Origin of the sequence: Paenibacillus sp. FSL R7-0198 (assembly GCF_038000415.1) — a bacterium.
Classification (GTDB): Bacteria; Bacillota; Bacilli; order Paenibacillales; family Paenibacillaceae; genus Paenibacillus.
Genome location: NZ_JBBOCB010000001.1, coordinates 1 through 57,671, shown reverse-complemented (window position 1 = coordinate 57,671; position 57,671 = coordinate 1). Strand labels below are relative to the sequence as shown.

Sequence of the window (57,671 nt, the reverse complement as noted above, 5' to 3'; positions counted from 1 at the left end):
TTTCATCGTGGAGTAGACTTTTTTGAGAAACTGAAAGTCCTTATTGTATTCGTAGTGGTCCCACAGATGTAATGAAAGCCATGCTGCTCCCATTGTCCAAAACGTCGATGTCATGCATACATCCTGCGGAGCAGCGTCTGCCCAGATATCCGAGTTGTGATGAGCAACGAACCCATTGCATCCGTACATGGTTCTAGCGGTTTCCTTTCCCCGGACTTGCAGTCGATCTATAAAATCAAACAATGGAACGTGACATTCAGACAGATTGCAGCTTTCTGCAGGCCAGTAGTTCATCTGTGTATTAATATTAATCGTATATTTGCTATCCCATACAGGAAGCATGTCTTTATTCCAAATCCCTTGAAGGTTTGCCGGTAAAGAACCTGGACGGCTGCTTGAGATAAGCAGATAACGACCAAATTGAAAGTATAGACTCATCAGTTCCGGATCATGCTTACCAGCTCTAAGCCGTTCAAGGCGCTGATCGATTGGAAGTTCGGAACATATCACATCTTTATTTTCATCTTCGAGATGTAAATCCATCTTTTCGAATAAGGATTGATAGTCCGAGACATGATTGGCGAGCAGTTCGCTATATGGTTTTGTTGAAGCGGCCTCAATTCTGCGGAGGCACTCCACTTCGAGTTGTTCCTTGGGTACTCGGAAATCCGTGCAAGCCGTGATTAGAATAGTCGCTGAATTACCATCCTTCAGAGAAAGCTGACCGCTTGAATAATGAACCTGCCCTCCTTCAGATATTAGGCGAATCGCACAACAAAATCGGATTCCTTCTTCTCCCCCACTTCTTCCCCGGATGATCAAGTTATTCGTTCCACGCCTCTCAATCCGGTCCAGATAGGATTGGAAACCAACAGGATGCTTAAGAATATCTGAATAGGATGTTGATTTCAGAACGGTTCCCCTGCCAAAAACAGTGGAGAAAGATAACTTTCCAGGCACGCTAGATTTGAGATGAACAACGAGCACTTGATCCGGGTAGCTAGCAAAATAATCACGGCTGTAAATGGATTGATCTGCGGTATAATTCACGTTTACCTTGCCATGTTCCAGATCGAGATGTCTTTGATATTCATTTGGTTCATGTTCACTGTGATCCATAGCGATATAGAAGTCCCCTAATGGCTCATAATGTCTTTGCCCATCAGGAACACCCACCAGAGTATCTGCTGCGAGTTCTTCTGCTTCCCTAATCTTACCGTCAAAAATCAGGCTTCTGATCTGAGATAAAGATTCAAGTGCTTGAGGATTATTCCGCTGCATCGGACCTCCATACCACAGACTATCTTCATTAAGCTGGATTCTCTCGATCTGTGTTTTCCCAAAAATCATGCCTCCAAGAGCTCCATTTCCGATAGGCAATGCCTCTTCCCATGTTCCAGCAGGTTGATTAAACCAGATATTTTTGGTCTTCACGTTAAAACCTCCAACGAATTATAATTCCTCACATTTTTCATGTCTAGTGTGTTCCGTTTGTATGTTATTTCAGTGTACTGTAATCTCTTAAGCATCTAAATGAACAAAATTAACTTGAATTATCACAATCTTATCCCAGCATTAGAGGTGTAATCGTAAATTCCGAAACTGACAGAACAAATTCTTGTTCTGGGTAAGCAAGCATATCTATTGGCAATAAAAAAAGCCGCTATAATAGCGGCTCTGCTTCGTTCATTTCATTTAGCTTACGTGAAGCTTGGCATAAGTTATAAAATATTTCGCTCCATTTGTTGCATGAATTGTCTCAATATCAGCCGATCTTCCGAAGAAATGGATTGAAGTAGTTTCTCTTGCTGCTCTCTCCATTTATACTCAACCGGTTTTTCTAATTCTTTGCCCTTATCGGTTAGAAAGATACGCATGATCCTTGCATCCTGTACATCACGTTTGCGATATATAAATCCGTTCTGTTCCAGTGATTTTACCATGTTTGTAACCGTTGGTGGTTCGCATTTCATATGTTCACTTAGTTGCATCTGTGTTACCCCATCACCCAACCACAGCCGATACAACAAATTATCTTGTCCTACATAGAGATTAAGTTCCCGAAGAGATTCACTATAATTTCGTCGCATTTGGGAGGAAATTCGGTCTAAAGACTGTCGAATATCACAATCTACTGTATCTGTCATGAACGATCCCTCCCTAACATCCGAATTATATTTAGCAGACTAAATGTATCATGTGGTTATATAGGTGTCAATTCGCCTTAGTATCGTTATAAGGGCCTTTCCTAACCAAGTTCCACAACAAAGATTGGATTTATTGTAAAGCTTATTTTTTGGCAAAACCTTGCTTGTTCAAGTAGGCCATCATTTGCGGCTGAATACTTCTCTCAAGGTGATCCTGGATATGGTCACTCCATCCTTTTACTTTTTTTACGGTGAAAGGAGCTCTCGTCGGACGATTTTCATAATACTTCAGCATGGTCTCATCATAGATTGCTAATTTCTCTTGATCCATTGGTTGGTATTGATTATCAAGCAATACCATGGATTGAGGGAGCCGAGGTTTCAATTCCGGCTTATCTCCAGCTGGATTCCCGATACATAATCCCACCAGAGGGATAACATATTTAGGTAAATTCAATACGTCGGATAGTTCGCTAATATTGGCTCTGACCCCACCAATGAACACTCCGCCAAGTCCCATCGATTCAGCCGCGGTTAACGCATTTTGTGCCATCAGGCCCGCATCGAATGAACCAATCAACAGAAATTCAATATATTCAATATCCACATCCGGAGCGATTTCATGATTTCGGTTGAAATCTGCACAGAAGACCCAGAATTCTGCCGCTTCTTCAATATAGGGTTGATCGACACAGAGATGTCTGACTTTTTTTCGAAGAACTGGATCTGTGATGCGAATAATGGATACCGCCTGCAGAAGACTGAACGATGAAGTTTGATTTGCTGCCTGAAATATTGCATTTATTTGTTCATCAGTTAAAGGTTGAGATGTGTAAGAACGAAACGATGTATGGTTATGAAGCAATTCGAGTGTGTTATTCATTAAAAAGCTCTCCTTTATTCGTTGATTCCATGTTCCTGCAATCCGTATTCGTAAGGAACGCCCATATTCTCGCGTAGTGTTTTTCCTTCATATTCCTTATGGAACAAATCGCGTTCCTGCAACCATCTGTAGTGCTAGTTGCATTTCACTTCTTTTTTTCATAACGATTTTCTCCTTCGTTCTGGCCAGGCACAGATATGTGTGCCCTTTCAATAGTGCGAATATACTTAGCATGCTAAGTATATGAATGGATCGGATTTTGTTCCGTTAAGTGAGGGTTATAGATATTGACGTTCACCGGTCTGGGCTGATTTCTCGACGGCATCCAGTAACTGATGAAGTTTCACCGCATCCGCGAAAGTAGGTGCTAAGGTAGTACCTTCTTGAATATCTTTGGCAAACTTACGATACGCCTGAGCCATGTTCAGAACAATTCCGGAGTCGTTATATAGAGAATGTGGAGCCGAGTAATAGGCATCGGGAATGGTTAGTTCACGAAGCTCATTGTCCGTAGATCCTGCACCGCGTAATTGATGTGATCCGAATTGAATGGATGCAGGGGCGCTCAGCACAATCGTGCCGTTGTCTCCGAAAATTTCAAGTGTGAGTCCTGTCTGATGTTTAACTCCACCTTGAATATGAACGCTGGCTGCTGCCCCATTGGTCAATTTTCCTGTAATCATGATCTGATCATCCGTTGTTTTCTTGATGATTTTCTGAATATCAACCAATTCAACTTCTGGAAACTGTTGAGCTGTGGTGGCAGACAATTCTGTAAAGTCCCCAAGCATATAGGTATATGCATCCAGATTATGGCCACCTACAATGGTCAGCAAGTTCCCTCCAACTTTCCGGTCATACAAGTACGCACTCGACTTGTCACCAACGCCACCCATGCCATCAATGGAGATCTTCAGGTTGGCAGATAACACTTTACCCACATAACCTTCTGCCAATAGATCTTTTACATATTGAACGGCCGGGGCTTGTCTAGCCTGTAATCCAATCGCATTTGGCAGTTGTGCGGATGCTATCCATTCCTGCATTTCAAGCGCTTCCTCTGTATTAGACCCCAGTGGCCATTCACAATAGATTGGTTTGCCAGCAGGCACGACGGCTTTAACGGCGTTATAATGTGCCTTGACATTAATACTGACAACGACCATATCCACATCAGGATGCTGAGCCAACTCCTCCATATTATCAAAGCCGTGATCTGCATAGAAAGCTTCTGCGCTCTTCTTTGCACTTGGCATATTACTTGTTCCCACTGCGGTAAGCTCGAACTCATCCAGGTGCTCAATAGCTGGAATATGTGTGCCACTCGCCCATCCGTTATTAATTGAAGCTCCTATGATACCTGTACGAATTTTTTTATTCATTGTTAAACATCTCCCTTGTTAAAATTTACAGTATGATCGAATATCGGTTTGTCTCCAGCCCTTATCAGTCACTCATTTCTATGATATATTTATTTAGCTTGCTAACTATTCAATCGAGATAACATTAATTATTCTTTCACACTTTAGGTAAACTAAAATTGTTTTGGTGTTGACACCATCATAGATGTATTTGTTTTGTTAGCAAAGAGGGCAATTTAAATGAACATAGTACATCTTTTTGTACCTTTGGATCAGGAGTGATATGAATGAGAGTTTGCAATGAAGGATTTGAACAAGAGTTTATAGATGGAAAAAGTGACATGTACGCCATAGCTTTTACTCAGAATGTCCTTTCTGGGCGTTGGAAATATTTTATCTTATGGTACCTAAAAGATGAAACACGTCGATATACGGATATCAAAAAATTCCTTGGAGATCTGTCTCAAGGCTCCCTTACAAAGCAGCTTAAAGAGTTAGAGAATGATGGTGTTATTCAACGCGATGTATATCCGGAAGTTCCTCCGCGAGTTGAGTATTCGTTAACAGACAAGGGAATGAAGTTACTACCGATCCTTGAAAAGATGGAGGACTTTGGCAAAGAATACGGCTAAGCAACTTAAACTAGGCTTCCATATTACTTATCTTTGTTAAAGGGGGGATGATATGTTTTTCTTCTTTTTCTTTCTGTTGCTTGGAATGATTGGTTTATTCTTTGGCGTTAGAGCACTGAGACGACCTAACTCGTGGCCTTTTAATCGTACGAAGGATGAACTTCATGAATACGATATGATGGGTATCAAGTTTAGAGGCGTTTTTCTCCTTGCTTTTGGTATTGTTCTGACTATCGCCTCTTTCAGACTTCTACTTATTTAATAAAAACCAAAAAAGCCGCTAATAAAGCGGCTCTCAATCGGATATGAAATTCCCCACTATGATTAAGATAATCGACATCCCGTACAGTAATAGAGGAAAAAACGTATTTTTTCTTATGTTAATCGTATAGACAAATAAAGTTGCTATTGTAGCAACTTTATTAAAAGGCATTTTTAGATTTCTTAAACATTTTCAGGTTCATAAATTCCGTAACCATTCTTGCCATTCTTTTTAATCTTGTACATGGCTCCATCCGCATGTCTCAGAAGTTCGGAAGGCTCCTGTCCATGCTTGGGAAATAGGCTGATACCAATACTCATCGAAAGGTTGATATAGTTTCCGGCAATTTTGAAATGGGTACTGAATGCAGCTTCCAATCTTTTAGCGATAATTTCAGCATCGTGATCATCTTTCAGGTGGCTTAAAATGATGAATTCGTCCCCGCCAAGCCGTGCTACTGTGTCCGTACTTGGAATCGTTTCGCTTAATCGCTTTGCCATCTCCAGCAACACTTGATCACCAACATGGTGTCCATATGTATCATTCACTTGTTTAAACCCATCAGCATCCACAAACATAATGGCAAGTTTATTATGGTTTCTTTGAGCATGACTGATAGCCCAGGCAAGACGGTCATTATAAGCAAGACGATTAGGCAGACCTGTAAGTGGATCATGCAAAGACAAATGTTTGCTGATTTTCTCGGAGATTTTGATTTTGGCGTACTCCGTCTCCAGTTCTTTAATCAGATTTTTAAGTTTATATACCCGGGTGTTTGTGTTTGTCATGTCTGTAATCTGAATAAGGGCATAACTGCGATCTTCATGATAGAGTGGTTCAACATGCATATTTTGTCTGTATAGTTGCCCATCCTCTCCGTCATTAGGAAGAATGAATGCCTTATGTAAAGCGCTTGAGCAAAATCTGCTCTGTCCATGATACAGCGCATTTTGCAAAATATTTAGATACATGTTCGACTTAAACCGCGGGCAGACCTCAAGCAGATTCAAGCCTATTACCTCTTCTGCATTTTTGCCAGTAAAACGTTCCAACCAGGCATTCCACACAACAATTTTCAAATGTCTGTCCACGATCATTATTCCCATATGGGCTTTGTTCAAAGCTTGCGAAATGAGATTATCCATTGTCCGCCTCCAACAAAGCGTCCATTTTGGCCAGCAGACTCGATATGGAGTTCATACTTAATGCTATGACAATGATACCTGTCACATCCGTATCGGCAAGTAAAAATGAGGTATGTAAAACCAGGACATAAACTTCATTCTGAAGCAATATTTGTTGATCGGAATTGGTGACATAGATCAGTTCAATATCAGGCAGGACGTATTCCAGTTTCATCTCCAGGAAATTACCGAATTCTCCAATAATGGCGTTAAGCAGGACATTACTAACTTCCTTCAAAACGTCCAAATCCGTGTCCATCAGGTTCGGATCGTTTGGTATAACGCTCTCACCCAGTTCTCCAAGACATATATTTGCCAATACTTTAGCCTGCTCAACAGGAAACATCAGAAATGCTTTTCCCTGAAATTCGTATCCAAACTGTAAGGATGATCTAAACAGGTGACCTTCACTGAAGAAAATGTTGTATCTTCGATCTCCAGGATCAACATCGGATATGGAGATTAGTTCCACTTCCGGAATATTCAAAACGATACGCTTGTCTACAATCTCTGACAACATGTTAGCCGCTTGTCCCACGTAAACGTTCACAAGTTCAGTCAGCAAATCCTTCTGTAAATCATTCAGCATGATAGGCCACCTGAATCAGTTGAATCATGGTAGTTGCCTTCTCTGCGGTTAACGGTTTGTTCAGGAAGCCAGAAATGCCCAGCATTTCAACTTCGTCCCTAGTTGTCTTCTGAATATCTGCAGATAAGATAATAATTTTGACTTTGCTATCCGTTTCTCGAATCATTCGAAGCATTTCTTGTCCGTTCAAACCAGGCATCAGCAGGTCGGTGGTTATAAAATCAGGTTGAAATTCCTTGAATAGGTTGTATCCTTGCTCTCCATTGTTAGCAATCTGAATCTCGCATTCTGGAATATGATCAACAATCAGCTTTGTAAGTAATTTCTGTACGAAAATGGAGTCTTCCACAATTAATACTTTCATTTTCTCTTCAGTCTCCTTGATAAAATGGTAAGAGCTCGGGATGGTCAGGCGCTGTGGACAGTTCTTGATATAGGGCTTTCGCGCGCAGTGGCACCCTGAAAAAAGACTGACTGGTGAATCAAGTAAATATAAATTATAGTAACTTTAATTTAATTGTCAACAACATTATTGAATAAGTTAGATTCGTGTGCAATTGACATACTACGGTCCGCCGTTTAAAAAAACATAAAAAAACGGTCACCTAGTGACCGTTTTTGATCGGTTATCTGGAACTGCATTAAGTTTACTCTTTTACCCCTCCAAGCTGCAAGCCATGAACGAAATACTTCTGCAAAAATGGATATACGACTAAGATGGGTAATGCCGCAACAATCGTAATCGCTGCCCGAATAGATACAGGTGTGACCATGTTACGCGCAGCACCAAGATCTGCACCATTGGCAACGGCTGCACTGCTGTTGGAATTCATAGAAGATGATAATAGTTTCATCAACTCATATTGCAGCGTGCTTAGGTTTTGTTTGGAAGATGCATACAGAAACGTATCAAACCAAGAATTCCATTGACCGACTGCAATGAACAGTGCAACAGTAGCAAGAACCGGTTGGCACAGCGGTAGAATAATGGAAATGAATGTTCTGAAATCTCCAGCACCATCGATTTTGGCGGATTCGATCAATCCCTCGGGTAGTGTCTGGATATAAGTTCTAATAACAATCATATTAAAGGCACTGATCAGCCCAGGAATAATGTACACCAGGAAGTTGTTTAACAAATGCAAATCTTTCATTAGGAAGTAAGTTGGAATAAGACCTGCACTAAAATACATCGTAAGAACAACTGTAATGGTAATGGGCTTTCGTAATATATAATCTTTTCGGCTTAGTGTGTAAGCCAGCATGGAGGTTAAGAATAGACTTAAAACTGTCCCCAAAACCGTTCTCGCCACAGATATACCAAAGGCGCTGAAGATGGTCCCTCCTGCAAATACTGCTCTGTAGTTTTGATCTGTCCATACCCGAGGCCACAGATAAATCCCACCCCGGATGGTGTCATTACCGGCATTGAATGATACGGCGAGTGTATTCACAAACGGATACAGGGTAACAATCGCGATTGCGATCATCAGTATACCATTTAACGTATGGAAGACAATCGGTTCAAGCCGAGATTTATTGATTCCCATCTCTAGTCCCCCTTATATTAATCGGTCTTCCCCGAGCCGTTTGGAAATTGAATTCGCCGCAAAGATCAGCGTGATACTAACTACTGTTTTGAAGATACCTGCCGCAGTAGCCAAAGAATAATTCCCGATCTGTAGTCCGTACTTCAGGACAAATATATCTATCGTCTGTGACCAGTCGACAACCACACCATTACCTAACAGATACTGAACCTCGAATCCAGCTTCCAAAATCCAGCCCATATTCATGATCAGCAAAATGATAACAATGGATTTGATTCCGGGTAAGGTCACATACAGCATTTTCTTATATCGGTTCGCACCATCAATCTCTGCCGCTTCATAGAGGGAAGGATCGATAGACGTGATGGCCGCCAAATAAATAATGGCATTCCAGCCAACTTCTTTCCATACATGGGATGCGCCTACAATGCCCCAGAAGTATTCCGGAACGCTAAGCCACATGATAGGTTCTTGAATGATATGCAGCTTCATGAGTACCACATTCACAATCCCACCATCTACAGATAGTGAACTTGCTACGATACCTGTCACAATAATCCATGAGAGAAAGTGAGGTAAATACGATATTGTTTGAATGGTTCGTTTATATAACTTATGTTTGATCTCATTAAGTAAAATGGCAAATATAATGGCTGTCGCAAATCCGAGCACCATATTGATGACGCTCATCGCAATGGTATTACGAAGCACGTTAAGAAATGCATCGTCTGTTAGCAAAAACTTAAAGTGTTTGAGCCCGACCCATTCCTGCTGCGTGAAACTTTTCGCAGGACTGTAATTCTGAAAGGCCATAACCCAGCCCCAAATGGGATAATACGAGAATACGAGAATGTACGCAACGATGGGCAATGACATGAACATGAGTTGTCTTTGTCCGCGCAATCGTTTTAACAGTGGTGCTTTGGTAACGACTGTACGGGTAGTTTGCTCTGGTATGGCTCCAGGCGTGTTCGCCATCTTTCACTCCTCCTATTGGCTTGCAGCGACTTTAAGCATGATGTCCTCGGAAGGCACTCGCCTGAGTAATCCTTTGGTTGGTACCTTCCGAGAGAATCATTGCCGCATTTTTTATTTAACAGACCAGTTCTCGATTCTCCATTTCAGTTGTTCATTAATCCGATCTTCATACGATTTGACATCGATCTTCTTGTAAGCGTCTACATATTCAGTCCAAATGTTATCGAACTCATTCGGTTTTGACATGATTGCTTTAGGCAAGAATTTCAATGAAGTGTCTGTCATTTGTTTGTTCGCTACCGCAGCATCAGAGCCTTCTTTCAGATCGACCTGCCATGCTGGATAGTACACTGGATTTTCTGGTGCAGGAGAGAAGAAGTCACTCCACGTTTTGAAGCCGTATGCATCCAGAAGTTCTTTATCTTCCGGTTTGAGGTTGTCATAGAATTCCTCAGGTTGGTTGATCGCTCCAATTGCATTGCCATCTTCAAATGTTCCTTCGAGCTTCGGTGCAGCAGCGTAGAAACCTTCAGCTTTGTTAACCAATCTCCATGCCGGGTCATCCTGCTCTGTCCGTTGCTCTGGTGTACGATAGAATCTTCCCTCTTCATTCACTTGATAGTCTACACCCTCTTCACCCCATGACAAGAGCTTCTGGTACTTCTCGTCCATAAGCTTATCGAGGAATTTGATGAGTGCGACAGGGTCTTCGGCATCTTTACTGATACCAAAACCATTGTTCAAGTTAATGACCGGACGATCCAGATAATGATCTGTGATACTTGTATCATAGACAAGCGGGAAGCCTACGTATGTCTGGCCAATTTTCCCCTGTGCTACGAGTGGGTCTTCGCCGGCTTGGAAATTCCAGTGCTGGTCGAACATACTAAGCACACGTCCCGAAGAAATTTTGGCCAAATATTGATCATAGTTCTGAACAAAGGCTTCTTTATCCAGCAATCCCTCATTATACAGATTGTTTAATTCTTTATAATACCGTTTGGAGATATCTTTGTCGGCAAAAACGGTTGCGACTCCACTATCATCTACGACTACGCCCCCGTCATTGGGGTGACCCGTAAGATGTTCAGGTGGGTTAAGCAAAGGGAACGTCCGCCAGTCTGAAGCCAATGTAGTGAAACCAATCGTCGGTTGACCATCAATCGTTGGATTCTTGGCTGCATAATCACGGATCAACTTTGTGAAATCATCCAACGTTTTAGGAGTCGGGTACCCGGCATCCTTCAGTATGGACTTTTGAATCCAGAATGCAGGACCAGAATAATAGTTACTAATGAACTCCCCTGTATACACACCATAGTTAGGCAACCAGTAAATATGTCCATCACTGGAGTCTTTCATCCGGTTCCAGTCTTTACCGAAATGTTTCTTTAGATTAGGTGCATGCTCTTCAATGAGATCTTCGAGCGGAATAACCGCACCGGCTGATACCAATTTGGTATCTGCTGTGATCAAGTCAGGGAAATCGCCACCGGCAATCATAACGCCGAGCTTCTGTTGAAGATCACCCACAAGAAACTCCATCTCAAGATTGACGCCGAGTTCATCCTGGATCTTCTTGTAGATTCGGTTATCTTTAGCTGGTGCCTGATTTGGCGTTCCGATAAAGGCCGTGATGTTCAGTACCTCTTTCCCATCCTTTGTAGTCGTTTTCTCATTGTCACCGCTGCATCCTGCAAGTGCCAAACTCAAAGCCAGAACGAGTGATACGGAACCCCAAAGCTTCTTTTTCTTAAGTCCCCCCATGTACTTGCCCTCCTTGGAAGTGGTATGTCTTACTGTTTTTAGTATGAAGAAATGTATGCGGTTACAAAATATATACATTTAAGGTCTACCCCCCTGTAATTGTAGGTCTTATTCAGGAGGGGTTCTTCTTTTTCATGGATCAATTCGCATACTTTTGCCTGTATTCTAAAGGTTTCATGGCTGTTCGTTTTTCGAAGTGTCTGAGAAAATGCTGGTAACTGCGGTACCCTACCTGCTCTGCAATCGCACTTGATGTTTGATTCGTCTGCTGGAGGAGACGCTTCGCTTCTTCCATTCTTAGATCATGTACTACCTCGATGACACCCTTGCCATACTTTCGCAAAAAGGATTGCCCTAAATGGACAGGGTTCACGTAGAATCGTTCTGCAAGCTCCTGAATCGTAAATGTCTCTCTGTAATGCATCTGCACATATTCAGCAACCGTCGCCTGGATGCCACCAAGTTGCCTCTCCCGGAAAATAGCCAGTTCTGCCTTGCATTGCAAACAGAAATGTTCCAGATTGTTAGCAACCTCTTCTATGTTTCGATGGCCCTTCTCCAGAATTCCGCTTGCCAATTCATTCATTAGAGCATTAGGTTCTCCTCCTAGTTCTCTACACAGGGACAGTCCGCGGAATATAATGTGAGTAGAGAAAATATGTACAATCTCTGGGGCAGCCTTCATCTGTATAAACAGTTCAAAGGCACCACGAATGGAACTCGAGAGTTCCTCTACAGAACCGTTTTCAAGCAATTCGCTAATATGGTCCACCTCTGACAGTGTTTCCGGATCAAACTGCCAATTCTCCAGCTGAATTTCTTCGGCAATCAAAAGACGCTCTTGATTAAAAAACAAATAACGCCCAACTTCCTGAGCGGAGCGGAAGGATTCAGATAAATGCTCCAGTTTGTTGACCGTTAAACCAACCGCGATATGAATATCTTCGCAGCCGTTATTTTGCATGTTGCTCATCAAACGTTGGGCAAAGGCTTTAATTACTTCAGTCTTCTCATTTCTATCATTCAATTGTTCCCCCCATATAAGCCCCAATGAGTCTCTTGTTTTGTCTATCACATAACAACAAGTTTTTACATCAGCCGTTTGCTCGGCTACTGAACAGGCTTCCTGAATATCTCCCTGAAAAGCTATCCGCAGGTATGCCCAATGGGACTTGTTTAAATGAGGAAGGATTTCTGACATCTCCTGCTCCGATATATTCTGCTTATCCTTAATCAGTACGGACAAAAATGCTTTGATCCTTTGCTCGTTTGCATGTTCCCGAATGCGCTCCTGGTTCTCACGCTCCTGCAATTGCACACGGAGACGGACCAACATATCCTCTGCTTCTGTACTGTCAACGGGTTTGGTTAGATAGTTGGAGACACCTAATCGAATAGCTTGTCTGGCATAATTAAAGTCACTGTATCCACTCGTGATGACAAACAGCACAGATTCATGCTCCAATCGTCGTGCTTCTTCTACGAGTTCCAGCCCATTCATGACAGGCATACGAATGTCTGTCACCACGAGATCAGGTCGATCTTGTTCCATCATCCGAATGGCTTCCTCACCGTTGGCGCACACGCCTCTGATTTCGAAACCATACTTTTCCCAATTGATCAGAAGCTGTAACCCTTCAATGGCATACGGTTCATCATCGACTAACAGTACTTTATACATGAGAGTTTACCTCCTATTTCCTCTGTTCCAGCTTGGAGATCGGTATACGGTACCCTGCAATGGTTTCCTTTCCGGGTACACTGCTTAGATCAAATATCGCATTTCCCTCATAAAAGAGTTCCAACCTGCGGTAGACATTACGGAGTCCTACGTGCTCGCCGTTCCTGGGTCTTTCAGAACGAATATCTCGCAGGAGTTCGGTTAGTCTCCCTGCATCCATACCGATTCCATTATCGATCACCTGAATAACCAGTTCAGAAGCATTTCGTCTCGCAGTTATCTTGATCTCTCTTCCATTTTTTCGCGCCTGCAAGCCGTGTTTGCATGCATTTTCGACGAGCGGTTGAATACTCATACGGGGAATAAGCAACGAAGCTGCATCAGGATCAACCTCAAAGGTGTAATCAAACAGCTCTCCAAAGCGAAACTTCTCAATCTGGAGATAAAGATTCGTAAATTCCAGCTCTTCTTGCAAAGGAATCAGATTGTCAGAATGACTGAGCAACTGTCGCATCAGTTTGGACAGACTTTTAATAATCTCAATGACTTCCGTATATCCATTCTTCGTACTAACGACCAGCAAAGCATTCAATGTGTTAAATAAAAAATGGGGATTCATCTGACTCTGGAGCATCGACAATTCAGTCCTCACTTGATCCAGCTCCAGATCTTTTTGACGGATTTCCAGTTTATATACATCATTAATCAGCGTATGAATTTTACCAATCATGATGTTAAATGTACGAATAAGCCCGCCAATTTCGTCGCGGCCTTCGTGAATTTCAATGAGATCGAATCGTTCGTTACGAACCTTCTCCATATGCCTGGATAACTTGCGAATCCGATAGTGGTAGGAACGCAAAATAATGTAGATCAATACAGAGGGGACCACGATACTTAATGCAAGCAACCCCAGAATTGATTTAAAGGCTTCTTGCAAAAGATGGTCAAGGTGACGCGTATCGGCAACTCCAATCAATTTCCAACCCTTTAGGTAGGCTAGATTCCCCAACGATTTTTCGAGCGTGTAAGCAGAATCTCCAGATTCCTTGAGCATTGATTCATTATCAAGGGGGGATAAGTCGGTTTCGCTGAACTCCCCACTTGAAACGACAGTTCGATTGTTGCTGTCCACCAGACGCAGCTGAAGACTGTCTGATTCACGATTTAAAATGCTGTACACCCGGCTAAGTTCCAGATCAATCTTGGAATACTTGTTGTAATTGGCATAGGAAGTATAGGTATCCATTTTGCCAATCACACTGATCCGTCTTCCCGCGTTAAATCCGGAAGGCTCAATATAATCAACGACAAGAATGCCTCCACTGGTGGATTTCAGCTGTTTCAATCCAGGGAGTACATTCTTGTCTTTCATCACGATATAATGACTGCCCGTCTGAATGGTATCGTTATCCGTATAGATACGCACCTCCAGAATATTCGCTGACATATACCGTGTTAATTTATCTCGCAGGAATGCATGGTAGACGTTGTAATAATCCACGGGGGAGTGATAGGTCCGATCCAGTGCCTCATAGAGCGAATCATCTGCTGCAATAATTCGGCTCAGGGCAACGCTCTCATCAATCATGCCTAGCAGTTCCCCCGCAGCCCTGTCGATGGATTTACGCAGATTTTCCTGTTCTCTAATCTTGATATCCGCAGAGGTTCGTTCATAAAAGAAGATATTAATCGTTATTACAGGAAGGAGAATACTAAGTACATAAATAAGCAGAAATTTGGATCGGAGAGGAATATCATTAACCTTACTGAACATCCAGAATTTATGACGCATATAATCACCCTTGGTTTTTGTTTTTATAGACTGACGGAAGCTCCCCTGTATGCGCTCTGAACTTTTGGGTGAAATATTCAGCATCATGATATCCTAGCCTGAATGCAATGTCAGTGATCTTCATATTGGTACGTCGCAGGAGTTTACGTGCCTCCTCAACACGAAGCTGGTGCACATAGTCGCTGAAACTGACCCCCATCTCCCGCTTGAACTGTTGACCCAGGTAGGCAGAATTAACGTGAATACGATTAGCCACATCTTGTAATTTAATTTTACTTCGATAGTGTTGCTTCAATTCATTCACTGCTTCTGCAACAAGCCCTCCTGTACCCGTCTTTTGCTTCAATTCAGACTGGGAAAGTTGCTCGGACAGTCGAACACACAGATCTTGCAATGTGCCGGAAGACCAACTCACAGCCTCATGCCATTCTTTTGCACATAGTATTTCTCTGCAATCCTCTCTTTTTCCATATTTTCGTAGCAACTCCCCATGGATATATCGAATGACATGATGTATCCATTCCAACGAAACCTCTGCTTTTTCACTTTTCTCTAGCAGTGCACTCACTGCAATATCGATAGAATACGTATTTTCTGCCTCAATAAACGCCAAGATCTCTTTGGAGATGTTCATCATTTGCTCTAAATCATATTCTTCGCTTATTCGATATTCATGAAGATGATTTTCATAGGCTTCATCTGTAACCATGACTCCATTTTGCTGTTTTTGCTCATTTCTGCGTTTGTCCAGAGGTTCGATCATTTCCATAAGGATTTGATGAATCTCCTCGGGAACAAGAGGTTTAAGCACATACTGATCGACCTGATACCGTATGGCTTGCTTCGCGTAATTAAAATCCGAGTATCCTGTAACGATAACAATTTTAGAGGTGTAGGCGAGATCTTCTCGCAAGGTGTGAATCAAACCAAGACCATCCATAACAGGCATTTGAATATCCGTGACGACAAGATCCGGTTCAACCGAGTTAAATAAAGCAAGTGCTTCCTCCCCATCCGTTGCCGTTCCACAGAGTTCATATCCACAAGCTCGCCAGTCAATCATCGTTCTCCATCCTTCTAGCATAAATGGCTCATCATCCGCGACAATGACCTTGTACATTAGCTCACCTCTCTTTTATCCTTGATCAGCTGCATGTATTTTATCTATATCTATGGGTAGATTCCAGTTGCTGTGAAAACGCTAAACAGCAGAACAACAGCAGGATTGTTGTCTGCTCGCACAACTTGGAGAACAAATTTTCCACCAGTCTCATCGTCAATAATCAAGAACATAGGAAATGGTTTCATCAGACCGTACGATTAGAACGCTCCGATTGTAGCGAAGCGCCGGATAACAATTCAAGTGTAACGCTTACATTTTGGTACAACAACCTGATAAACTATAGGTTTTCACCCGACAAAGTATAGGTTTAGCTCAGAAGTAATCTACTGTCAGGAAAAAGATTTTTCATTCTCCACGTACAATACGGAATCCTTGATCGGGACCAAAACCATTTGCATCAAATTTGCCTCGAAATGATATTTCATTGTTATTAACACCGCCGATCCAGCCTCCGCCTTTCACAACTCGCCAAGTTTGATTTGGACTCTCCGAATCACTGTACCAGTCCCAGCACCATTCTCTCACATTCCCAGACATATCATAGATTCCTAACTCATTCGCCTTCTGAGTTCCGACTTTTTTGGTTTGATTACGGTTGCTCTCAATAGCGGGCCAGCTCCAGTCACCCGTCAGAATGTTGTCGCCGGCATTTATCCAGTACCAAGCAACTTCATCAGGATTATTACTTCCACTGTATGTGTAATTTAAGCTCTTTTGCCCTCCGCTTGCAGCGTATTCCCATTCTGCCTCTGTGGGTAAACGGTAACCGTTGGCATCCTCGTTGATCGTTACATTCCATTTTATATTGTCGTTTTCATTCTGATTATTCGTGTCCTGGTTGTCCTTGTCTATATTGTAATAAGGTTTCAGGTTTTCTTTTATACTTTTTTGATTACAGTATTCCACTGCGTCATACCAGCTGACCATTTCAACAGGCAGGTCATCTCCCTTGAAGCCAGAAGGGTTTTCCCCCATAACCTCCATCCATTCTTTTTGAGTTACTTCGTATTTGCCAATATAGAAGGAATCCAGCGTTTCATTCCTATCAATCTGACTCGGCTTACTGCTCTTGAAGGCTCCCCCTTCGACAAATACCAGGTCATCGTTTAATTTGGTATTACTTGCTGAACAAGCACTTAGACTAACAACTATAGCGATTAAAGTTAACCATACCAGCTTCCTCATTCAATTATTCTCCTTTGCTAAGCTTAAATCCGGCAACGTCGAGGTCCGTTAGATCTGGTGAATAACGTTCCTCAACGCGTCCGGAAAATTGAATTCAAATGCAGGTGCAGACGTTGAACGGCATTACATCATTTTTACCAAACCGTCACATTTGCGTTACCGCTGCTTTGATAACCCTCTGTTGCCATCACCTGATAGGACCAACTATTTCCAAGGTACATCCCTTTGCTCGCCCATGCATTCACATGATTGCTGAACGTAATGGTAGAATTGACACCAGTCGGTCTCTTGGACTGTCTAACACTCCAATACTGAGGGAAAGTCTGCGTACCATCAATGGAAGGTGCATTGTATCTCATCGTTGTATAGATATCATATGTGCCACCATCACTAGTCATCGTGCCCTTATACGTTCCGGTCGGACGATACGTTCCCCAGCTATCCACCACGTAATATTCAATTAAAGCGTTTCGAGTCCAACCATAGAAGGTGAGATAGCCGTTACCTGAAGGAGCGAACACACCGGCGTTGTAATTGACTACCCGATTAGGTGTGCCATATGTCCACCCTTTCCCGACAACAAAGTTCCCGGTATTTTGCCAACTCACGCTGTAATTCCCTCCTGATCCGTTAACGGCGTTGACTGTTCCTCCACCATCTGTCCAATTCTGCCAATAATCTGTTGCAGCGCTGGATGTTGCTGCAAAGACACCAAAACTCATGGAAGCTGCAAGAACAACAGTCATTAATTTTTTGCCGAATTTGAACATAGAATAATACCTCCTGATATTTTAATAGATTTGGTTGATGCTAGAATCCGATATGAATGTTCTTCAGCAAATTCACTTGAAAAGACGTTGCGAAAACAGATACAGATCGTTCTTCCATACGGGCCAATCATGTCCTCCACTTTCCTCATGCCAGATATGGGGTACTCCGTGTTGAGCCAAATATCGGTGAACCCCAAGACTAATCTCTATAAGATTGTCCTGTACACCGCAAGAGATCCACAACAGCGAGAGTAATGAAGGCGCTTTCGAAAGATCGGGCACAAGTAACTCCGGACTTCTGGTGTTTGGAGCTGCGGAGAAAGCACCGATCCATGCAAAATGGTCTAAATTACTTAATCCGATATTTAAGGATTGACCTCCACCCATGGATAAACCAGCAATCGCCCTTTTATCCCGGCTTTTATGCAAAGGGTAATTCGACTCCATGTAAGGTATCAAATCGTTGAGCAGATCGGATTCAAACCGTTTAAATGCTTTGATTTTCTCAGGTTCAAACAGGTCTCCTTCGGCTCGGTCATTCGACATTGCGCGACCGTTGGGGAAAACAATAACCATCGGCTCAAGCAAGTTATCGTTGTACAGATTATCGAGAATAATTTGCGGAGAACCGTGAGTATGCCATTCGGTTTCGTCTCCACCAATACCATGTAAAAGAAAAAGTACAGGATACATCGTTGTCGAAGAAAATTCTGGTGGGGTGTACACCATCGCTTTACGGGAATTGCCAACCGTGGTGGAAGGATATTCTACCGTCTCCATAACTCCACGTGGTATATTCTCCCGATACTGGTCATATCCCGTTACTGCTGGTGATATCAATTCCATTCTCTTTTCCTCCGAACATATGAGTGACTATCAGTCTTCAGTTAATCCACATAGCCAAAACCCAGAATGGTGAAGCATTTATGTTCGTGACCTTCCGCCATTTCGATCTCGATGGAGTGCTCCCCCACATGCTCTTCGTTAACCAGAAGTGTGGCATGGCAATGGGTCCAGTTCACTTGACGCGGATCGACCTTTTGGACGAATACCCCATCTACCTTGATATGTGCGGTTCCGAATTCGTCGTTACCAGAATCCTTGAAGATCAGAATGAGGCGTTTGCACTGCAAACTTATTCGAAAGCTGCTCTGATCCTCTTCTCCCTCTCCTGTACGCATCCAGTTGTTGGGGAACTGAGGAGTACCATAGTCATGAGCATCCATCTCAGCCATCTGCAGATCCGTGTCCGTTTTACAAAAAGAGCCTGCATGGATTCGAGCAATATTATTGCCGTTTTTCCGATCCAACAGCTTCACATTAACAAATTCATTTCCAATTAGCGGAGCTTTTTCAATATCATGATCTTTCTCATCCCACTCAGAACGATTCGTCACGTCGAACAAATATTCCAAACAATCGGCCATAATTCGATGCCCTATGTTAGTTGGATGATATATATCATGGAAAAATTGCTTTTTGGAAATAACGTTGCCTTCACCTTTTGTCTTGTTGAACTGATCTACGACAGCATCTTTCACACTTACCATTGGCAGATCATAATGCCAGCCTACCGGAGCGAGACGATCCTGTAGATTCCAGTCATTTTCGAATACACTGAATAACAAGATGACCGCTGGCTTGTTATCGGCAGTAAGTGCTTTGAGTACCAGACTCTCATAACATTTACCTTGGGTTTCATCATCTGCGTCATTGACTGCGAATTCGATTATGACAACATCCGGCTGAACGGCACCTCCCCTCAGCACATCACGATCATAACGTACAATCCCCAGTTCTGAAGGAGTTCCACCCACACCTGCTTTAATCAGATGAATCGGACTATCTTTTGAAAGCGCAAACATAAACTTGAACGACTCATACGACCGATAAGCGTAACTTTGGAGATGAATAGGTACTGCACCAGCACCATGGGTAATGGAGCCTCCAATATAAGCGATAACGACAGGTTCGCCGTTTTTTGCCTTCTCAATGGCTCGTTTTAATCTGACATTATTTCCTTTGTTCAGAAGAGATCGGCCAATCATGTCGCGATATCCATGTGATTCAAAGTCAATTGCGGGCTTGACTGCCGACGCTGTCACTCCAACTGGATCGCGCGGTGCAGTGAATTCCGTGTTTTCACCTGCATCTCCTGAATCCTGGAGCATAAATCATCATCACATCCTTCCGGTTAGATTCTGACCATCCTCAAACAACATTTAAAGGATCACAGCTTGTATTATTATTAGATCGGATGTGATCCTTCTCCCAAAGTGTATCCCTTACATAATTTTACAACAACCTGACAAAGTATAGGATTTTAACCAATATATCATTTTAAGTTGAGTACAATGACATGCAGATCAGAACACCTATAATTTTTCATGTAAACGCTTTAATTTGTATACTATTTCCATGTTATAATTTTAAAAACCGCATGGATGAAGGAGGATACTAATGAATATCACGGGTCAAGGCGCGCGGGATACGGGTACATATACAAATCTGTTTCTGAAGCTAGGCTACGATGAGAATGAGATCATGAATAGATTGGAAGAAACATGGAACGAGCTATTTTATGGCGATGAAAATACTCGAATATATTACCCCATGGATGAGGATAAGGGATATTTGCTGGACACCGGTAATCTCGATGTTCGATCCGAGGGCATGTCCTATGGCATGATGATGGCTGTTCAGATGGACAAAAAAGAAGAATTTGATCGACTCTGGAATTTCTCACACACGTTTATGCAACATAAAGCGGGACGTTATAAAGATTATTTTGCCTGGCATTGCAAGCCTGACGGAACCCGACTCTCACAAGGTCCTGCTCCTGATGGTGAGGAGTTTTTTGCCCTAGCACTTTTTTTTGCTTCCAACCGCTGGGGCGATGGCGCTGAACCTTATGATTACAAGGCACAAGCCCGCAAGATCCTTCGTGCCTGTATTCATCAGGGCGAAGACGGCGAAGGTGACCCCATGTGGGACCCGGAAACAAAACTGATCAAATTCATTCCAGAAACACCGTTTAGCGATCCGTCCTACCATCTGCCTCATTTTTATGAACTATTCGCGAAATATGCGGATGAAGAAGATCAGTCTTTTTGGAAAGAAGCGGCGTCTGCTAGTCGGGCTTATCTGCATACAACCTGCCATCCCGTAACCGGACTTTCACCTGAATATGCGAACTATGACGGCTCTCCGGCTCCAATACAGCCGCATGGTGATTTCAGACATTTTTACAGTGATGCCTACCGTGTTGCTGCGAATATAGCGCTGGACTGGGAATGGTTCCGCAAGGATCAATGGCAGATCGATCAATCCAATCGGATTCAGTCCTTCTTCAGTGATATCGAAGTTTCCGATTATCGTCGTTATACTATTGAGGGTGAACCTTTTGACGAACCTTCACTGCATCCTGTAGGTTTACTGGCTACCAATGCCATGGCTTCACTGGCTGCGGACGGTCCACATGCTGACTCGTTCGTTCGCAAGTTCTGGAACACACCTCTGCGTCTGGGAGAACGACGTTATTACGACAATTGTCTGTATTTTTTCAGTATGCTGGCTCTAAGCGGAAGATATCGCATGTACTAAACCAAGGGAATGCGCGAACCGTTGAAGCTGTCCTGTGAATATTTGGCTTGCAGGACAGCTTCAATCATAGAATTTTAAGAAGGATGCATTGAAATTTACGATTTAATCTATATCAAAAAAACGTTCCCGGCTCGCATATGTTGACTGCGAACCGGGAACATTTGCATGTACAAATACATTCAACTACGGCTAATTATTTGGTAACTGAAGAAGTATCATAGGAAGATTGCATAATCTCCAGATATCGATTAATGTTCAGTCCCTCTAGGCCTTTCACATATTCATCCCAATCCTTATCCAGACTTTTGGCGCCTGTAATAAATTGCAGGGCGTTCTGATCGATGTAATCCTTGAGATTGGTCTGCATCATGCTGGCTTCATCAGCAAGGGACGGATCTACCCACAATGCCCAATGAGGGAAAACCTCTTTCGGTTCCTTGCCCTCCATTAACAATGTCGCCTCATAGAGCCGTCGCTCATAACCATCATTGGCATAGATGTCTGTTCCCTGCACTTCTGCGTCCCGATATGCACGATGATGATTGTACTGACTCAATGCAGCCCAGCTATCGTTACGAGGTTCTTCTCCGGAAGGAAGAGGAATGGCTTTATAGAGCGGTTCTACCTGATCATTGAGCGCCACTTCGCCTTCCTGTGGTTTACGCCAGCTTGTGCCCTCCTCTCCCAGATAAGAAGCCATGGTTCCTTCCTGGGTGTAGAAATAATCCAGCAGCTTTATAGCCGCGATCTGCGTTTCCTCACTGGCTTTGTTTGTCAGTACAAAGGACGCTCCGGGATCAATCGGATAGTTGTACGTAGCATAAGCAGCATGGGGTCCCTTCAATGGAGGGATGGGATTGTAATCATTCCCGTAAGGTGAACCTTCGGCAGTCGTTACGAATAACGATGGATGCATGGCTGCCCCGGCACCCAGAAGCTGTGCGTCGGCGTTATCGCCAATTTTTTTGAAGGCCCCGACATTTTGAGTAAAAGCCCCTGGATCAATCAACCCTTCATCGTACAGGGATTTAATATAGGCAAGTCCTTCTTTCCACTCCGGTTTGTTCACTACGGTCTCCACTTTCCCCTGATTGACAATCAGATAATTCCGATCGTCGTCATAGATAAAACCGTTCATCAAGTACGGAATAATGTGCACACCGAAATTTTCAGTCGAACCGCTTAGAGGTACTTCGTCGGCTTTGCCGTTCCCGTTCGGGTCTTTCGTTTTAAATGCCCGAAGCATTTCCTTAAATTCTTCTGTCGTCGTGGGTTCGGTCAGGCCCAGTTGTTCCATCCATTTGGTGTTGACCCACATCTTGTTCGGGTATGAACAGTGAAAACATTCATTCAGCCCCGTCAGACCGTAGATATTTCCGTCTGGAGCGGTGTTCATGGCCCGATAATAGTCATTGCTTTCAAGCACTTTTTTTATATTGGGAGCATGCTCCTCAATCAGATCATTCAGCGGCAAAATAACCCCCTGTTGACCAAACTTCAACAAGTCTGTCTGGGAGAAACGATCTACCCAAGGGATAAGCAGATACAGGTCCGGATAATCACCGGAAGCCAGTGAAATCTGTCTTTTCTCCGCTGCACCGTCGAATGGAACCGTGGTCCAGTTGAACTGAATATCAAACTTCTCTTCCATTTTCTTCGTGAATTTGTTTGTGGACAGGTTGGTATCCGAACCCTGGTGAGCAAATACATTAATGGCTGTCTTGCCTGACGGATCACTGCCTTCCCCGTTCCCTTTATTAGAACTCGAGCATCCGGCAAGTACCAACGAGGTAAACAGCATACAGGCAAGAATGATGAATCCAGCTTTTTTCAATACAATCCTCTCCCTCACATATAGATAGAAATGAACTTATCCTTTGACTGAGCCAATCAGCATGCCTTGCACAAAATACCGTTGAACAAAAGGATAGATGATCAGAACCGGCAAGCTGGCCATGACAATTAACGAATACTTCATGAGTTCAGCCATCTGCTGCTGTTTAATCATTTCCGATGCATCCATGTTCCCTGTACTGCTGTTCAGAATAAGAATACTGCGCAATATCAGCTGTAGCGGATAGAGCGACTGTGATTTTAGATAAATGAGGGCGTCAAAGTATGCATTCCACTGACCGACAGCGTACATAAGTGACAACACGGCGATAATCGGTTTGGCGAGTGGCAGGATAATACTGTAGATGAATCGGATGTCACTGCAGCCATCGATGTCTGCTGCTTCGGACAACTCTTCCGGTATCGAATTCTGAAAAAAGGTACGGGCAATGATGACTTGCCATACCCAGACGGCATTGGGAATCAGCAACGCCCAGCGGGTACCAATCAGTCCCATGGTTTTGACCACCAGATAAGTAGGGATCAAACCGCCTGAAAACAACATGGTGAAGGTAATAAACATCATTAACGAGCTGCGGCCAACAAACGTTTTTTTGGATAATGGATAAGCAATCATAATGGTCAGTGCCACGCTGATGAAGGTGCCGCAAGCTGTATAGAAAAGGGAATTGGCATAACCGGTAAGGACTTGATCATTGCGCAATACAGACTTGTAACCGTCAAACGTCAGGTCAATGGGCCACAACCAGACTTTTCCCGAGGAGACGGCAGCTGGGCTACTGAGCGAAGAACTCACAATATAGATCAAGGGATACAGCACGGCAATCAGCACTACAGTCAGCATGAAGTAAACAACCGTTATAAATACGCGGTCTCCCCAGGATTCACGAATCGTACTACTGCTCTTGATCCGCGAACGACCTGCATTTGTCTGTGTGTTAGGCATGGGTTGGTTCTCCTCCTTTCGCTCCCGTTACCATAAGCTTGTATTGGACAGTCGCTTGGCGACCGCGTTTACGATTAATAGCAGAGTCAGGTTAATCACCGAGTTGAACAGGCCAACTGCAGTAGCGAAGCTGTAATTGGCATTCAGCAATCCTATTTTATAGACATACGTGGAGATGATCTCCGAAGCAGACAGGTTGAGCGGATTTTGCAGCAAATATATTTTTTCGAACCCAACAGCCATGATATTCCCTACACTCAGGATCAGAATGATGACGGCTGCCGGAAGTAGTCCAGGCAGATCAACATTAATGATTTTCTGTATTCGGTTGGCTCCGTCCACTTTGGCGGCTTCATACAGGGATGGATCAACACCTGCCAGAGCAGCCAGATATATGACTGCGGAGTACCCCATTCCCTGCCACACATCGGAGAATACGTAGATGGATCGAAACAGCCCGGGCTCACCGAGAAAATTCACCGCTTCGAAACCAAGGGCACCTGCAATCGTGTTGACAATACCCAGCCTAGGAGACAGAAAGAGCATAATGATGGAGACCATAACAACGGTAGAGATGAAATATGGAGCATACGTCACCATTTGTACTGTTTTTTTGAATCGTATGTTTTTAATTTCGTTCAGCGCCAGCGCCAGTAATATAGGAATCGGGAAACCAACGATCAGGCTGTAAAACGAAATGTAGAGCGTGTTCTTGATCAGCATAACAAACGCCGGATTTTTGAAAAGCAATTCGAAATACTTGGTTCCGGCCCATGGACTGCCCCAGATCCCCTTGATGACGTTGTAATCTTTAAATGCCAGGACCGCATTCACCATGGGTACATACTTGAAAATAATAAAGTAAGCAATCGGTGGCAGGATCAGCAGATATAGCTGCCAATGTCGCCTCCAGCTTCTGGATAATGCTTGCTTCAAGGCAAACGCTTTACTTGGTTTCTCCACGGACTTTGATTCACTGGTTATTGTGGTTCTCAGAATCATCCCCCCATTCTTGGCTCCCAATCGTGCTGAACTCCAGCTCAATTTGGTAGCGCTTACTTTTTTGAGTAATCATAAGATTGCGCTGGGGATGCGTAAAGGTACAGTTACGCTGAGAAAGTACAAAAAGCGAATATAGTTCCCAAGAAACAGCCTACATTAACCGCTATGAACGTCCATTTTCCGAAATACACTCGGAGAAATGCCGCGTACCCGCTTGAAAGCTCGGCGGAATGAATGTGCACTGTTATACCCGGTGGCCTCCGCGATCTCATCAATGGTCTGACCAGTGGAGTGCAACAAGTTCGAGGCAGCATCAATGCGTACCCGTTCTACATAATCGGAAAGATTCTCTCCCGTGTGTTCTTTGAACAGTTGGGATATAAACTTCTCGGACTTGCTCATGTGCTCGGCAATCCGGTAAATCGTCAAGTTTGCATCCCCATAATTATGTTGGATAAAACAAATCATTTCGTTTACAGTATCCGCATGTGCTCCTGCTCTTCTTCTCTGGAAATCACCGCAGATGTCTTCTGTTAACCGTTTGAATTTTGCCCGCAGCGAAGTAATCGTTTCTGTCATCTGAATGGATGTCAACCGAGATTTATAATCCTCCAGCAGGGAGGCATCCAGCTTGAATTTGGGTTCGTCCAGCTTCAGAAAAGTCCCCTTCAGCTCCATGATGAACTGCTGTGTCATCTCGTAGGATAGTTCCCGCTCCTCTAAATTACGAAGAAATAATTGGTCCAGAATACGTATCGCCTCTTCAGGCTCCCCGACTTTGATCGTGTTCAGCAAGCGCTGTTCAGACTCAATCGGATAATAGAACATTTCATTTTCCTTCATCGTATCTTCAAATCTCACCAGATGATCTGTTCCCATATGAATGGCATAATCCAGAGCTTGTTTGGCTTCGTCAAAGGAACGTCCTGCATCATTCCAAACCTCGTAAGCTGCACCTGTGCCAATTGTTGTAGATATCCGATGCTCCCGGTAGATTACTTCCATCAAGCTGTTCAGCTCTTTTTCACATCTCCCTATAGCTTCATTCAGTTGGTTCTCATCCACTGGACAGGCAAAAGCGATCTGGTCTGTTCCCCAATCCGTGATTAGCAGCTGCGCATTCCACTCTGTAAGTACCTGTTTGATGAGCAGCCTCGCGACACCCAGTTCATGGATAGTTTCTTCACTGTCCAGATTGGCATATCCGTTTACCTTCACTAAGCCTGCCAAGCCCTTGCTGCTATGAAGAGAAATGTGCGCCTGGGATGATATAACCTCCAACTCAAGTGAGGTATAGACTTCTCCGGTTAACAAACGTTTGATAAAACCGTCTCTCAATAACGGAATCTGCTCATTCATGGCGTTTTTAAGTGAGTCATTATTAGCAATGAGATTGTTAATATGGCTTGCCAAAAAATCATATTCATTGCCCCGTTTGCCTGAGGAATCGGTGATTTGTTCCCGAAAAGAGGCCAACAATCTGTATACGGGTGCACTATTCCGATAGGCCAGAACCAGCCCGAATAACAGTCCCAAGGCAATGGTTGCCAAAGTAAAGACCAGCGTGACTTGTTTGATTTGGTCCGCTTTTGTCATGAGTGCTTTCTCCGGAATCCCTGCCATGTAATTCCATCCATTTTGACTGGACTGTATCGATATCAGCAGCCGACCATCACTTCCAGGCTGTACGTTCTGCACGTTTAGCTCCGTTTCCGCAGCGCTACCTTCACTCCGACGATCCTGTGCCATTTGCTCGGCCTCGGCTTGTTCAATACCAAGGGAGAAAATGATCTGCCCTTCCGCATCAGTGACGAGAGTCCAGCCGCCATATTGATCCACAATATTTTGAGTAAGGCTGCCCATCTGATCCTGATCAATCATGATACCAATCGTAGCTTGTGGTTTGTTAAAGCTGTTCAAAGGCAGAGATTGCAGAAACGTGATGGCGGGAACGTCTGCAAGCACTGTGCCGAGTATTTCACGTTTATAGTTTCGAAGCGGTATGATTTCGTTAAAGTGAGGTTGTTTGAGAATTTGGTCATTCCATTGCTCATACGACATACCATCCAGCTGATTGGCTGCATAATAATGCTCCGGACGATAATAGACGGTTCTTGGTGTGATGATGGCATTGTAGTTTGGAATGTGAATGAAGAAATGAGACAAGTAATCATTGGTACTGCTGTACATGGAGAGGCTCCGCTGCATGCGGTTCATCCCGTAGACGTTGTAGAGATCATCCGGCTTCGGGCCAGCAATTAAATTTTGCAAATCGGGATTGACGGCTAGCTGTCTAGTAAAGGCTTCGACTTGCAGAAGATTACGCTCAATGATCTCTTTGCCGAGACTCAGCGACTTCAAGCTGTTCTCAATGGAGCTGGAACGAGCCGCTTCAATGGAAGCTCGGTAAGAGGCATATCCCGCGATTTGAGGAATCATCAGAATGATGAGATACGAAATAAGGAATCGGCGGAACACGGGTGAAAATTTGGACCATAGGAGCTGCATATGTACCCTCCCTTTTTTAATCAAGCGCTTACATTTCTCTGTGAAAGGTAGCTGTTCCATGATACACCGTGCATTTCTTCCTGGTGAAGGTACAACTTCTTCCTTATGGTACATTTACATCCTACAGCGTACAATGCTTGCATGAAAATAATTGTCTCTCTGCTGTTTGGCACACAAATATAGTTGTATCTTACCTTGGCACGGCCTTCATGCCAAAGTATCAAAAATTAACGCAAAAAACCTCCCCAAGACAAGTAATGACTTGGGGAGGTTCTTGTTTAACATTATGCCTTATTAATTGCTAACGGCAACAAATTTCCATTGTTGGTTTGTTGCACCCGTGTATGTGTTCTGCTGCAACTTGGCACCATCCGAAGTCGAAGCGTTTGCCACTTCAATCGCTTTGTTGCTGTTCACGTTGATGATACTCCAGTATCCGTTGCCAAGGTCATTCACTTTGAAATGCTGAGCGGTTGTGTTCAGATTGCTCATGAGCTGGACCACTTCCCCATTGGTGTTGGTACCGTTACGAATGTCGATGACTTTGTCCGGTGAGTTCACACTTGTCAGTGTATAGTTACCGTTGCCGATCGAGGTCAGAACCCACTTCTGAGGGTTGCCGCCCAGATCACTCCATTGCTGGAGCTGAAGATTGTTTTCGTTTAGACCACCAGGGACATCAATAACCTTGTTGGAATGCCGGGCTACAATTTTATAGGTTGCACCGGATACAAGACCTGTTGTTGGTCCACCTGTTCCACTGCCCGGGTAAGTCTGAGCACGTTCATGGTACCAGTTAAACAGGAATCGTCCCATGGCACTCCGTGAAGCATCTCCATCCCATTTCAGTCCAGCCGTTGGGTCGGCAAAGGAGCTTCGTGGTCCTTCACTTAGAATGAATCCGTTCATATGAGCTGCAATGCTTACATTGCCTGCGGCGTTGAAGATTGTTTTGGTATTGGTACCAAAACCTTCATTGCTGCCATTAAACAAGTTCCAATAGGCCGAATCGCCAGGTTTGTTTTTGAACCAGGTTACCTCGGTAATGTTAATCGGATATTTGTCAGCGGCTGCCTTCACGTTGGTATTCCACTGGTCTTGCAGGATGGAGAAGTTGTCATATGCGCCATAACCAGGGTACCAGTGAACCGCATACCCATAGTTGTTGAGCGGATCAGTCAATGGATGGCTTGCCGTCAAGCTGTAAAATTGGTTGTATCCCAGACCTGCCGCCCAGATAACGTTGTCCGCACCTTTGCTGCGAATTGTTGAAATCATGGAATTTTGGAAATTACGCAGGTCATTCCAGTGATCCACAAAATCATTTTCCCCGTTGTATCCACCCCAATGTCCATTCGCATAGGATTTCACTGGTTCGTTGATCAGTTCGAAGTGAACGTTGTCTGCACTTTTGATCTCCGGACGTGAAGCGAGATAACCCCAGATTTCGTTGAATTTTTGCAGGTTGGCAGGTGTTGTTGCCTGATCATCCTTCAATGTGAAGTCCAGTCCCAAGACAACATAGACACCTTTTGTTTTGGCATATTGAATGTACGGAATAATTACATTTTGCGTAACGGTCTGCACACCGGCAAAGTTATATGTACCAGCAGCAACATCTCCCATGTCCTGACGATCGATGAACAGACGTACCTGATTCATATTCCAGCCATGATTGCTTCCGTACTTCGCGCTGGTGTCCGCAAATGTATCGGTAATGTCTTTCAGATAAGCCAGTGTAGCTGCATGACGGTTATTGCCGTGCAGATTGAGATAATAATTGCTGTCCTGATACGTCCAGTAGGCACCTGAGGGTTGATGCCAACCGTTCAGTAGCACAGGCTGGTTGTTGCTGTTCACCAGGTTTTTGCCGTTTACGTGCAGCTTGCCCATCGGCATGCCCACCCATGCTTCGGCACGGCTGCCTCCCCATGGAGCAATTGTGATCAATAACGCCAGAATGAGTACAAGTTTACAAGATGTCATGAACTTCTTCACTTTAATTCCTCCTGATCTGATATATTGCCTTGCAATAACGCGAGTAAGCTCCGTCAGAGTATCTCTGATCAAACAGATCGCTCAGGTCGGCGCTCGCTCCCGCAGCCCGTTCCACACCAGCAGGGGGATCCTGCGCAGGGAAGGATCGTGGTTCTGCTGTGAGCAGACGTTCATGAGATCGTTACATGCCCCCTTTTCACAGATGGAATGTTGCATGAAGTTCCTCCTTCCTCTTCCAGTCTGATCCCACTCCAAACGTACAGGAGAACTTAACTTAACCGACGATTCCCGTACGCTCTACACTCTCTACGAAATATCGTTGCACAAACAAATAAATGACGATCAAAGGCAGAATGGCAAGAAGAATTCCTGTATCCTGGATCATGCTCAGATAGAACGGATCGGCCTGGGAAGCTGCACCGTCAGTAACCTGCTGGGCCAGATTATACGGAAGGGACGATAACTGGGTCGACATGACTTTACTTGAAGTCAGATAAGTTGTCGTATAAAAGCTATCGTTCCACTGCCATACGAAGGAAAACAGCATGACTGTTACCATGGACGGAATGGCATTGGGCAGCATGATTCTTGAAAATGTTCGCCCGATGCCCGCGCCGTCCACATAGGCCGCCTCCTCCACTTCCTTCGGAATACCCCTGAAGAATTGCCGGAAGATAAAGATGTACAAACCGGCCTTAAGTGAATTGGCCGTAATCGCCGTCAGAATAAACGGCCAATAGGTATTAAGCAAATTAACAGGTTTGCCGGCTATAAGCGTCATAAGCCCCATCAGATCAAAACTTTTCAGATTCAGGTATACCGGAATGAGAATAGTCGTTGGCGGTACAAGAATCGTCAGAATTACACCAGCAAACAGCCAGTTGCTTCCCCTGAATTTCAGTCTGGCGAATCCGTATCCTGCAAGTGCACAGGATGCTGTAGTCAGCAGTGTAGTTGTTGCAGACAGGGCAAACGTATTAAACAGCGTTGCCCAGTAATCCATGACGCGTATCGCCTCTTTGAAATTGTCGATGGAGAAGTTCTGTGGAATCCACACCACCACTGCCGAATATAGATCACCTTTAGCTTTGATGGATGTGGAAACCTTCTGAAATATGGGAAACAGGATCACGAAGGAAAGCCCGGTAATCAGAACGAATCGGATCATGGCCCACAGCCAGCCTTTCCAATGCTCCAGCGATAATAATCGTGATGTTGTCACGTGGGACACCCTCCTTTCTAATCTTGATAGAAGACTCGCTTCGAGAAAATGATGTTTACGATAACCAGAATGATGGCAATGGCCAGAAAGTAGACCCATGCCATGGCAGAACTTAATCCAAAGTCAAATTTGACGAAGCCGGTATCCCGGATCAGTTCCGTCATGGCGTTATTGGCAAACGAATCAATGATTGTATAGATCGCATTGACAAAAATAAGCGGGCTGACCATCGGGAACGTAATTTTCCAGAAGGCTTCATAACCCGTTGCCCCTTCCATCTTCGAAGCCTCATACAGTTGAGGGGAAATCGTCTGGATCCCTGCCAAAAAGATCAAAATCTGTACACCGGATTGACTGACGATCTGATAGATCCGATCTACGGCGCTGCTCAGATACGTGACGATCCAATCGCTCACTCCAGCGTTAACCATCAGATTTTCGAGTTCAAATGTCCCGAGTGAGCTTCCACCTGTGCTGCTCTGATTAACCGCTTCAATCAGGCTGGTGCTCTCCAGTGTCATAATCACTCCCGATGCCAGAATAACGGGCAGGAAAAAGATCGACCGCGCTACAGCCCGGCCCCTGAACTTCTGATTCAGGATGACGGCAAGGAACAGACTGAATATAACGATAAGCGGTACGTTGATGAGTACGTCTGTGATCGCCTCAATTAACGCACGGTTAAAGCTTGTATTGACGGTCAGCGCCTGAATGTAATTGGCAACACCGTTGAACTGAATCGCTATGCCTTCCGCGTTAGCCTGAATTGTACTCATGCTGTATCGCAGAGAGGCTAACAGCGGAATGAAGAAAAACAACACAAAACCAATGAGCCAGGGAAGCACGTAGATTACGCCCCACATGGCTTTCTGCTGAGCATACGTACGACTTCCCCATTTCCATTTCAGGAGCGTCTTCAGAGCTGCTCACCACCAGTCACATAGCTTTGGGCTTCCACTGTATCGTTGTTAACTTCTACAGGGAAGTCGTTATAATTGACGATTACGAACCCGCCACCTTCATATGTTGTCCGGAAGACGCCCTCCTCCAGGGATTCATGAGAAATCATGGAACGTCCGGCAAACGGTTGGTTCACCTGGTTCACCTCGTTGTAGATCTCGGCAGCCAGATCGATCCATTGTTCATAATTCGCCGCGTAGAGATCATCATAATCCGTTTCTTTCACAACATGGTTTGGCGCATTGAACCATGCAAAGTAAGGGCTGGCTCCATATTCAATCAGCTTCAGCACATATTGCCTTGCATTGGTATATGTGGAGAGATTGTATGGCGTCCCCGTATAACCGATACTGCCGTGTACAACGAGCTGATAGAACGGAATCTCTTCATCCTCCAGCTTGAAACGACTGCTAGTCATTGGCGCATCCGTCAGACCAGTTACATACGGCAGGGCATAAGCGTTCCCGCCTTCAGCAACAAGCGAGCCAGCCTGCTGCCGGATCTGTTCAAGTGCCTTCTTCACGGAGCCGAGCGCTTGTGTTCGGTCCACCAGCTTTTTCGGATTCATATCGCTGTTTAACTGAGCTGCCAGATCATTCAGGCTTAGTGACAGTCCATCCTTTTGAAGGGACCTCAGCTCATCTAACATGTCTGCCGTCACGTCCTCCAGCATGTTGGGCGAAAGCACATAGGATGGTGAACGATCCCGGTCCCGCCGCTGGATGGCCTGGTTCATCGGATACAAGACCGCCGGTTCCTGAGTTAATGTGCGTGAAGCTTCTTTGGACGGTTTAAACCCTTTTTTGGATTGCACATTCAGCAGAGCGATATCGGGATAGAAACCGATGCCCGCTTCTTGTGTAAATGCACTGAAATCCCGCAATCCCTTTTTCCCGCCTACCGCGCCATCTACCTGGATGGAATCCGGCAGTCGATGATGAAGTCCGCCGTTAAGCCATCCCGCATAGCGCACCTGAATATTGGATACCTTCTTCTCCGTCAAGGCGGAAAGAATATTTTTGGCTTCATCAAATGTGGTCAAAGCCTCCGTTGAATCATACGGTATGCCCAGCATATGCTGCCTTGTTGTCATGCCACCGAACAGTTGCAGATAAAAGGGAACGTTACTCTGCTCCTTGCTGGCGTTTAGCTCGGGAAGTCCGCCGTTTTGCACCAGATAATCCCGATAGAGAGATGCAAGCCCTGAGTACGAGGCCTTATCCGCCCCGACAAAAGCATATCGAACGACGAAGTCGGACGCGGTCGGTTTCTTCTGGAATTTCGGAAGTGTACGAACCATATCACTTGCCTGAAGCGTCACATCGCTCTTGTTAACCACATAGAAGCTTGGATATACGTTGTTGTAACTGCTCAGTTTGCCGCTGATATCGGCATTCACAACTGCAACGGCATCCCCTTGTTCAATAATGCCTAGGAAAGCTCCCTCTTTTCGAATCAGTCCAAATACCGGCAACCTGGCTCTGGCTTCATTCGAACTTGCTTCCCGTAGTTTCATGGTCATATCCGGTCCGTATATATCTTGTTGATAGGCAGGATACTGCAGCTTGCCATTGTTAAAATGGATCAGCGCTCCCGAACCGTCCGGCACCAGTATGGAGCCCTCTTCGTCTGAACCCCCGGCCCCGAAATAATCCATTACAGATATGCTGTTGATCGGATATTCCTCCGGAAAATGAATGCCTGAGGACGGAACACGTACAAGCAGATCCTCTCCATCCAGCTCATATTCCATCGTAAGCATAAACAGCCGTGGTCCACTTCGTTCCTCTTCGATGCCGAACTCAGCATGATCCTGAGCCAGATCCTCCGATGTGTAACCGGCTGTGTCAAAAGCCTTCAAGGCCCGGGACAATTGCAATCCTTGCATCGCCTTATCAATCCGGACGTAAGCCCCTTCATCCTTGTCTTCCGCATAGCCGACCTTCAAGGCCCGTTGCCCGGACTTGTCTAGCTGTGCAAGCAGCTTTTGTTCAAATCGCTCCTTACTGATCTTCATCGGCAAGTCTTCTATGGATCGCTCAGTGCTTCCAAACTGGTAGTGGACCCGCACGCCGCCTGGCAGCACCTCGTAGCTTATCTGCTTGTGTGCAACACTATCCGTGAAGGAATTCACGGTGCTGCTCTGTCCGAGGCTGTTGAAGAAGCTGAGCTTTGTTTGTGATGACAAAAGGTCTTTGTTTATCCCGGCTGCAACCCCATCCTGCTCACGATCTGCAGGATTGCTGCGCCAGATCTGGCCGCTCTGCGTGTGAATCACTGCAATCTCGGCAGTCTCTTCGTTAATGAACAACTGCAGCGCAGCATTCTGCGCAATGCCTACCATGTCGGGAAGGCGGACATCGCTGAACGATGATTTCAGTTTCTCTCCGGGAGGCAGGGAGGGAAAGTCCGTCGAATCTGCGGCAGTCACTGTCTCGTGAGCAAGCGGTGTTGGCGAGAATTGACAACCGCCAAGAAGCAGACTGCCCGCGAGCAGCATTCCTGTTATTTTTTTGGCTACGGCATATTTCATAACAATTTCCTCCTCCCTTAGCCCCGAAGCACTAATTCCTGATAGATGGTTACAACAAACGATACAATCTGCTGTACAAGACTGAAGAATAACAGGCACAGAAATGCCATAAACGCCATCGCCACAAGTGTCAGCAGCATCGTGAGCACCGTTTTGGCTGGTGTGTACTGATGAACCGTCATATTCCCCACAAATAACAGATATACCGTCCACGCAACGGCAAGTGCATTGGAGAAATAATAAAAGGCAGTTTCCTGCGCAGAGATCACAAGACTTAGCCAGATCCATGGAAAATGAATGAGGAACAACGGTACCAGTGCAAAACACGTTGACATGAAAATTTCGGAGAACTTGCCTTCCCCGTCCATCAATGTGGTTAACGACCAGTTGGCCACACACCAAAACAGCACCGGTATAATGACATATACCATTTCGAGCAGACTGTTCAGGTACTTTGGATTACTGAGGTTAATGAGAAAACCGCTGTACTGGGCATGCAAAATTTTGGTGATGACCAGAAGCACCAGGATCATGAAAGCAATCAGCAGTGAGTTTCTCTGGTTCCGTTCATATTTCAATTCCCAGTATCCGTCAAACGGATGAAATATCAGGTGCAGCGGGTACTGGTATAGTTCCTTACTTGATGCCTGCATTCGTAGTCCTCCTTTTCTGCCTGCAAACGATGATGACGGTGACAATCGCAGCGACAGCCAGGAATATACCGGACATCATCCATGAAAAATGCTCACGCATCAGCTCTTTGCGGTACAAAAGAAAAGCTTTGGAATACCCTTTTGGCTCCATGCTGCGCTTGAAATATTTCGCAGACTCGGCATATTCCTTCTGACGAAGCAATGCTTTGCCAATTCCCGCATACGCGTATTCCAAGTTAGCGTTCATTTCAGCAGCTTGGGCAAACAGCACCGAAGATTGATCTTCATCACCGTTATAGTAGCTGCGCACCGCTTCGTGGAGCGTACGTCCGTATTCCGTTGTTTGAAAGACGGTGATTTCTCCCAGCGCTTTATCCAGAACTAACATTCGGTCTCCCGCACGTTCCAGGGCAACAGGTGTATTAAACTGGCCCAGCCGGTTCCCGATGCCGCCATATATATGGAGCAGATATCCGTCTCCATTGTAGGTGAAGATTCGGCCCTTGCTGGAATCCAGTACAGAATACATGTCACTGTCACCCACATCCACATCAATCAGACGGGATGGCCCTGCTTCCTGGGTATACAGCAAATCACCCTGCGGAGTCTGATAGCCTTCTCTGCGCAAAATGTCTGTACCCTGGGCATTCAGCTTCTTGACCGGATCTTTGCCGCGATCCCCGCTAGTGGCGTAGATAAAGCCCTCTTCATCCATATCCAGATTGGTAAATTCCGTTGGAGTGAACATCACCATCTGACTGCGCTGCTCCCGTGTTGCAAACCGTTTCCATAGATACTCCACCGGGTCCACCTGAACTCTGTTCGCTCCAATGAAGGAAGAGAACGTACCATCGGCGCTGAACTCCATGAATCCATCAAATACGCCTTCGGCCATGACGTAGATACGCTCCCCTTTGTCCATAACAATCCGCATCGGTTTAAACTGGAAGTCTGCTTTTAACAGATCCGATTTTGGTTCAGACACGATCTTGACCAGCTTCCCCTGTTCATCCAGATGCACGACCCGGTGATTATCCGAATCAGCGACCAGCAGATGGCCCTTTTCCGTGACGTACAATCCCTGTGGATTCTTAAAATGATCTTCCTTGCCTTCCTGCTCGAATGAATCAATCGTCCGTACCAGCTTGAAGTTGCGATCCATCTCAATGATGCGGCCATTGCCCGAGTCGAGCACAAAGACGTGCTGATTGGCGGTAACATGCATGTCACTTGGCTCTTTCATCGGAGTTGTGTTCAGCTTCTTGCCGGTGATAATGGTTGTTGCCTCATATGCCGCCGGTGCCGGAACTGCGTCACCCCAGAATGAATAATGATACGCATCCGTTTTACCGTCTGCACTCACATAGGGCGCCTCTTGAACGAACAACAGGAGGCAGATCATGCCCATGATGATCGATTTACGTTTTTTCCATGTGCTTCTCCGCACCTCGCTGCCTCCTTTCTACTCTTTCATGCCCGATGTGGCCATCGTCTGCATAACACTGCTCTGAGAGATGATAAACAGGGTGATCGGTACAATCATCAGCAGCAAGGCAACAGCCGCACCTACACCGGCTCTTGCAATCCCTCCCTGCACAATCTGACTGAGCGCATAATGCAGCGTTTTGAGATTTTCACTGTAAATGAAACTCCCGCCATCCGTTCCCCATAAAGCTGGAAACTGCAGGATCATGAGTGTGAGCCATGCCGGTTTTACATTAGGCATCACGATGCTCCAGAATATCCGGTATTCATTGGCCCCGTCGATTTTGGCTGCCTCCAGCAAAGCATCAGGAATCTGCTCCATGAACTGTTTCATCAGGAAAAGTCCCAGCGAGAACGCAAGTGATGGCACAATAATGGACGCATGAGTGTTAATCCAGCCAAGCCAGGACATGACCATGTAGTTCGGAATCGCCGTAACATGCGGCGAGAACATCAGGGACAGAATGACAATGGTGAACAACACTTTGGAACCCGGAAAACGATATTTCGCCAGCGGATAAGCTGCTGCAGATGCAAGAAGGATATGCCCTGCTGTGCCAAGTATCGTAATGAGCAATGTGTTGGCAATATAGCGGGATAACGGCACCCACGAATTGCCCATGAGGTTGATCAGATCGGCAAAATTCTCCGTTGTCGGATTGTTCACCCAGAATCGTGGTGGGAAAATAAACAGCTCATCAAGCGGCTTGAATGCATTGTTGACAGCATAGATGAGCGGAAGCACCATAAAGGAGCCGAACACGCCCAGCAATGCAAATAACATCAGGCTGACGGTAAATGACCGATTAAGCCTTTTTGGCATGCCAAACACGGCACGTACTTTGCTGGTCATCGTCATTCACCTATCTTTCTAAGCATTTTTTGCGTGAAAACGTTTGTACCCAGCATCAAGGCAAACAGGACTGTTGCGATGGCCGAGGCATACCCCATCTCGAAACGAATGGTTCCGAAGTCCATCAGATGCGTGACAACTGTGTGTGCCGCATAGTTTACGCTCGGGAAACCTGCCAGTGCGATGGAGATCTCAGCTACGGCGAAGGAAGCGGTAATTTGCATTACCGCACCAAACATCAGCTGCGGTCTCATCGAAGGCAAGGTGATGTACCAGAGCTCCTGCCAGCGGTTTTTGATCCCGTCTACGGTTCCTGCTTCAACCAGAGAACGATCAATGGTTTGCAGTCCTGCAATAAAGGCCAGGAAGCTGGTTCCCAGGCTCAGCCACAGCTGTACAATAATAACGATTGCCAGTACATATTTCTCGTCTGCGAGCCATTGGATCGGTTCCAGTACGACGCCAAGGCGCATCAGGAAGCCGTTCATATAACCGTAGCTGTCACCCGAGAAGATGATCAGCCAGATGAAAAAGACGTTGCCCGATATGGACGGGGCATAGAAAACCAGCGTCATGACCGCCCGAATTTTAGGAGACAGCTCATTAATGATCCACGCAAACAAAAAGCAGGCAATATAACTGACAGGGCCTGTAATCACGGCAAAAAGCAGCGTGTTTTTGAGCGCAATCAGAAATACGTCATCGTTCAGAAAAAGCCGGGAATAGTTCTGCCAGCCGACAAATCGCGGCAGCTCCAGCATATTGAAGTGAAAAAAGCTGAGCCCGAGTGAAATGCCGACCGGAATGACCGTAAACATGAAAAAAATCAGCATAAACGGTGCCATCAATACATAATAATGCCTGCTGAGATACAGATCCCGCTTCAATAGGGACCACCAGCCGACCTGGCGGGTATGGACGGCAGGAGCGGCGGCTGTCTTGGTAGTTTTAGCTTGCAACCGTTACCCTCCCTTTCCTCTATTTCAGATTAAATTCCTTGCGTTTCAACTCAATTTCATCATCAATGTACAACACATAGTCCGATAAGGCTTCACGTGGATTTTCATTAGCATTGACCACCTTGCGGAAGGCGTTATCCAGATGTCGTCCCGTGAAGTAACCTCCAGGAAGTTGCGGGATTCCCTGTACCCATTCCCATTGTTTCTCGAGATTTTGATAATCCTTCACAGGCCAAGGCAATTGCTTCAAGGCTTCGATATTGGCCGTAGGGTAACGGGCAGCCGCTCCCATAAGACCTTCCATTTCTCTCCCGTATTCAATCTGGGTCTGATCATCAGTCCACCACTTCATGAACTTCCACGCCGCTTCCTTGTTGTCAGCATTTTCGAGCATCATCACCGCACTCGTAGCGCTGGCCACTTCATGCCGTATTGACCCATCCGGAAGCTGTGTACCCGGAACAATCGTAAAGTCCCAGAGATTGCGGATTTCCGGAGCCATAACCGTCAGCATGTTATACGTGGTGTAATCAGCAATCCCGATCGGCATTTCCCCGGTACGGAAGCGGTTCGGAAAGTCGGCTTTGAGCGGAAACTTGTAATTGGTATAAAATTGCGTCCAGCGTTTGAACGCGTCCATTGAAATCTCCGAATCCAGTGCACTTTTCTTCTGGTCTTCGGTGTAGAACGTTCCGTCATTCTGATATAACAACATCGCAAAGGTTGAATTCGGAACCAGGTTGGCATTGTTCAGCGTATCCTCTATCGGCAGATAAAACTCCATGTTATGCTTCTGCAGCACGGCGATGGCGTTATATACGTCCTGCCACGTTTTCGGCGGTTCGAGGCCCAGTTCATTCAGAATATCTTTGCGGTAAAAAAGCATTGGAAAATGCTGCTGCTCCGGAAGGGCATATACCCCGTCGTTGTAGCGGTAAGGTGTCAATCCGCTTTCACGGAACCTGCCCGAAATTTCCTCGAAATCGGGAAACTGACTCAGATCCGCTGTTGCATTCCTCATCGCATAGTTCACCGGAATGTCTTCGCCCATCTGCATGGCTACATCCGGTCCTTCCCCAGAGAGTGTTGCGGGCAGCAAAATATTAGGCGGAACGAGACGTAACTGCACGGACACATCCGTATCCGGGGTAAACGAATCGTCGATCATACCTTTCAGTACTTGGGCCTGATCTCGTCCGGTTGTGATCCATACGGTGATGGCATCCTTCTTTTGTTCCACGTTCCCAATGCTGTCGTAATCTTCGGTATACGAGGCAACATATGCGCCCAGTTCGTGCTTCACTTGCTGGACGGTGCTCGCTTCCGCTTTTGGCAGCGATTCACCCGGCGGAGATACGACAAGGTAATCCAATGTAATCGGCTGTTCACGTACCGATAGAATCCATGTGCCGAGACCACCTACGTTAATTTTGAACGTATCCAGCCGTTTGGGAACCGTCTCTGGTCTGGCCGCCATATCTTCAAGCTGCAATACCATGGCGTGCAGGACGGCTACTTTGTCACTTTGCTCACCCGTGGCCTTTTCCAGGTAATCTGCAACGGAGCGCAAGGTGTCAGCTTGTCGTTCAAACACCTCCGTCATCTCCGGAATACGCCGTTCCAGCTGGTAATCCCGCAGTGGGTCTGGACTGTTGGAGGTGATCATTAATATTTTGCGATACATCTCATTCAGTTCCAGCACACTGGATTCCACGGTCCGCAGCAGCGGAGCGATGTCGCCAAGTGTAACCGTCATTCGGATGCGGTGTTTCCCTTTTTCCAGATGAAACTGATATGGTTGATCTTCTCCCGATCCCAACACCTGAGTTTGCCAGGCCGGGCTGTAGTTAAATCGAATTCGTTTCATTTCCTTAAACGGAACTTCGCCGTTAATCGTCAGGCTGCGGGTGGCATAGATGCCACGCAATTGATCCTGCTTCACCTTAAGCGCGATTTGATACAATCCGTCTTCAGGCACGTCAATTTCCCATTCAATCCATTCGCCCGGCAGCTTCCAGTTAATGCCCCCGATAGCGTTCATCCGAATTTTCGATACATTATAAGGCTCGAGTGAAGGGCTTGATCGGTCCGAGATGGGTGCCAGTGTAGGGGATGATTTACTGACAGCTTCCTCCCCCTGTACTTTCAGCATGACAGGAGCCTCTTGTTTCAAGCCGAGTGAGGCATAGGTCTTCTCCAGCTCTGTATAGGACGGGACTTCATTTTCCTGGTAAAGCTCGATATAATCGATCGCCATACTTTCTCTTAATGAAGTGAGCGAGAACTGTTGATTGCCTTTTTCAAAATAAAACTGAAACGGTTCCTCGAAGTACCCTGCACTGTCCTTGAAGGAAGTCAGTTGCCATTCGGGCTGTTCCACTTGTCTTGGTCTAAGCTCGTTACCACGATCGTCCTGCCGGACGTTATCCTCGCGATTCCCCCATACCCTGTCAAACAGAAGAATATCGGCCCCTCTGAACGGAACCTTACCGTTAAGCTCAAGCCTGCGTTCGATCCCGGAGCTTTTGCCTTCTACGGGATAATAGTGAATGCGAATGTTGTACAAACCGCTCACTTGAACGGGAACATCCCAGCGAATGGTTCCAGTTTCCGGCGTAATCACGGCACTTCCGTCTAATCCGGCGTACCCTTGCACAACCTCAAATTCCCCATCCTCTGCCTGAACATAAGATTCGCCTTCGATGCGTACAATTTCATCCGGTTTGGCCGTATTGTCATGAGCAGTCAGATAATGCTCATAACTGAATGAATCCTCGGTTCCCGATACCGCCTCAAAGTCCTCAAGCGCATGTACCGTTCCCGGATTACGATCCCGCGATGGATATAGTGTCCATATGGAGAGCACCAAGGCCAGGACAAGCACCAGGATTAGTCCCTTTTTCTTACGTGACCGCATGTTTGAATGTATCCCCTTTCCTGTAAGCGTTGAGAGAACTGGACGATTGACTAACCCGGACAGACCGCACCTTCACTGGTGCGTTCTGCCCGTGTAACGTGATACTTATTTGTAAACCTCATCAATCGCAGCCTGGAAAGGAGCCTTGTATTTCTCGATCAGCGTAGATACGGACACCCCTTCTTTGAGTTCCCCATCAAAGTCCCAGAACGGCAAGGACGGGAATGTGTTATGGTCGAGAACCAACATACCTTCCGCTACTTCTCTGGCGTTGTTGATATCTGCTTCATCGGTCAGATGTGTCTCCAGTGTGGATTGTCCCGGATACTCATAGATCGAATCGATCTCGTTAATTTTCTCCCAGATGTACATCAGTTGTTCCGGATTCTCTACCGCTTTTGGAATTGTTATAGCTTGGTAACGTGACTCACCGGAGTGATACGCTGTTGCACTTGGACCTTTTGGAAACGGTACAAAACCAATATCATAATCCTGCATATCCGTCATAATACCTTCGACTTCGTACATGGCACCTGAATACATCAAGGTGTTGCCTTGACGGAAGAACGTGGATGGCTCTGTCCAATCTCCGCCCTCAGAAGCTCTGCCGACCTTCTCGGTAGCCAGTTTGGACAGGAAGTTCAACGCTTCTTTTGTTTTTGGATCTTCCAGGTTCTGCTTATCCTCTTTGGTCAGAGAAGCCTCGTTGGAATACAGAATCGGTTCCAGCAAGCCCGTTTGAGCGAGTCCCCAAGTGTCCAGCTTGCCATCATTGTTTCGATCCTTGTTCGCTTGCTTGGCAACACTGATGAACGTATCCCAGTTCCATTCATCGGCATCCACATACTCCTGAAGTGGCTTCAAACCGAGCTCTTGCATGAGTGTGCGATTATAGAAAATCCCGTTGATAAACGAGGACTGGTCCTCAGTAAAGCCGTAACCTTTGCCTTCATACTGCATGTATTCCTTGGTTGTTTTCTGGTTGAATACCTTGTCGTTTTTAATATAATCATCCACCGGCCATAACAGATCCTGTTTGGTCAATGCCGGAATGGCATAGTTTTTGCCCAGTCTCACCAGATCGCCAAGCGGTTCACCGGCCATCAGGGAAGCAACTACTTTTTCCTGATATTCACCGAAATCGATCGAAACGTATTCAATATTAAAGTTGTGTTTTTTCTTCAGCGCTTCGAGATTCTCAAGGCGTTGAATGTTGTCCGGGTTGTTCCCCTGTATTTCCATGTCCCACCAAGCAACAACCTTGATGGTTCTGCCGCCCATGTCAAAGTCCATTTCTGGCGTGGAGTTTTCATTCTTCGGCTCGGTTTCCACGGGTTTTTGTTCCTCCTGTGGTGTTGTCTTTTCCGGCTCGGGTTGAGCGGTAGGTGCAGAACTGCATGCAGCAATCACCAACAAGACCGCAAATACCAGGCTCAGTAGCATGAACTTGTTTTTTCTCATCGTCTTCCCCCCTGATTGTCGTTTGCTATCACAGTGTATCGTCACAATGAAAGCGCAAACAACCTGCCGGAATACAGATGTTTACCCGGGCTGAATATAGATTTGCGTAATTTTGCGCGAGCAAAGTGCATTAGAGGTTTTAATTGGTAAAGAAATGCACTGTCTACAAAAATATGCACATTGTATGCGCTTTCTTTTATTACCATAATGAAATTAAGTCAAATTTCAGTTAATCTAGCGCATTACAATTCAGCAGAAGGTGAGGTATTGCTTCATGTATGATATTTTACTTGTGGATTTCAGCCGTCGTTTGTGCGGAGAGTTGCAACAGATGTTGCTACGGAGCAAAGCTCAATATACTATCGCAAATTGTGTGTTCTCATCGGCCGAGGCTTTGACCGCATTGTCAGAACGAGACTTTTCCCTTGTTATGGTACATACAGAGAGGTTTGATACCGCGGGGCTCTGGTTATGCAACAACATTCGAAAGAAAAGTCAGATACCCATCCTCCTGATGGGTGGAAGAGATCACTTCAGGTTTGTACGCAAAGCCCTGACGTATCAGGTAAATGATTATCTCCCGTATCCTGTTAGTCCCTCTACTTTACTTAATAGTCTGCATGGACTTAGATCCCACCTTGAAACCGACCCGGCACACAAAACGTCGTCGTTCTTCAAAACACCCGTTCAAATGAATGGTAAACCCATGCACTCCAGTCATGTCATTCGTATCGTCAAGGCCTATGTACGGGATCATCTGAGTGATGAAATCACGCTAAAGAAGATCTCTGATATGCTTCATTTTAACTGTGCGTACCTTGGACAGAAGTTCAAGCTGGAAGAGAAGATGTCTTTCAATGATTATATGCTCCAGCAACGTATGGAAAAGGCCCAGCAGTTGTTGTCTTCCACAAATCTGCGAATATATGAGATTGCTATTGAGGTAGGCTATAAGGATATTGATTGGTTCTATAAAAAGTTCAAAGCGTATGCCGGATCGAGTCCCAATGCATATAGAAGACAAAAAATCAACACGGCCTAAGGTGAAACGCCGAATCGCTTTGTTTATCAAGTAGATAATAACCACAAAAAAAAGCAGGCTGAAGAATACATCCTGCTTTTTTTTGTGGTTATTTGGGTTTGGTCAATTCCAAAGGATTCACCATTAACGTACCAAAAGGGATTCCCGGTATTCTTGGGGAGTCATTCCCGTTATTTTCTTAAAAAGTCGGGTAAACGAATGTGCAGCCTCGTACCCCACTTGAAGTGCGACCTCACGTACCATAAGATTTGTGTTCTGAAGCAATTCTTTGGCTTTCCGTATTCGGCAGTCGTCAATGAACTCTGACACGTTTATTCCCATTTCCTGCTTAAAGAATCGCGACAGATAGGATGGATTAAAATGATGAAGTTCTGCCAATCTCACCAGAGAGAGATCTTTCTCCAGGTTCTCCTTGACGTAACTGCATAAGGAATGAATGACAACGTTAGCGCGTTCCTGTTCATTTGACCTTTTGTAGCGTACTAATTCATCGGCAGCAAGATATAAAAATTGTACTGCATCCTTCATGCATGTATATTCCCCTAAGTGCAGCAAGCTTCGTTGATCCGGGATCTTCTGTTGAAGACCCCAGCGATTGATCGTTGAATGCAATAATAAGGCCAGATTGTAGTATGTCTCCATGGCACGTTCCATCGTAATATCCTGTTGCAGCAGTTCGCCTGCAAGCTCCTCAAATATATCGTAAAATGGCTGAATTCGTCCCGTTTCCAAATACCCTGACATAATCTCGATCCGGTTTGAGATCCGCATGGATTCTTTGGGTACATCAGATGAGAGATCATTGCGATGATCCGTGAGTACCATGGATACACCATCCCCAATTTTCATCCACTGGAGTAATCGCAGACGTTCATATTGTTTGGTTAACTCGGACCAATTGCAGCTTCGACTACTTAATGAAAAAGCAATGGATACGCCGAGTGATACCATGCACGCTTCCTGTACCAGTTCTAGTGTACCTTCTAGAAATCGCACAAGTTTATCATTGGTCATCTCTTCCTCCTGCTTCGGCTGAAGCAGCCAGATCGTATCCCCATAATGGTCCGTTACACTTGCGCACACTGTACGCTCATTCATCAGAGAAGAGCCGATAATGCGAACAGATTCCTGAACTTGTGTGAGGTCCGAACCCTTTTCTGGCGGATTATTGAATCGCCCCAGTATGAGATAAACAGGCGAGTTGATCTGTAATCTTATATCTCGTTTGGATAATTCGTCCTGCACGTCCGTAGTAAAATCTAGAACCGCTGTACAATCTTGAAGTAGTTTCCGCAAATACTCTTTTTGCTGAATCAGTGCAAGCTGCGAGTTGACTTTATGAGAGTGTTCCAACAACTCAACCATGCTGTGACTTCGCCGGATCTCTTCCATCACATCTTCTACAACCGACATCACCTTGTCATAGCCTTCCGTCTTGAGCAAGTAACGCACATTAGACATCTGAAAAGCTTGATAGGCATAATCAAAATCGCTATGTCCTGTCAGAAAAATGACGCGACAATTCGGCCAACTGGCTTGAATCCGCTCTGTCAGTTCCAAGCCACTCATGCCCGGCATGCGGATGTCCGTTAGAACAATGTCAATTCTCGAACGTTGCATCCAGGACAATGCTTCTGTTGCAGAGTAGGCCTTACATACATCAAGCTGGTCGGGTATATGTCTGGCGAACGTTTCATAGAGACTATCCGTAATAATCTCCTCGTCATCTACAATCAAAAGTCGATACATTCGTTTTCTCCCTCTTTCCACTGGATTCGAATTGTGACTTTTAACCCTTGCAGTTCACTTCTAGATAGGAAAAGGCCACTTCCTTCTCCATACGTCAGGATCAGACGTCGATGAATATTTATTAACGCGGTCATTTCGTCTGTACCTCCGTCCTTATGCAAGCGTTGTTGAAGAGTTTGAATGTGTTGCTCTTCCAACTCATTTCCATTATCCTCTACGGTGATCTCGGCATATGAACCTTCCATATTAAACCCAATAATGAGAAGACCGGAGTCCGTATTCTTTTCAAGGCTGTGTTCGTAGGCGTTCTCAATAATAGGTTGAATAATGAGTCTGGGAACTTTAATATGTTCCATCTCAACAGGTAGTGACCCAAAATCAACTTTGATTCGTCTGGAGAATCGTAATTGTTGAATCTCTGTATAGATTCGTGAATGCTCAACTTCCACTTTCAACTTCACATGATCGGTTTCATTCCGGGTAATGAACCTGAAATACTCTCCAAGCATGTTCGTGAATTGCTCAATACGTTCGGTTTCTCCTGTCCTTGCCAGTGAATTCAGAATGAAGAAACTATTGTACAGAAAATGAGGATTAATCTGCGATTGAAGCTGTTTCAACTCGGCCCGCTGCATCATCAGTGTTTTCTTGAAATCTCGGTCGATCAGGGATTGAAGATTTTCAATCATTAGATTGAAACGGGTGTAGAGGAAGCCGAATTCATCCTTTCGGTTATGCGCAATGGGGACATCCAGCATGCCTCCCTCCATTTTTTTGAATCTTTTCACCAACAACAGTAACGGGATGTGAATCAACTTATAACTTGAATAGAGATACGCTGTGATGGCAACAAATGATGTAATTGCAAACAGCCACGCCCAATGATAGAACTTGCTAAGTGGCTTGGTAACAATTGCCTCGGGTAGATATGTAGCTACGGATAAGCCCAGGGAGTCCATATGCAACTGACTAACATGATACATGGTGTCCCCCACCTTCATCCGAAAGCCATCAAGTGTACCCTTTACACTGTGCTCGCGGTAATTCGCGAGAATTACACTAGCTAGATGTTTATCTGTGATGGCATGCCCCGTTTTGTCCTCAATCAGAAAGGTTGAACTCTCCGGGTACAAATTAAGCCGTGTGAGTTCATTCTGAAAATGGTATGTATCCAACTCCACCTGAATGACAAAAAGCGGAGGTTCTCCTCTCGTGCCTGTCAGCCTGACGGCACTTAAGTTCAAAGCGTCCTCTTTCACAGTGAAACGTGTACCTTTTCCTTGCATGCCCGAACTGAAATATAGATATGAACTTTTATCGAAATCATCGATGCCTTGGATCGCGGATATACTCTTGCCAACAGAAGGAATATGTACATGAACGTTTTTGATATAAGCAGTGCTATTCTTGAATGAAGCGAGTCGTTCAGTCAGGTAATTTAATGTATCACGCCGCTCAACCTGATCCATCATGTCCCAGAGAATGGCCAGACGATTGAGTTTTCGATCCTCAACGATATCAAACTGCTGTAATTCCATCCATTCTATCTCTCTGTTCAATTCCACCACATATTGGTTCAACCGTCTTTCCGTTGACAATGATATTTCCTGGCTTGCATTGTCATAACTCCAATGATACAGATACACGCCAAGAAGAATAAGAGGGAGCACAAATACCAGATAGGTGATTATTAATCGCGCAAATATACTGTTAAACCATGATTTAGCAGGGATCTTGATCAATGCATTCACCTCCAATGCCAAGGGCTGAGTGGGTTCCTTGTAAGAATAAAGTGAACATTAGCGCTCCTTTGGCTTGCTGGTGCGAAACCACGCGTTAACCTCTGATGTGATCTGATCTCCCCCCAGCTTGCGCCAGTTCTCAACGAATTGATCAAACTCATCTATCGACCTGCCTAGAATAATGTTCATATAGGCTTCAAGCTGAAGGTCCCGAAGAATAATTTGTCGATCAACCATCGTGTCCGTAATTCCGCCCGTGAATTGATCATAGAGAAGTTGGCCGTTCTTCTCGTATGAATCTGCAATGCTAAAAGCACCCGAAGGCCCATAGGTTTGTTTCCAGCCCCAGCCGCTCTCTACATCTTCCGTTTCATAGGCCACAATGCGTTTGTGAATGGCGAGAGCTTCATTCTGAAGAGCCGAGAAGTCTCCTGTACTTCTGGCATCACGAATTTGTTTGTATGCATCTATATTTTTATTACCGGGAAAAGGAGTCACCGGTGATAGCATCCACACAGCTCGGGAGTCGTCGTTGTAGTATGTTTCATACTGCGCCTGATTCCCCCAGTTGATGTCGAGATGCAGATTCATGAGCTTTACAACGACCTCCGGATTAGAAAAGCCCTTTTTTACGGCAAAGTATTGCCCTGTGTTGGAACGTAGCGGTACAAACAGATTTCGGTCCGAGTTTGCAACAATAGGATATGCCTGCCACTCTGCATCTACATCTGTATCACGGGTGGTCTGGAGCATAAAGGATGTCCACTGTTCACCGTAGAGCATCCCTATTTTCCCATCCTGAACCAGACGAAACGCCTTGCTTCCGCTTTTATAGCCAAAATCCGGATCAAGTTGGCCTTCACGATACAACGTTTGCAGTGCTTTCAGTGCCTCCCGAACTTCAGGCTGTATGCCTCCATACGTGAGGTTTCCTTCTGCATCTTTAACCCATATATTAGGGTAGGCACCGTAGCCTGACATCAAGCCTGCAGCTCCCATAACCGGATCCCAGAGATGGTTCGTCAGTGCAAGTCCGTACGTATCCTGCTCTCCGTTCCCGTCGGGATCTTCTTCTGTAAACGCTTTCGAAATCTGAAGAAGTTCTTCCATCGTTTCAGGCGGCTGTAGCCCCAGATGCTCCAACCAATCGGTTCTAATCCACAGGTACTGCGCAGTCTCAATCGAGGAAGATGATTCGGGAATAGCCATGAGTTTGCCGTCAATGGTTGCCGCATCAAATGCTCCTCTTCCCTCTGCCTCTAATATACTCTTCGTAAGTGGTGAAGCATGTTCTTGGTACACATGGGTTAAATCTTCGATCATTCCAGCGTTGCTCAGTTGTCTAAGTTGATATGGGTTTACTTTTACCACATCTGGGAAACGTCCTGCGGCAAGGGATACACCCAGCTTCTGATTGTATACATCTCCATTAGCAATCCAGTCATAGTGAATTTGAATACCTAGCTCTTTCTCGTACAAACGAGTCCAGCGATTATCCAGCATCGTCTCACCAGGTAACTGACTAATCATGCGCTCAAGGTCATCTCCGGTTTCCCTGACAAAAGAGACCGCTATGGGAGGAGAATACCTCTCAAACGTAGCGGGAAGTTGAATCTGTTGCCCATCTTGCTGCGGATGATGTTGTTTGGTATTACCTTCGGTATGACCTGCTGGTATGGACACAGCAAGGAACAGAATGAAGGTCCATCTTGTTATGTCCAGACATCTCTTATACATGACGACATGCCCCCAGTTCGGTTTGAACAACTCTCTTCTCTCTGTCAACTTTGGATCCATATCATTGTACAACAACTTGTAATTATTGAATACGAAAAGCCGCCGTTGGGCGGCTTTTACATATTTCATTGTTTCTCATCAGGGTTAATCACACGATATTCAAAATTCGAAAAGTCAGCTGTTCCTCCAACCATCTGGGTTGAATATACAAACACCCCCGTTCGGCAACCCATAAAATGATCCAGTTTATATATCATTTTATGGACAATCCCTATATCTCTCCATTTAACCCCATCGAAATAAGCAAAAGAGCACTCATCCAGATTGTTCTCAAAATTTCCGAATGCTTTTAGTTTAACTACTGGATCTGATACCGGGATACGTTCATGTTCAGTGGCTGGCTTCTGGTCGATCAGATTGCCAAATATGGTGGAATCCTCACTATCTCTGGCATGCATGACCAGGTAAAACTTGCTATCCTGCTTCGTAAGAGCGATCATACCGTATGAACCGATCAGAAAGCACAATCCGGCATAATCCCCATCATTTAGACAACTGCCATCAAGCGTAACCATTGCTTCGCAAGCGGGCCCCATTGAACGCTGGGTTAGTGTGTTTACCGCAAACGTCAGATTTGGGCTGATCTGTCCCGTTCGAACACGATACACCCCCGATTTCTCTGTGACGGACCAGAGTTCATTGTTAGGTGTATGATTCCATTGCCAAAAATCACGGAGGCGGACGCTTCCATCTTCTTCGGGTTCATAATTGAAACTGTCGCTACCTACTAACGGGTTATAACGGTGCTCTGGTCTCGTGCTAGGGATCTCAATCTGCTTAGGCGCTTTGCTTGCAAAAACCGGTATACCTTGATCAAAATGTAGAGGAACCAAAACAGGAACCCGGCCAACAGCCCCATGATCCTGAAACAGCATTGCATACCAGTCTCCATCCGGTGTATCCACGATACCGCCCTGAGCAACACCTGAATTGAAATAATCCATATCGTCATTGAATACTTCTCCACCAGTGAAGACATCTTCCAGAGAGTCGGCCATATAAAACGCCTGTGTTCTCCGTCCGGAAGCTTTCGTTATATGAATCAGGAATACAATATATTTCCCGTTGATCTTGTAGAAATGTGCCCCTTCATAACCAAGGTGATGAGGCTGCTCATCTTTTACGATCAAGCGATGCACTCCACCAGGTTTGGGCCCGGACAGATCAGAGCTTAATTCGGTCAGATAGATCTCGGTATTACCGTACACGAGATAGGCTCGTTCATCATCGTCGAAAAAAAAGGAGCAGTCATGGTAAAATCCTTCGACTACTTGTTTCTTCCAAACTCCCGAAATGGTGGGGGACGTATACAAGTATGTTTTTCGGGTATCATTTGCAACAAAGATCACATAGAACATCCCTTGATGATAGCGGAGTGATGCAGCCCACATGCCTTTGCTATAAATATGCTGACCATCCACCAGCCGTTGGGCAGGTGTATCGTCCAATGTGTCGTATACATATGTGGCAACTTCCCAATTGATCAGGTCATATGAACGCAGGATGACACATCCCGGCATCATGTGCATGGTTGTACTGACCATATAATATGTGTCCTCTACACGAATAACGTCAAGATCCGGGTAATCGGCCCAAATAATCGGATTCGGATACATGCTTCAATTACACCTCATTTTTTCTATTAAACTTCCATTCTCTTAAAAGGATGGTTGGGCTGTCTGTTGAACTTTTAAGCTTAATATACAAGTCTTGCACACCTTTTGCACCCGTAACATTAGTTGTTAGTTCCATCCATTGAAGGGAATCGGTCGCAGGCGGAACAATGATTTCTCCAATTAACGGTCCATCTGCACGATCAAGCCGAAGTTCCAACGTACCTTCTGTTCCTTGATTTCCAATAGTTGCTGAGAAGGTTGCCGGTCCTTCACTTTCAAAGTCGACCTTGGATATAGCTATCCAGCTGTCATTTTGCAGTATAGCGGACATCGTATTCGAGTCTGACGCAGACAACTCACCAGAGTCAAGATATTGCTCTGTTGATACTCCGCTACTCCATCCAATCGTGGAACCGCTTACCCGCCCATAGGGATCGAAGCACTTGAGCTGATCTACGCCCTGATAATCTGCATGCACCTTCTTGATCTTACCAGTAGCCTCATCATGCTCGACTCGATTCAGATGTGTTGAACGGTAACCTTCGGGAATATTCATAGCTTGGCATAATGTCTGGGCATGATAGGCAATGTACCATTGATCCGCTAGTTGAAATATAGCATGGTGGTTGTTGCCGCCAATATCAAAAAAGTGTCCAGGATTCTGGAGTAGCGTTCCCTGATATGTCCATGGTCCCATTGGCTGAACACTGGTCATATATGCAATTTCACCGGGTGGTGGGCTGCCCTCTGGCCGGTCACCTTCGACAAAATTGGAACAATACGTATAGTAGTAACTATTATTATATTTATGTATCCCTGAACTTTCAAACATATAAGGCGCCTGAATAACCTTCGCGATGCCAACCACGCTGATCATATCGTCTCCCAGTCGCATCACTCTTGCCGTATCAGGTCTTTCTGCTTTCCCCTGCGGAATACCACCACCGAAGTATATGTAGGCCTGATGATCATCATCAACAATGACAGCCGGATCGAATAACCAGGTTACTTCCTCCACTCCCGGAGTTTCTCTTGTAATAAGTGCCTTTCCTATAGGATCTATCCATGGACCTACAGGTGTTGGTGCAGACAATACACCAATTCCACTGGCATTGTTGGCGAAATAAAGAAAGAAACAGTCCTTGCCATCCACGATTCGATGAGCAGCTGCGGGCGCCCAGGATTGTGAAGCCCATGTTGCTGCGCCTTGAGGTCCAGCAACTCTGATCTCCCCGTGATCGGTCCAGTTGATTAAGTCATCCGAAGAAATGACCGTAATTCGGTTGATTGAACTGTAACTGTTTTTCTGAGGAAGACCGTCCTGATCATATTCCAGCTTATCACTAGTCATATATAAGTAAACTCGATTGTTAAATACCAAAGCATAGGGGTCGGCTCCAAATTTGTGGGCCACCAGAGGATTACCGTTGGGACGAAGCTTTCCAATCTCCCCTGCAATACGCTCCAGATTGGCAGCTTGGTCTTGCTTTTGCTCACCAGCATGTGGTGTTGATTGATGATTCATCGAAAGAATCCCCCTAAAATCGTTTTAGTTGTGCCTTTTACAAGAAAGCGTTTGCAATACAAAAGGTATCATGATAGGATGATTACATTTTAAGGTAAGCTGAGTACAATTTCATTGCGTTAACCGCTCTATTTATTGCATGAAATGACGGGAGGTACTTCATGAGTGGATCCTCTGAGTGTTTTTATGATCCCATCCAGCCTGAGCTCTTATATCTACACAGCGTAACGACGTATAAGCTGGAAACGATCTATCATCGCCATAATGCGTACGAGATCTACCTGTTTCTTCGTGGCAACGTTCACTTTTATGTAGAAAATCGATGTTACCATGTACAGCCTGGCGATTTGCTTGTGATGTCACCCGAGGAGATGCACCGAGCCTTTATTCTGGATGAATCTGAGTATGAGCGAATTACAATCAATCTCAAAAAAACATATCTGTTTCAGCTTTCCACACCATCAACCAATCTATCGTCATGTTTTGATCATCGCCCCAAAGGAACAGGCAACATCGTACATTTAGACGACTATAACATGAAGCAGATGCTGCAATGTACGAACGAACTGGAAGGATTGCTTGCTTCCGATGCTTATGGCACCGATATCAAAATAAATGCAGCCGTAGCCCAATTGTTGGTCATGATTAACGTCTGGTTCCATAACAATTCCTTTGTTCCCAATGACATTATGCCTGAACTGGTTCGTGAAACCATGGATTATATTGAAACACATCTAAATCAAGACATTACGCTTCGCAAACTTGCCGAAGTGTTCTACATGAATAGTACTTATATCAGCCGCCAGTTCAAAAAGCATACTGGATTGACAATCCGTTCCTACATTTTGGGTCGACGTATTGAACGGGCCAAATTCCACCTGTCAGAAGGAATGAGTATTACGGATGCATGCTTTCAATCGGGCTTTAGTGACTATGCCAATTTTATTCGCAGTTTCACCAAAATGGTCGGCATCTCCCCCGGTAGATATATCAAACAAAGACGTGATGCGATGGAAGCTTTGCCACAATAATGACAAGCTCATTCAATGTAAACTAAAAAACATCAAGCCATCCTGCATGGCTCGATGTTTTTTTAGTTCTTGATATACTTCGGATCTGCAAACAATTCATTATTGTAATTATATCCGTAAGTTAATTGATCTCTTTTCCCGTCCACAATCGAACGCGATCTTTAATCCACTCCGTATACTGCTGTTCCATGCCTACTGCACCTGCATTATCAAGTTCGGTAATCATATTGTCGTATATGCCTTCAAAGGCACTTGGAGAGGATGTAATCGCTTCGGCGATCCGTTTCTGAATAATATCCTGCGTTTTCTGATACACAACGTTATAATCCCCGCTATCCGAAGGTATCGGCATATTGTAAGCCGCGCCCCATTCTTTCACCGGAAACTCTTCTTCGGAAGGGAACAAGTCCTTCCATGTAGTTATGCCATAACCTTTCAACGCTTCTTTCTCCTCATCAGAATAACTTTGCTGAATCTGTTCAGGATAATTCGTTGTATAGTAGTTATCCGTTGAATCTTTGACACCATCCCCGTAGTGAGCACCGAAAATGTAATACAAGCCTACTCCGGTTTCTTTGGTGAATGTGTTATTGTCTTTGTTTTTACGTTCCTGTACATCGGCCGGGATGGTGCGAACACCCTCTTCCACGTTATATTGCTCGCCTTCAACGCCCCAGTTTCTCAATACTTGCCCTTCTTCAGAAGACATCCAATCCAAAAATTTGATGGCACGGACAGGATCTTCACAATCGACTGTTATGCCAATACCATAACCATCAAAGCCGATATTCTGGAAATCTTTACGTTGAAAACTGTCATCTAACGTTACCGGATAGAATCCGTAGGTCATATCGTCTTTCCCTGCGCTTTTCAACGCATTTTCCGCATCACTGAATCCCCAGCTTGGATCAAGCAAGGATAACACGCGACCACTGGCGATTTTGGACTTATACTGGTCATCCTTCTGAACAAAACTGTCCTTGTCCAGCAAACCTTCATTGTACATCTTGTTCAACCACCGGAAATATTCCTTCTCCTCAGAACGTTTGTAATGTAGAACGGCTTCGTAGGTGTCAGGATTGATGAAATACTCACCATCTCCAGGTCCTCCAGTAGACATGACAGCGGGATCAGTAACAGTGATCATTCGCCGCCATCCATCTGCACTAAGCGTCAGCGGAATTGTGGGTTGGCCATCATCTGTGGTCGGATGTTTCTCGTAATATTCACGTAGCACATTTTCGAAATCGTTTAAGGTTTTGATCTCAGGATACCCGAGTTCCTTGACTACACGATGTTGAATGGCAGTACCATTCGTCGCATCGAAGCTGACCTGATCGATTGCACCATTCGTTGGAATCCAATAGATTGAAGGATCGTCATTGCTGTATTTCAACCGATTGAAGTGCTCACCGTAGATCTTTTTCAAATTGGGGGCGTGTTCTTCGATCAGATCCGTCAAATCAATCATTGCCCCGGCATCAACGAGTCTGGTCAAGTTACCTTTTGGGAAGATCAAATCCGGATAATCGCCGCTGGCAGCCATCAGGGAAATGCGGTCGTTTCCACCTCCGCTCGAAATATCGAATTCTGCATCAATGCTTACACCGGTTTCTTCCGTAATTTTCTTCCCTACAGCATCCTGCATTTTGTTCCAGTTCGGACTTGCATCTGCCCCGAAGAATGTAAATGTGATCGGGCTGTTGGGGTCACTCGTATTTGATTCGGAATTCTCTCCAGCGTTTCCGCAACCGGCGGAAACTAGCACAACACTTGTTACGAGACATGCTCCTAGCATTTTTGAAATGGCTCTCATTATTTTTCTGCCCCCTAAATGGTGTTAGTCGTAATAACCAATCTAGACCTTACGATGGTTCGCTTTGAAATAGTATACGCTTACATATTCAACCGTTAGTAAACGATTACAATCCTGCCTACCCTATTCCATGTTTAAAGTATAAGGAAGTCTAATCACCCCAACCTTGATTATTAAGCCATGAAAATAGCATGATCTAGACATGTGTCTCAGTAAAAATGTGAAGACCAAAAAAGCGATGGTTGCCCATCGCCTCATAAAATCAAACCTGCTTTTCAATAATATAATTCCAACGTAAATCCTAGGATCTCCCCTTCCACATCACGCAACAATTCCATGACCTGGTCAGCGTAATCTCCAAGAATCTCTTTGCTTTTCTCAAAACCAATCCATTGAACAGTAAGCGGCATGCTTACAGCCCCAGTCAAGACATCCCATAGTGCGTCCAAATTGCCTCCATAGCTCTCGTCTAACTCAAGCTGGTTCTGAAAAATTTGATGAAGCTCTTCCTTACTGTGAAAGTCGTTTCCGTTAATCTGAATGATGCTCATATCATTTCCTCCGTTTATTTTAACTGTTCAAATGACTTGTAATGATCTGTCGTCTGGTAGATTAAACCGTCATTTGAGTATAGAATTCGATCGCTTCCGCGCCGTCCTCCTGAGTAATTTATATCGGCTTCATACCATATGCGGCCTTTTTTCTTTGGAAGTAGTCCTTCCCGGTTTCCGAACACGTCGCCGCCAATGCTTTTGCCTGGAGCGACTTCATGTAAATTCCCTTCACTTGGTTCCCAGCCCAATTCTCTGGCCTCTTTCTTGGTAATGTAATTTGGTGGGAGTTCATTATGCTCCGAGATATAATTGGCAACCTCATCAAATCCCATATCCTCCGAAACTTGAGGCGATCCAATATCAAGTACAGACTCTGATGTACAACCCGAGAACAATAATGCAGCGAGGATGATCACTAACGTGTAAGCAAATTTTCTGAAAAACATAATCTTTTCTCCTTTTGATGTTCTTGCTCTTGTTGTCTTCCGTTTTACTGCAACTTCGATGACAATGCCTTTAATGTTAACGATTTGTGGTAATTAAATCAATTCCGTAGGCCCATCATTGAATTGAAATTCAATCAATAAAAGCAGTCCCCCCTACTATATTGAGGCATACTCGTATCCTTCAACAAAAAAAGCCGCTAAAATGGTATTATCCCCTTTTAGTAGACATGAGAAAAAAGACATCTGTTAAGATGAACTTAATCATGTAAACGAAGGGGATTTTTTCATGGCTAAAAAAGGACAAACATTCCGGCGGTACTCTTTGGATTTGAAATTGGAGGCAGTCCGGCTGGTCAACGAAGAACATATGAGTATACGTGAAGTAGCGACACGTTTAGATATTCAAAATAAATCTCAGGTACAAGTGTGGGCAGCAAAAGCAAAACAGGGAATGAGTCTGGAACCTGCTACGCCCAAACGGGGACGCCCTAGAACCAAGTTTTCCAGTATGGAAGAAGAGATGGCGTACTTGCGTGCGGAGATTGAATACTTAAAAAAGCAGTATCCAAATCTACACAAGGAGTGACGAGTAAAGCGGCCAGATTTCAAATCATTGAGGACCTGCGAGCACGCCATGGTCTGGTTTGGCTCTTGAAGTTAGCTGCGGTTTCCCGCTCGGGTTATTACAAGTGGAGAAAAAGCTTAGCAGCGGCAAACGAGCGTAGACACAAGGAACAGGAACTAGAATCCCATTTGCTTGCCATCCATCGCGTGCATCCCTACTTTGGTTATCTTCGAATGACCGTAGCTTTACGGCGGGAAGGCCTCCGAGTCAACCACAAAAAGGTGTACCGATTAATGAAACAATTAGGTATCTGTTCTGTCATTCGAAAAAAACGTCGATTTTTTGGAAAACAAGCCTCTGTGGTGAACCCGAATCGGCTGGAGCGCCAATTCCGGGCGGATACGCCACGAACGAAGCTGGTTACGGACATTACCTATATTCGTGCTGGAGAACACTTTGTGTATCTTTCTGTTATTCAGGATTTATACAATAACGAAATTGTTGCATGGCATCTTTCTGAACGAAATGATCTTGCTTTGGTTCATGAAACGCTGGATAGACTCCGTCAGCACGTGGATCTGAGTGGCGTAATCCTACATTCGGATCAAGGATTTCAATATACGTCGAAGCCTTTTAACCGTAAACTGAACCAGCTCGGCATGCTAGGTAGTCATTCCAGGCGTGGAAATTGCTTAGATAATGCCTGTATTGAATCTTTCTTCTCTCATTTGAAGACTGAGAAAATTTATTTGAAAAAGGCAGCAAACAAAGCGGAGGTTGAACAGCAAGTAAGCGAATACATATTGTTTTACAACCAAAACCGATTTCAGAAAAAACTAAACGACCGTTCCCCGGTAGAATACCGGGAAACGGCCGCAGCTTAAATATCGTCTTTTTAGTACTGTCTACTTGACAGGGTTATGACCA

General features: G+C 45.0%; 44 protein-coding genes (1 of these 44 running past the window's edge). 5 read left to right on the top strand and 39 right to left on the bottom strand.

Features of this window, described 5'->3' with window-relative positions; translation table 11 throughout:
• The 4 genes from MKY87_RS00220 to MKY87_RS00205 all read right to left on the bottom strand — a co-directional run.
• Nucleotides 1-1,434 carry the 5' portion of a glycoside hydrolase family 95 protein gene (locus tag MKY87_RS00220; RefSeq protein ID WP_340962433.1) on the bottom strand. 882 nt of this gene lie to the left of the window's left edge, so only the first 1,434 of its 2,316 coding nucleotides appear in the window; its start codon is at nt 1,432-1,434; its stop codon lies off the left edge, out of view.
• A gap of 287 nt (nt 1,435-1,721) precedes the next feature.
• Nucleotides 1,722-2,147: a MarR family winged helix-turn-helix transcriptional regulator gene (locus MKY87_RS00215; RefSeq protein WP_338594762.1), complete on the bottom strand. Its 426-nt coding sequence runs from the start codon at nt 2,145-2,147 to the stop codon at nt 1,722-1,724.
• A 142-nt stretch (nt 2,148-2,289) separates the two neighbouring features.
• Nucleotides 2,290-3,030 (bottom strand): oxygen-insensitive NADPH nitroreductase, encoded by a 741-nt coding sequence (gene nfsA / locus MKY87_RS00210; RefSeq protein ID WP_340962432.1) that lies wholly within the window; start codon nt 3,028-3,030, stop codon nt 2,290-2,292.
• A gap of 278 nt (nt 3,031-3,308) precedes the next feature.
• Nucleotides 3,309-4,412, bottom strand: a complete 1,104-nt coding sequence (locus MKY87_RS00205) for a Gfo/Idh/MocA family protein (protein ID WP_340962431.1) — start codon at nt 4,410-4,412, stop codon at nt 3,309-3,311.
• A 266-nt stretch (nt 4,413-4,678) separates the two neighbouring features.
• On the opposite strand from MKY87_RS00205, the gene MKY87_RS00200 reads away from it, so the two are divergent.
• Nucleotides 4,679-5,023 carry a winged helix-turn-helix transcriptional regulator gene (locus tag MKY87_RS00200; RefSeq protein ID WP_074095086.1) on the top strand — a complete coding sequence of 115 codons (345 nt, stop codon included), beginning with the start codon at nt 4,679-4,681 and terminating at the stop codon, nt 5,021-5,023.
• A gap of 444 nt (nt 5,024-5,467) precedes the next feature.
• Here MKY87_RS00200 and MKY87_RS00195 read toward each other — a convergent pair whose 3' ends face one another.
• From MKY87_RS00195 to MKY87_RS00135, 13 genes are all read right to left on the bottom strand, one after another.
• Nucleotides 5,468-6,430, bottom strand: coding sequence for a sensor domain-containing diguanylate cyclase (locus MKY87_RS00195; RefSeq protein ID WP_340962430.1), 963 nt, complete (start codon nt 6,428-6,430; stop codon nt 5,468-5,470).
• Nucleotides 6,423-7,058, bottom strand: a complete 636-nt coding sequence (locus MKY87_RS00190) for a chemotaxis protein CheC (protein ID WP_074095083.1) — start codon at nt 7,056-7,058, stop codon at nt 6,423-6,425. The genes MKY87_RS00195 and MKY87_RS00190 overlap by 8 nt, the downstream gene beginning before the upstream one ends.
• Nucleotides 7,048-7,422: a response regulator transcription factor gene (locus tag MKY87_RS00185; protein ID WP_340962429.1), complete on the bottom strand. Its 375-nt coding sequence runs from the start codon at nt 7,420-7,422 to the stop codon at nt 7,048-7,050. Before MKY87_RS00185 ends, MKY87_RS00190 begins: the two co-directional genes overlap by 11 nt.
• 283 nt (nt 7,423-7,705) lie before the next feature.
• Entirely contained in the window at nt 7,706-8,608 is a 903-nt protein-coding gene (locus MKY87_RS00180; RefSeq protein ID WP_017688457.1) for a carbohydrate ABC transporter permease, read from the bottom strand.
• A gap of 12 nt (nt 8,609-8,620) precedes the next feature.
• Nucleotides 8,621-9,586 (bottom strand): ABC transporter permease, encoded by a 966-nt coding sequence (locus MKY87_RS00175; protein WP_215078824.1) that lies wholly within the window; start codon nt 9,584-9,586, stop codon nt 8,621-8,623.
• Nucleotides 9,587-9,697: 111 nt separating this feature from the next.
• Nucleotides 9,698-11,353: a sugar ABC transporter substrate-binding protein gene (locus tag MKY87_RS00170; RefSeq protein WP_339783906.1), complete on the bottom strand. Its 1,656-nt coding sequence runs from the start codon at nt 11,351-11,353 to the stop codon at nt 9,698-9,700.
• Nucleotides 11,354-11,492: 139 nt separating this feature from the next.
• Nucleotides 11,493-13,034, bottom strand: a complete 1,542-nt coding sequence (locus MKY87_RS00165) for a response regulator (RefSeq protein WP_340962428.1) — start codon at nt 13,032-13,034, stop codon at nt 11,493-11,495.
• Nucleotides 13,035-13,047: 13 nt separating this feature from the next.
• The gene (locus tag MKY87_RS00160; RefSeq protein WP_338594749.1) at nt 13,048-14,829 is read right to left on the bottom strand and encodes a sensor histidine kinase; all 1,782 of its coding nucleotides are present in this window, start codon (nt 14,827-14,829) and stop codon (nt 13,048-13,050) included.
• Nucleotides 14,830-14,833: 4 nt separating this feature from the next.
• Complete coding sequence (locus tag MKY87_RS00155; protein WP_339783909.1) at nt 14,834-15,949, bottom strand: response regulator transcription factor; 1,116 nt, start codon at nt 15,947-15,949, stop codon at nt 14,834-14,836.
• Nucleotides 15,950-16,297: 348 nt separating this feature from the next.
• Nucleotides 16,298-17,137 carry a formylglycine-generating enzyme family protein gene (locus MKY87_RS00150; RefSeq protein WP_339783910.1) on the bottom strand — a complete coding sequence of 280 codons (840 nt, stop codon included), beginning with the start codon at nt 17,135-17,137 and terminating at the stop codon, nt 16,298-16,300.
• A 134-nt stretch (nt 17,138-17,271) separates the two neighbouring features.
• Nucleotides 17,272-17,907 carry a glycoside hydrolase family 11 protein gene (locus tag MKY87_RS00145; protein WP_339783911.1) on the bottom strand — a complete coding sequence of 212 codons (636 nt, stop codon included), beginning with the start codon at nt 17,905-17,907 and terminating at the stop codon, nt 17,272-17,274.
• Between the two features lie 72 nt (nt 17,908-17,979).
• Nucleotides 17,980-18,753 (bottom strand): alpha/beta hydrolase, encoded by a 774-nt coding sequence (locus tag MKY87_RS00140; RefSeq protein ID WP_339783912.1) that lies wholly within the window; start codon nt 18,751-18,753, stop codon nt 17,980-17,982.
• A gap of 41 nt (nt 18,754-18,794) precedes the next feature.
• Nucleotides 18,795-20,078, bottom strand: coding sequence for an SGNH/GDSL hydrolase family protein (locus MKY87_RS00135; RefSeq protein ID WP_339783913.1), 1,284 nt, complete (start codon nt 20,076-20,078; stop codon nt 18,795-18,797).
• 289 nt (nt 20,079-20,367) lie between these two features.
• Here MKY87_RS00135 and MKY87_RS00130 point away from each other — a divergent pair, with 289 nt between their 5' ends.
• Nucleotides 20,368-21,510 carry a glycosyl hydrolase family 8 gene (locus tag MKY87_RS00130; protein WP_339783914.1) on the top strand — a complete coding sequence of 381 codons (1,143 nt, stop codon included), beginning with the start codon at nt 20,368-20,370 and terminating at the stop codon, nt 21,508-21,510.
• Between the two features lie 193 nt (nt 21,511-21,703).
• Here MKY87_RS00130 and MKY87_RS00125 read toward each other — a convergent pair whose 3' ends face one another.
• The 14 genes from MKY87_RS00125 to MKY87_RS00060 form a co-directional block, all read right to left on the bottom strand.
• Nucleotides 21,704-23,311 carry an ABC transporter substrate-binding protein gene (locus MKY87_RS00125; protein WP_445669443.1) on the bottom strand — a complete coding sequence of 536 codons (1,608 nt, stop codon included), beginning with the start codon at nt 23,309-23,311 and terminating at the stop codon, nt 21,704-21,706.
• Between the two features lie 69 nt (nt 23,312-23,380).
• Nucleotides 23,381-24,310: a carbohydrate ABC transporter permease gene (locus tag MKY87_RS00120; protein WP_340962426.1), complete on the bottom strand. Its 930-nt coding sequence runs from the start codon at nt 24,308-24,310 to the stop codon at nt 23,381-23,383.
• 27 nt (nt 24,311-24,337) lie between these two features.
• On the bottom strand, nt 24,338-25,192 hold the full coding sequence (locus tag MKY87_RS00115; protein ID WP_339790625.1) for an ABC transporter permease: 855 nt from the start codon (nt 25,190-25,192) through the stop codon (nt 24,338-24,340).
• 276 nt (nt 25,193-25,468) lie between these two features.
• Nucleotides 25,469-27,820 carry a helix-turn-helix domain-containing protein gene (locus tag MKY87_RS00110; protein WP_340962425.1) on the bottom strand — a complete coding sequence of 784 codons (2,352 nt, stop codon included), beginning with the start codon at nt 27,818-27,820 and terminating at the stop codon, nt 25,469-25,471.
• Nucleotides 27,821-28,114: 294 nt separating this feature from the next.
• Nucleotides 28,115-29,818 (bottom strand): RICIN domain-containing protein, encoded by a 1,704-nt coding sequence (locus MKY87_RS00105; RefSeq protein WP_133384773.1) that lies wholly within the window; start codon nt 29,816-29,818, stop codon nt 28,115-28,117.
• 274 nt (nt 29,819-30,092) lie between these two features.
• Nucleotides 30,093-31,040, bottom strand: a complete 948-nt coding sequence (locus MKY87_RS00100) for a carbohydrate ABC transporter permease (protein WP_105598719.1) — start codon at nt 31,038-31,040, stop codon at nt 30,093-30,095.
• A gap of 17 nt (nt 31,041-31,057) precedes the next feature.
• Nucleotides 31,058-31,903 carry a carbohydrate ABC transporter permease gene (locus MKY87_RS00095; protein WP_082219083.1) on the bottom strand — a complete coding sequence of 282 codons (846 nt, stop codon included), beginning with the start codon at nt 31,901-31,903 and terminating at the stop codon, nt 31,058-31,060.
• Nucleotides 31,904-31,956: 53 nt separating this feature from the next.
• A complete protein-coding gene (locus MKY87_RS00090) occupies nt 31,957-34,533 on the bottom strand; it encodes a DUF5696 domain-containing protein (protein WP_340962424.1) in 2,577 nt (858 codons plus the stop codon).
• 17 nt (nt 34,534-34,550) lie between these two features.
• The gene (locus MKY87_RS00085) at nt 34,551-35,186 is read right to left on the bottom strand and encodes a YIP1 family protein (protein WP_076331158.1); all 636 of its coding nucleotides are present in this window, start codon (nt 35,184-35,186) and stop codon (nt 34,551-34,553) included.
• Nucleotides 35,170-36,633 carry an NHL repeat-containing protein gene (locus tag MKY87_RS00080; protein WP_340962423.1) on the bottom strand — a complete coding sequence of 488 codons (1,464 nt, stop codon included), beginning with the start codon at nt 36,631-36,633 and terminating at the stop codon, nt 35,170-35,172. The genes MKY87_RS00085 and MKY87_RS00080 overlap by 17 nt, the downstream gene beginning before the upstream one ends.
• Before the next feature lie 15 nt (nt 36,634-36,648).
• Nucleotides 36,649-37,524 (bottom strand): carbohydrate ABC transporter permease, encoded by an 876-nt coding sequence (locus MKY87_RS00075; protein ID WP_026081082.1) that lies wholly within the window; start codon nt 37,522-37,524, stop codon nt 36,649-36,651.
• Nucleotides 37,525-37,526: 2 nt separating this feature from the next.
• Complete coding sequence (locus MKY87_RS00070) at nt 37,527-38,483, bottom strand: carbohydrate ABC transporter permease (protein WP_339309423.1); 957 nt, start codon at nt 38,481-38,483, stop codon at nt 37,527-37,529.
• A 19-nt stretch (nt 38,484-38,502) separates the two neighbouring features.
• Entirely contained in the window at nt 38,503-41,400 is a 2,898-nt protein-coding gene (locus MKY87_RS00065) for an extracellular solute-binding protein (protein WP_340962422.1), read from the bottom strand.
• Between the two features lie 105 nt (nt 41,401-41,505).
• A complete protein-coding gene (locus MKY87_RS00060; protein ID WP_340962421.1) occupies nt 41,506-42,861 on the bottom strand; it encodes an extracellular solute-binding protein in 1,356 nt (451 codons plus the stop codon).
• A 274-nt stretch (nt 42,862-43,135) separates the two neighbouring features.
• On the opposite strand from MKY87_RS00060, the gene MKY87_RS00055 reads away from it, so the two are divergent.
• The gene (locus MKY87_RS00055; protein WP_062834412.1) at nt 43,136-43,903 is read left to right on the top strand and encodes a helix-turn-helix domain-containing protein; all 768 of its coding nucleotides are present in this window, start codon (nt 43,136-43,138) and stop codon (nt 43,901-43,903) included.
• 123 nt (nt 43,904-44,026) lie between these two features.
• Here the strand turns inward: MKY87_RS00055 and MKY87_RS00050 are convergent, their stop codons facing one another.
• From MKY87_RS00050 to MKY87_RS00030, 5 genes are all read right to left on the bottom strand, one after another.
• Nucleotides 44,027-45,652 carry a response regulator gene (locus tag MKY87_RS00050; RefSeq protein WP_340962420.1) on the bottom strand — a complete coding sequence of 542 codons (1,626 nt, stop codon included), beginning with the start codon at nt 45,650-45,652 and terminating at the stop codon, nt 44,027-44,029.
• Nucleotides 45,637-47,403 carry a sensor histidine kinase gene (locus tag MKY87_RS00045; RefSeq protein WP_340967350.1) on the bottom strand — a complete coding sequence of 589 codons (1,767 nt, stop codon included), beginning with the start codon at nt 47,401-47,403 and terminating at the stop codon, nt 45,637-45,639. Before MKY87_RS00045 ends, MKY87_RS00050 begins: the two co-directional genes overlap by 16 nt.
• A gap of 48 nt (nt 47,404-47,451) precedes the next feature.
• Nucleotides 47,452-49,131 (bottom strand): extracellular solute-binding protein, encoded by a 1,680-nt coding sequence (locus tag MKY87_RS00040; protein ID WP_445669442.1) that lies wholly within the window; start codon nt 49,129-49,131, stop codon nt 47,452-47,454.
• Nucleotides 49,132-49,256: 125 nt separating this feature from the next.
• On the bottom strand, nt 49,257-50,807 hold the full coding sequence (locus MKY87_RS00035; RefSeq protein WP_340962418.1) for a glycoside hydrolase family 43 protein: 1,551 nt from the start codon (nt 50,805-50,807) through the stop codon (nt 49,257-49,259).
• A 7-nt stretch (nt 50,808-50,814) separates the two neighbouring features.
• On the bottom strand, nt 50,815-52,332 hold the full coding sequence (locus MKY87_RS00030) for a glycoside hydrolase family 43 protein (RefSeq protein ID WP_340962417.1): 1,518 nt from the start codon (nt 52,330-52,332) through the stop codon (nt 50,815-50,817).
• Between the two features lie 161 nt (nt 52,333-52,493).
• Here MKY87_RS00030 and MKY87_RS00025 point away from each other — a divergent pair, with 161 nt between their 5' ends.
• Nucleotides 52,494-53,363: an AraC family transcriptional regulator gene (locus tag MKY87_RS00025; RefSeq protein ID WP_036670934.1), complete on the top strand. Its 870-nt coding sequence runs from the start codon at nt 52,494-52,496 to the stop codon at nt 53,361-53,363.
• Nucleotides 53,364-53,484: 121 nt separating this feature from the next.
• Here the strand turns inward: MKY87_RS00025 and MKY87_RS00020 are convergent, their stop codons facing one another.
• From MKY87_RS00020 to MKY87_RS00010, 3 genes are all read right to left on the bottom strand, one after another.
• Nucleotides 53,485-55,179: an ABC transporter substrate-binding protein gene (locus MKY87_RS00020; protein WP_339783926.1), complete on the bottom strand. Its 1,695-nt coding sequence runs from the start codon at nt 55,177-55,179 to the stop codon at nt 53,485-53,487.
• A 275-nt stretch (nt 55,180-55,454) separates the two neighbouring features.
• The gene (locus MKY87_RS00015; RefSeq protein ID WP_036670932.1) at nt 55,455-55,730 is read right to left on the bottom strand and encodes a barstar family protein; all 276 of its coding nucleotides are present in this window, start codon (nt 55,728-55,730) and stop codon (nt 55,455-55,457) included.
• 14 nt (nt 55,731-55,744) lie between these two features.
• Nucleotides 55,745-56,179, bottom strand: a complete 435-nt coding sequence (locus MKY87_RS00010; RefSeq protein ID WP_338594711.1) for a ribonuclease domain-containing protein — start codon at nt 56,177-56,179, stop codon at nt 55,745-55,747.
• Nucleotides 56,180-56,465: 286 nt separating this feature from the next.
• Here MKY87_RS00010 and MKY87_RS00005 point away from each other — a divergent pair.
• A protein-coding gene (locus MKY87_RS00005; protein ID WP_445669403.1) for an IS3 family transposase occupies nt 56,466-57,628 on the top strand; the annotation gives its coding sequence in 2 pieces (ribosomal slippage) (nt 56,466-56,730 and nt 56,730-57,628; 1,164 coding nt in all).
• Nucleotides 57,629-57,671: the final 43 nt, after the last annotated feature.

Coding starts and splice junctions, on each gene's coding strand:
- MKY87_RS00145 (WP_339783911.1), bottom strand. CDS start 17,907: ATGTTCAAATTCGGCAAAAAATTAATGACTGTTGTTCTTGCAGCTTCC.
- MKY87_RS00075 (WP_026081082.1), bottom strand. CDS start 37,524: ATGACCAGCAAAGTACGTGCCGTGTTTGGCATGCCAAAAAGGCTTAAT.
- MKY87_RS00010 (WP_338594711.1), bottom strand. CDS start 56,179: ATGTTTTTCAGAAAATTTGCTTACACGTTAGTGATCATCCTCGCTGCA.
- MKY87_RS00185 (WP_340962429.1), bottom strand. CDS start 7,422: ATGAAAGTATTAATTGTGGAAGACTCCATTTTCGTACAGAAATTACTT.
- MKY87_RS00095 (WP_082219083.1), bottom strand. CDS start 31,903: ATGTGGGGCGTAATCTACGTGCTTCCCTGGCTCATTGGTTTTGTGTTG.
- MKY87_RS00180 (WP_017688457.1), bottom strand. CDS start 8,608: ATGGGAATCAATAAATCTCGGCTTGAACCGATTGTCTTCCATACGTTA.
- MKY87_RS00190 (WP_074095083.1), bottom strand. CDS start 7,058: ATGCTGAATGATTTACAGAAGGATTTGCTGACTGAACTTGTGAACGTT.
- MKY87_RS00060 (WP_340962421.1), bottom strand. CDS start 42,861: ATGAGAAAAAACAAGTTCATGCTACTGAGCCTGGTATTTGCGGTCTTG.
- MKY87_RS00130 (WP_339783914.1), top strand. CDS start 20,368: ATGAATATCACGGGTCAAGGCGCGCGGGATACGGGTACATATACAAAT.
- MKY87_RS00040 (WP_445669442.1), bottom strand. CDS start 49,131: ATGTATAAGAGATGTCTGGACATAACAAGATGGACCTTCATTCTGTTC.
- MKY87_RS00125 (WP_445669443.1), bottom strand. CDS start 23,311: ATGCTGTTTACCTCGTTGGTACTTGCCGGATGCTCGAGTTCTAATAAA.
- MKY87_RS00120 (WP_340962426.1), bottom strand. CDS start 24,310: ATGCCTAACACACAGACAAATGCAGGTCGTTCGCGGATCAAGAGCAGT.
- MKY87_RS00090 (WP_340962424.1), bottom strand. CDS start 34,533: ATGAAATATGCCGTAGCCAAAAAAATAACAGGAATGCTGCTCGCGGGC.
- MKY87_RS00015 (WP_036670932.1), bottom strand. CDS start 55,730: ATGAGCATCATTCAGATTAACGGAAACGACTTTCACAGTAAGGAAGAG.
- MKY87_RS00110 (WP_340962425.1), bottom strand. CDS start 27,820: ATGCAGCTCCTATGGTCCAAATTTTCACCCGTGTTCCGCCGATTCCTT.
- MKY87_RS00205 (WP_340962431.1), bottom strand. CDS start 4,412: ATGAATAAAAAAATTCGTACAGGTATCATAGGAGCTTCAATTAATAAC.
- MKY87_RS00200 (WP_074095086.1), top strand. CDS start 4,679: ATGAGAGTTTGCAATGAAGGATTTGAACAAGAGTTTATAGATGGAAAA.
- MKY87_RS00150 (WP_339783910.1), bottom strand. CDS start 17,137: ATGAGGAAGCTGGTATGGTTAACTTTAATCGCTATAGTTGTTAGTCTA.
- nfsA (WP_340962432.1), bottom strand. CDS start 3,030: ATGAATAACACACTCGAATTGCTTCATAACCATACATCGTTTCGTTCT.
- MKY87_RS00215 (WP_338594762.1), bottom strand. CDS start 2,147: ATGACAGATACAGTAGATTGTGATATTCGACAGTCTTTAGACCGAATT.
- MKY87_RS00085 (WP_076331158.1), bottom strand. CDS start 35,186: ATGCAGGCATCAAGTAAGGAACTATACCAGTACCCGCTGCACCTGATA.
- MKY87_RS00035 (WP_340962418.1), bottom strand. CDS start 50,807: ATGTATCCGAATCCGATTATTTGGGCCGATTACCCGGATCTTGACGTT.
- MKY87_RS00140 (WP_339783912.1), bottom strand. CDS start 18,753: ATGGAATTGATATCACCAGCAGTAACGGGATATGACCAGTATCGGGAG.
- MKY87_RS00050 (WP_340962420.1), bottom strand. CDS start 45,652: ATGTATCGACTTTTGATTGTAGATGACGAGGAGATTATTACGGATAGT.
- MKY87_RS00170 (WP_339783906.1), bottom strand. CDS start 11,353: ATGGGGGGACTTAAGAAAAAGAAGCTTTGGGGTTCCGTATCACTCGTT.
- MKY87_RS00025 (WP_036670934.1), top strand. CDS start 52,494: ATGAGTGGATCCTCTGAGTGTTTTTATGATCCCATCCAGCCTGAGCTC.
- MKY87_RS00195 (WP_340962430.1), bottom strand. CDS start 6,430: ATGGATAATCTCATTTCGCAAGCTTTGAACAAAGCCCATATGGGAATA.
- MKY87_RS00160 (WP_338594749.1), bottom strand. CDS start 14,829: ATGCGTCATAAATTCTGGATGTTCAGTAAGGTTAATGATATTCCTCTC.
- MKY87_RS00175 (WP_215078824.1), bottom strand. CDS start 9,586: ATGGCGAACACGCCTGGAGCCATACCAGAGCAAACTACCCGTACAGTC.
- MKY87_RS00065 (WP_340962422.1), bottom strand. CDS start 41,400: ATGCGGTCACGTAAGAAAAAGGGACTAATCCTGGTGCTTGTCCTGGCC.
- MKY87_RS00020 (WP_339783926.1), bottom strand. CDS start 55,179: ATGAGAGCCATTTCAAAAATGCTAGGAGCATGTCTCGTAACAAGTGTT.
- MKY87_RS00055 (WP_062834412.1), top strand. CDS start 43,136: ATGTATGATATTTTACTTGTGGATTTCAGCCGTCGTTTGTGCGGAGAG.
- MKY87_RS00135 (WP_339783913.1), bottom strand. CDS start 20,078: ATGCTCCAGGATTCAGGAGATGCAGGTGAAAACACGGAATTCACTGCA.
- MKY87_RS00155 (WP_339783909.1), bottom strand. CDS start 15,949: ATGTACAAGGTCATTGTCGCGGATGATGAGCCATTTATGCTAGAAGGA.
- MKY87_RS00030 (WP_340962417.1), bottom strand. CDS start 52,332: ATGAATCATCAATCAACACCACATGCTGGTGAGCAAAAGCAAGACCAA.
- MKY87_RS00165 (WP_340962428.1), bottom strand. CDS start 13,034: ATGTATAAAGTACTGTTAGTCGATGATGAACCGTATGCCATTGAAGGG.